The sequence below is a fragment of the Bradyrhizobium sp. CCBAU 11361 genome (genome assembly GCF_028128935.1).
GTDB classification, from domain to species: Bacteria; Pseudomonadota; Alphaproteobacteria; order Rhizobiales; family Xanthobacteraceae; genus Bradyrhizobium; species Bradyrhizobium niftali.
On sequence record NZ_LBJZ01000165.1, the window covers coordinates 1 to 56,120 of the forward strand.

General features: G+C 65.3%; 52 protein-coding genes, 1 tRNA gene and 1 pseudogene. 23 read left to right on the plus strand and 31 right to left on the minus strand.

The features are described from left to right. From odhB to XI08_RS16365, 4 genes are all read left to right on the plus strand, one after another. Positions 1-967 (plus strand): 2-oxoglutarate dehydrogenase complex dihydrolipoyllysine-residue succinyltransferase (gene odhB / locus XI08_RS16350; RefSeq protein WP_271575177.1); only part of this gene is annotated, 967 nt, incomplete at its 5' end. Between the two features lie 67 nt (positions 968-1,034). Next, positions 1,035-1,784, plus strand: coding sequence for an SDR family oxidoreductase (locus XI08_RS16355; RefSeq protein ID WP_442869832.1), 750 nt, complete (start codon positions 1,035-1,037; stop codon positions 1,782-1,784). A gap of 37 nt (positions 1,785-1,821) precedes the next feature. After that, positions 1,822-3,222: a dihydrolipoyl dehydrogenase gene (lpdA, locus tag XI08_RS16360; RefSeq protein ID WP_271575179.1), complete on the plus strand. Its 1,401-nt coding sequence runs from the start codon at positions 1,822-1,824 to the stop codon at positions 3,220-3,222. Positions 3,223-3,256: 34 nt separating this feature from the next. After that, positions 3,257-3,787: a hypothetical protein gene (locus tag XI08_RS16365; protein WP_027547541.1), complete on the plus strand. Its 531-nt coding sequence runs from the start codon at positions 3,257-3,259 to the stop codon at positions 3,785-3,787. Between the two features lie 158 nt (positions 3,788-3,945). On the opposite strand, the gene XI08_RS16370 is transcribed toward XI08_RS16365, so the two are convergent. Continuing rightward, positions 3,946-4,536: a DUF4337 domain-containing protein gene (locus tag XI08_RS16370; RefSeq protein ID WP_271575180.1), complete on the minus strand. Its 591-nt coding sequence runs from the start codon at positions 4,534-4,536 to the stop codon at positions 3,946-3,948. 82 nt (positions 4,537-4,618) lie between these two features. Continuing rightward, on the minus strand, positions 4,619-5,584 hold the full coding sequence (locus XI08_RS16375) for a tyrosine recombinase XerC (protein WP_271575181.1): 966 nt from the start codon (positions 5,582-5,584) through the stop codon (positions 4,619-4,621). Positions 5,585-5,696: 112 nt separating this feature from the next. Here XI08_RS16375 and XI08_RS16380 point away from each other — a divergent pair, with 112 nt between their 5' ends. Further along, complete coding sequence (locus XI08_RS16380) at positions 5,697-7,907, plus strand: primosomal protein N' (RefSeq protein ID WP_271575182.1); 2,211 nt, start codon at positions 5,697-5,699, stop codon at positions 7,905-7,907. A 143-nt stretch (positions 7,908-8,050) separates the two neighbouring features. Here XI08_RS16380 and XI08_RS16385 read toward each other — a convergent pair whose 3' ends face one another. Next, entirely contained in the window at positions 8,051-8,551 is a 501-nt protein-coding gene (locus tag XI08_RS16385) for a septal ring lytic transglycosylase RlpA family protein (protein ID WP_135178817.1), read from the minus strand. A 660-nt stretch (positions 8,552-9,211) separates the two neighbouring features. Between XI08_RS16385 and XI08_RS16390 the strand changes: the two genes are divergently transcribed. The 6 genes from XI08_RS16390 to XI08_RS16415 all read left to right on the plus strand — a co-directional run bounded on the left by XI08_RS16390 (position 9,212) and on the right by XI08_RS16415 (position 16,218). Then, positions 9,212-9,772: a F0F1 ATP synthase subunit delta gene (locus XI08_RS16390; protein ID WP_271575183.1), complete on the plus strand. Its 561-nt coding sequence runs from the start codon at positions 9,212-9,214 to the stop codon at positions 9,770-9,772. Beyond that, positions 9,772-11,301, plus strand: coding sequence for a F0F1 ATP synthase subunit alpha (atpA, locus tag XI08_RS16395; protein ID WP_271575184.1), 1,530 nt, complete (start codon positions 9,772-9,774; stop codon positions 11,299-11,301). The genes XI08_RS16390 and atpA overlap by 1 nt, the downstream gene beginning before the upstream one ends. Positions 11,302-11,476: 175 nt before the next feature. Next, the gene (locus XI08_RS16400) at positions 11,477-12,349 is read left to right on the plus strand and encodes a F0F1 ATP synthase subunit gamma (RefSeq protein ID WP_271575185.1); all 873 of its coding nucleotides are present in this window, start codon (positions 11,477-11,479) and stop codon (positions 12,347-12,349) included. A gap of 82 nt (positions 12,350-12,431) precedes the next feature. Next, positions 12,432-13,865, plus strand: coding sequence for a F0F1 ATP synthase subunit beta (gene atpD, locus XI08_RS16405; protein WP_011083272.1), 1,434 nt, complete (start codon positions 12,432-12,434; stop codon positions 13,863-13,865). Between the two features lie 136 nt (positions 13,866-14,001). Continuing rightward, positions 14,002-14,409, plus strand: a complete 408-nt coding sequence (locus XI08_RS16410; RefSeq protein WP_271575186.1) for a F0F1 ATP synthase subunit epsilon — start codon at positions 14,002-14,004, stop codon at positions 14,407-14,409. Between the two features lie 162 nt (positions 14,410-14,571). Next, a complete protein-coding gene (locus XI08_RS16415; RefSeq protein WP_271575187.1) occupies positions 14,572-16,218 on the plus strand; it encodes an adenylate/guanylate cyclase domain-containing protein in 1,647 nt (548 codons plus the stop codon). Between the two features lie 144 nt (positions 16,219-16,362). Here XI08_RS16415 and XI08_RS16420 read toward each other — a convergent pair whose 3' ends face one another. The 10 genes from XI08_RS16420 to proB form a co-directional block, all read right to left on the minus strand. Beyond that, entirely contained in the window at positions 16,363-16,866 is a 504-nt protein-coding gene (locus XI08_RS16420) for an RNA pyrophosphohydrolase (protein WP_271575188.1), read from the minus strand. 104 nt (positions 16,867-16,970) lie between these two features. Further along, a complete protein-coding gene (locus XI08_RS16425) occupies positions 16,971-17,477 on the minus strand; it encodes an RNA pyrophosphohydrolase (RefSeq protein ID WP_027547553.1) in 507 nt (168 codons plus the stop codon). 76 nt (positions 17,478-17,553) lie between these two features. Next, a complete protein-coding gene (locus XI08_RS16430; RefSeq protein ID WP_271575189.1) occupies positions 17,554-18,780 on the minus strand; it encodes a divergent polysaccharide deacetylase family protein in 1,227 nt (408 codons plus the stop codon). Positions 18,781-18,940: 160 nt separating this feature from the next. Further along, on the minus strand, positions 18,941-20,296 hold the full coding sequence (locus XI08_RS16435) for a S41 family peptidase (protein WP_271575190.1): 1,356 nt from the start codon (positions 20,294-20,296) through the stop codon (positions 18,941-18,943). Further along, positions 20,293-21,645, minus strand: coding sequence for a murein hydrolase activator EnvC family protein (locus XI08_RS16440; RefSeq protein ID WP_271575191.1), 1,353 nt, complete (start codon positions 21,643-21,645; stop codon positions 20,293-20,295). Before XI08_RS16440 ends, XI08_RS16435 begins: the two co-directional genes overlap by 4 nt. 33 nt (positions 21,646-21,678) lie before the next feature. Further along, a complete protein-coding gene (gene rlmH, locus XI08_RS16445) occupies positions 21,679-22,161 on the minus strand; it encodes a 23S rRNA (pseudouridine(1915)-N(3))-methyltransferase RlmH (protein ID WP_271575192.1) in 483 nt (160 codons plus the stop codon). A gap of 95 nt (positions 22,162-22,256) precedes the next feature. Further along, positions 22,257-22,613, minus strand: coding sequence for a ribosome silencing factor (gene rsfS / locus XI08_RS16450; RefSeq protein WP_027547558.1), 357 nt, complete (start codon positions 22,611-22,613; stop codon positions 22,257-22,259). Between the two features lie 208 nt (positions 22,614-22,821). After that, a complete protein-coding gene (locus XI08_RS16455) occupies positions 22,822-23,466 on the minus strand; it encodes a nicotinate-nucleotide adenylyltransferase (RefSeq protein ID WP_027547559.1) in 645 nt (214 codons plus the stop codon). 23 nt (positions 23,467-23,489) lie between these two features. Continuing rightward, on the minus strand, positions 23,490-24,785 hold the full coding sequence (locus XI08_RS16460) for a glutamate-5-semialdehyde dehydrogenase (RefSeq protein ID WP_271575193.1): 1,296 nt from the start codon (positions 24,783-24,785) through the stop codon (positions 23,490-23,492). Positions 24,786-25,051: 266 nt separating this feature from the next. Beyond that, positions 25,052-26,173 carry a glutamate 5-kinase gene (proB, locus tag XI08_RS16465; RefSeq protein ID WP_271575194.1) on the minus strand — a complete coding sequence of 374 codons (1,122 nt, stop codon included), beginning with the start codon at positions 26,171-26,173 and terminating at the stop codon, positions 25,052-25,054. Between the two features lie 215 nt (positions 26,174-26,388). Here proB and XI08_RS16470 point away from each other — a divergent pair, with 215 nt between their 5' ends. Further along, positions 26,389-27,366, plus strand: a complete 978-nt coding sequence (locus XI08_RS16470; RefSeq protein ID WP_271575195.1) for a Bug family tripartite tricarboxylate transporter substrate binding protein — start codon at positions 26,389-26,391, stop codon at positions 27,364-27,366. Positions 27,367-27,519: 153 nt separating this feature from the next. Here the strand turns inward: XI08_RS16470 and XI08_RS16475 are convergent, their stop codons facing one another. The 3 genes from XI08_RS16475 to XI08_RS16485 form a co-directional block, all read right to left on the minus strand. Further along, positions 27,520-29,154 carry an alkaline phosphatase family protein gene (locus XI08_RS16475; protein WP_271575196.1) on the minus strand — a complete coding sequence of 545 codons (1,635 nt, stop codon included), beginning with the start codon at positions 29,152-29,154 and terminating at the stop codon, positions 27,520-27,522. Between the two features lie 234 nt (positions 29,155-29,388). Continuing rightward, on the minus strand, positions 29,389-30,429 hold the full coding sequence (obgE, locus tag XI08_RS16480; protein WP_271575197.1) for a GTPase ObgE: 1,041 nt from the start codon (positions 30,427-30,429) through the stop codon (positions 29,389-29,391). Positions 30,430-30,543: 114 nt separating this feature from the next. Beyond that, positions 30,544-31,023 (minus strand): MaoC family dehydratase, encoded by a 480-nt coding sequence (locus XI08_RS16485; protein WP_271575198.1) that lies wholly within the window; start codon positions 31,021-31,023, stop codon positions 30,544-30,546. A gap of 260 nt (positions 31,024-31,283) precedes the next feature. Here XI08_RS16485 and XI08_RS16490 point away from each other — a divergent pair, with 260 nt between their 5' ends. After that, positions 31,284-32,198: a DMT family transporter gene (locus tag XI08_RS16490; protein WP_271575199.1), complete on the plus strand. Its 915-nt coding sequence runs from the start codon at positions 31,284-31,286 to the stop codon at positions 32,196-32,198. Positions 32,199-32,356: 158 nt separating this feature from the next. On the opposite strand, the gene XI08_RS16495 is transcribed toward XI08_RS16490, so the two are convergent. From XI08_RS16495 to rplU, 3 genes are all read right to left on the minus strand, one after another. Then, positions 32,357-32,950: a GNAT family N-acetyltransferase gene (locus XI08_RS16495; RefSeq protein ID WP_271575200.1), complete on the minus strand. Its 594-nt coding sequence runs from the start codon at positions 32,948-32,950 to the stop codon at positions 32,357-32,359. Positions 32,951-33,077: 127 nt separating this feature from the next. After that, positions 33,078-33,347: a 50S ribosomal protein L27 gene (gene rpmA / locus XI08_RS16500; RefSeq protein ID WP_011083253.1), complete on the minus strand. Its 270-nt coding sequence runs from the start codon at positions 33,345-33,347 to the stop codon at positions 33,078-33,080. A 97-nt stretch (positions 33,348-33,444) separates the two neighbouring features. Beyond that, positions 33,445-33,834 carry a 50S ribosomal protein L21 gene (gene rplU, locus XI08_RS16505; protein WP_011083252.1) on the minus strand — a complete coding sequence of 130 codons (390 nt, stop codon included), beginning with the start codon at positions 33,832-33,834 and terminating at the stop codon, positions 33,445-33,447. 328 nt (positions 33,835-34,162) lie between these two features. Between rplU and XI08_RS16510 the strand changes: the two genes are divergently transcribed. Further along, on the plus strand, positions 34,163-35,287 hold the full coding sequence (locus XI08_RS16510) for an ROK family protein (protein ID WP_271575201.1): 1,125 nt from the start codon (positions 34,163-34,165) through the stop codon (positions 35,285-35,287). A gap of 288 nt (positions 35,288-35,575) precedes the next feature. Here XI08_RS16510 and XI08_RS16515 read toward each other — a convergent pair whose 3' ends face one another. Continuing rightward, a complete protein-coding gene (locus XI08_RS16515) occupies positions 35,576-36,439 on the minus strand; it encodes an alpha/beta fold hydrolase (RefSeq protein ID WP_271575202.1) in 864 nt (287 codons plus the stop codon). Between the two features lie 134 nt (positions 36,440-36,573). Between XI08_RS16515 and XI08_RS16520 the strand changes: the two genes are divergently transcribed. Beyond that, positions 36,574-36,663 (plus strand) — tRNA-Ser (locus XI08_RS16520). Positions 36,664-36,695: 32 nt separating this feature from the next. Here the strand turns inward: XI08_RS16520 and XI08_RS16525 are convergent. Continuing rightward, the gene (locus XI08_RS16525) at positions 36,696-37,616 is read right to left on the minus strand and encodes a LysR family transcriptional regulator (protein WP_271575203.1); all 921 of its coding nucleotides are present in this window, start codon (positions 37,614-37,616) and stop codon (positions 36,696-36,698) included. Positions 37,617-37,731: 115 nt separating this feature from the next. Between XI08_RS16525 and XI08_RS16530 the strand changes: the two genes are divergently transcribed. Beyond that, positions 37,732-39,372 carry an FAD-dependent oxidoreductase gene (locus XI08_RS16530; protein WP_271575204.1) on the plus strand — a complete coding sequence of 547 codons (1,641 nt, stop codon included), beginning with the start codon at positions 37,732-37,734 and terminating at the stop codon, positions 39,370-39,372. A gap of 79 nt (positions 39,373-39,451) precedes the next feature. Then, positions 39,452-40,432, plus strand: coding sequence for a Bug family tripartite tricarboxylate transporter substrate binding protein (locus XI08_RS16535; protein ID WP_271575205.1), 981 nt, complete (start codon positions 39,452-39,454; stop codon positions 40,430-40,432). Between the two features lie 78 nt (positions 40,433-40,510). On the opposite strand, the gene XI08_RS16540 is transcribed toward XI08_RS16535, so the two are convergent. After that, positions 40,511-41,545: a Bug family tripartite tricarboxylate transporter substrate binding protein gene (locus XI08_RS16540; protein WP_271575206.1), complete on the minus strand. Its 1,035-nt coding sequence runs from the start codon at positions 41,543-41,545 to the stop codon at positions 40,511-40,513. Positions 41,546-41,846: 301 nt separating this feature from the next. Here XI08_RS16540 and XI08_RS16545 point away from each other — a divergent pair, with 301 nt between their 5' ends. Then, positions 41,847-43,118, plus strand: a complete 1,272-nt coding sequence (locus XI08_RS16545) for a DUF2157 domain-containing protein (RefSeq protein ID WP_271575207.1) — start codon at positions 41,847-41,849, stop codon at positions 43,116-43,118. Continuing rightward, complete coding sequence (locus XI08_RS16550; RefSeq protein WP_271575208.1) at positions 43,115-43,720, plus strand: GDYXXLXY domain-containing protein; 606 nt, start codon at positions 43,115-43,117, stop codon at positions 43,718-43,720. The genes XI08_RS16545 and XI08_RS16550 overlap by 4 nt, the downstream gene beginning before the upstream one ends. On the opposite strand, the gene XI08_RS16555 is transcribed toward XI08_RS16550, so the two are convergent. After that, on the minus strand, positions 43,717-45,087 hold the full coding sequence (locus XI08_RS16555; protein WP_271575215.1) for an aminotransferase-like domain-containing protein: 1,371 nt from the start codon (positions 45,085-45,087) through the stop codon (positions 43,717-43,719). The genes XI08_RS16550 and XI08_RS16555 overlap by 4 nt on opposite strands. A 161-nt stretch (positions 45,088-45,248) precedes the next feature. Here XI08_RS16555 and XI08_RS16560 point away from each other — a divergent pair, with 161 nt between their 5' ends. After that, complete coding sequence (locus tag XI08_RS16560) at positions 45,249-46,109, plus strand: DMT family transporter (RefSeq protein WP_271575209.1); 861 nt, start codon at positions 45,249-45,251, stop codon at positions 46,107-46,109. A 10-nt stretch (positions 46,110-46,119) separates the two neighbouring features. Here XI08_RS16560 and XI08_RS16565 read toward each other — a convergent pair whose 3' ends face one another. Next, positions 46,120-47,061: a LysR family transcriptional regulator gene (locus tag XI08_RS16565; protein WP_271575210.1), complete on the minus strand. Its 942-nt coding sequence runs from the start codon at positions 47,059-47,061 to the stop codon at positions 46,120-46,122. A 93-nt stretch (positions 47,062-47,154) separates the two neighbouring features. Between XI08_RS16565 and XI08_RS16570 the strand changes: the two genes are divergently transcribed. Then, positions 47,155-48,009, plus strand: coding sequence for an NAD(P)H-dependent oxidoreductase (locus XI08_RS16570; protein WP_271575211.1), 855 nt, complete (start codon positions 47,155-47,157; stop codon positions 48,007-48,009). 124 nt (positions 48,010-48,133) lie between these two features. Here the strand turns inward: XI08_RS16570 and XI08_RS16575 are convergent, their stop codons facing one another. The 3 genes from XI08_RS16575 to XI08_RS16585 form a co-directional block, all read right to left on the minus strand. Beyond that, a complete protein-coding gene (locus XI08_RS16575) occupies positions 48,134-49,342 on the minus strand; it encodes an EAL domain-containing response regulator (RefSeq protein ID WP_027547581.1) in 1,209 nt (402 codons plus the stop codon). 285 nt (positions 49,343-49,627) lie between these two features. After that, on the minus strand, positions 49,628-50,053 hold the full coding sequence (locus XI08_RS16580) for a hypothetical protein (protein ID WP_027547582.1): 426 nt from the start codon (positions 50,051-50,053) through the stop codon (positions 49,628-49,630). A gap of 336 nt (positions 50,054-50,389) precedes the next feature. Further along, positions 50,390-51,553, minus strand: a complete 1,164-nt coding sequence (locus tag XI08_RS16585) for a hypothetical protein (protein WP_271575212.1) — start codon at positions 51,551-51,553, stop codon at positions 50,390-50,392. 340 nt (positions 51,554-51,893) lie between these two features. Between XI08_RS16585 and XI08_RS16590 the strand changes: the two genes are divergently transcribed. After that, positions 51,894-52,517, plus strand: coding sequence for a helix-turn-helix domain-containing protein (locus XI08_RS16590; protein ID WP_271575213.1), 624 nt, complete (start codon positions 51,894-51,896; stop codon positions 52,515-52,517). A gap of 54 nt (positions 52,518-52,571) precedes the next feature. Here XI08_RS16590 and XI08_RS16595 read toward each other — a convergent pair whose 3' ends face one another. The 4 genes and pseudogenes from XI08_RS16595 to XI08_RS16610 all read right to left on the minus strand — a co-directional run bounded on the left by XI08_RS16595 (position 52,572) and on the right by XI08_RS16610 (position 55,051). After that, complete coding sequence (locus XI08_RS16595) at positions 52,572-52,820, minus strand: hypothetical protein (RefSeq protein ID WP_027547585.1); 249 nt, start codon at positions 52,818-52,820, stop codon at positions 52,572-52,574. Between the two features lie 97 nt (positions 52,821-52,917). Continuing rightward, on the minus strand, positions 52,918-53,295 hold the full coding sequence (locus XI08_RS16600) for an Hpt domain-containing protein (RefSeq protein WP_271575214.1): 378 nt from the start codon (positions 53,293-53,295) through the stop codon (positions 52,918-52,920). A gap of 156 nt (positions 53,296-53,451) precedes the next feature. Continuing rightward, the gene (locus tag XI08_RS16605; protein WP_198033831.1) at positions 53,452-54,150 is read right to left on the minus strand and encodes a Crp/Fnr family transcriptional regulator; all 699 of its coding nucleotides are present in this window, start codon (positions 54,148-54,150) and stop codon (positions 53,452-53,454) included. A gap of 190 nt (positions 54,151-54,340) precedes the next feature. Then, positions 54,341-55,051 (minus strand): annotated as a pseudogene (locus tag XI08_RS16610) (Crp/Fnr family transcriptional regulator). Positions 55,052-55,544: 493 nt separating this feature from the next. Between XI08_RS16610 and XI08_RS16615 the strand changes: the two are divergent. Then, positions 55,545-55,964 carry a response regulator gene (locus XI08_RS16615; RefSeq protein WP_271575216.1) on the plus strand — a complete coding sequence of 140 codons (420 nt, stop codon included), beginning with the start codon at positions 55,545-55,547 and terminating at the stop codon, positions 55,962-55,964. The last annotated feature ends 156 nt before the right edge of the window (positions 55,965-56,120 follow it).

Here is a 56,120-nt window from a genome sequence, read left to right on the forward strand (position 1 = left end):
TGCCGCTCCCGCCGCCGCGGCTGCTGCTACCGCATCGGCTCCGTCCGCGAAGGCGCCGCCGGCCGACGCGCCGCTCGCCCCGTCCGTGCGCAAGCTCTCGGCCGAGACCGGCATCGACGCTTCGACCGTTCCGGGCTCCGGCAAGGACGGCCGCGTCACCAAGGGCGACATGCTCGCCGCGATCGAGCGCGCCGCCTCCGCGCCGACCCCGGTCAATCAGCCCGCCGCCGCCGTTCAGGTGCGCGCGCCGTCGCCGGCCGATGACGCCGCCCGCGAAGAGCGCGTCAAGATGACCAGGCTGCGCCAGACCATCGCGCGTCGTCTGAAGGACGTGCAGAACACCGCGGCCATGCTGACGACCTTCAACGAGGTCGACATGACCAACGTCATGGCGCTGCGCGCGCACTACAAGGACGCGTTCGAGAAGAAGCATGGCTCGAAGCTCGGCTTCATGGGCTTCTTCACCAAGGCGGTCGTGCAGGCCCTGAAGGACATCCCGGCGGTCAACGCCGAGATCGACGGCACCGACCTGATCTACAAGAACTATTATCACATCGGCGTCGCCGTCGGCACCGACAAGGGCCTCGTCGTGCCCGTGGTGCGCGACTGCGACCACAAGTCGATCGCCGACATCGAGAAGGGCATCGCCGATTTCGGCCGCCGCGCCCGTGACGGCCAGCTCAAGATCGACGAGATGCAGGGCGGCACCTTCACCATCACCAATGGCGGCATCTACGGCTCGCTGATGTCGACGCCGATCCTGAACGCGCCGCAGTCCGGCATCCTCGGCATGCACAAGATCCAGGAGCGGCCGATGGTCGTCGGCGGCAAGATCGAGGTCCGCCCGATGATGTATCTGGCGCTGTCCTACGATCACCGCGTCATCGACGGCAAGGAAGCCGTCACCTTCCTGGTTCGCGTCAAGGAGAGCCTGGAAGATCCGGCGCGGCTGGTGCTCGATCTCTGATCGCTGATGCTCTGCTAGCGCCGTCGCCCTCTCGCGCGACGGCGCGTGTCGAACCATGGAGGGGCGCGTGACGGATAAAGTCGTTGTCATCACCGGCGGCAGCCGCGGCATCGGGCGGGCGACTGCGATCGCGGCGGCCGCACGCGGCTTCCGTGTCGTCGTCGGCTACGCCAGCAACAAGCAGGCTGCGGACGAAGTCGTCGCGCAGATCGCTGCCAGCAACGGCAAGGCCATCGCGGTGAAATGCGATGTCGCCGAGGAAAGCGACATCATCGACCTGTTCAAGCAAGCGGACAAGTTCGGCACGCTCGGCGCCCTCGTCAACAATGGCGGCATCGTCGGCAAGAGCGGCGTGCGCGTCGACGAGATGTCGGCCGAGCGCATCCAGCGCGTGATGGCGGTCAACGTCACCGGCTCCATCCTCTGCGCGCGCGAGGCGGTGAAGCGGATGTCGACCAAGCATGGCGGCAAGGGCGGCGTCATCGTCAATCTGTCGTCGGTCGCAGCCCGCCTCGGCGCACCCAACACTTATGTCGATTATGCCGCGTCCAAGGGCGCGATCGATTCCTTCACCGTCGGCCTCGGCTATGAGGTTGCGGGCGAAGGCATTCGCGTTGCCGCGATCCGGCCCGGCCTGATCGACACCGAAATCCACGCTGCCGGCGGCGAGCCCGACCGCGCCCATCGCCTGGCCCATATGGTGCCGATGAAGCGCGTCGGCACCGCCGAGGAAATCGCCAACGCCATCGTCTGGCTGATGTCGGACGATGCCTCCTACGTCACCTCGGCTATTCTCGATGTGTCCGGCGGACGCTGACACATCTTTCCACGCTAAACTCACGGGACTTTCTCTCATGGCTACCTACGATCTCGTCGTCATCGGCACCGGACCGGGCGGTTATGTCTGCGCGGTGCGCGCCAGCCAGCTCGGCATGAAAGTCGCCGTGGTCGAAAAGAACGCTGCGCTCGGCGGCACCTGCCTCAATGTCGGCTGCATGCCCTCGAAGGCGCTGCTGCACGCCTCCGAAATGTTCGAGGAGGCCGCGCATTCCTTCGCCAAAATGGGCGTGTCCGTCTCCACGCCGAAGCTCGAATTGCCTGCGATGATGAACTTCAAGCAGCAGGGCATCGACGGCAACGTCAAGGGCGTCGAGTTCCTGATGAAGAAGAACAAGGTCGACGTGCTCAAGGGCACCGGCAAGATCCTGGGCACCGGCAAGGTCGAAGTCTCCGCCGACGGCAAGTCGCAGGTGATCGAAACGAAGAACATCGTGATCGCCACCGGCTCGGACATCGCGCGTCTCAAGGGCATCGAGATCGACGAGAAGCGCATCGTCTCGTCCACCGGCGCGCTGTCGCTGGACAAGGTCCCCGGCAAGCTGCTGATCGTCGGTGCCGGCGTGATCGGCCTCGAGCTCGGTTCGGTGTGGAAGCGGCTCGGCGCTGAAGTCGTCGTCGTCGAATTCCTGGATCGCATCCTGCCCGGCATGGACGGCGAGATCGCCAAGCAATTCCAGCGCATGCTCGAAAAGCAGGGCTTTGGGTTCAAGCTCGGTGCCAAGGTCACCGCGGTCGACACCTCAGGCAAGACGCTGAAGGCGACGATCGAGCCCGCGGCCGGCGGTGCTGCGGAGACGCTGGAAGCCGACGTCGTGCTCGTCTGCATCGGCCGCGTGCCCTACACCGATGGGCTCGGCCTGAAGGAGGCCGGCGTTGCGCTCGACAATCGCGGCCGCGTGCAGATCGATCCGCATTTCGCCACCAGCCTCAAGGGCGTCTACGCCATCGGCGATGTCGTCGCCGGTCCGATGCTCGCGCACAAGGCCGAGGACGAAGGCGTTGCGGTTGCGGAGATCATCGCAGGGCAGGCCGGCCACGTGAACTACGACGTTATCCCAGGCGTCGTGTATACCACGCCGGAAGTCTCCGCCGTCGGCAAGACCGAGGAGGAACTGAAGCAGGCGGGCGTGGTTTATACTGTCGGGAAGTTTCCCTTTACCGCCAACGGCCGCTCCAAGGTCAACCAGACCACCGATGGCTTTGTGAAGATTCTCGCAGATGCGAAGACCGATCGCGTGCTCGGCGTGCACATTATCGGCCGCGAAGCCGGGGAAATGATCCATGAAGCGTGCGTTCTCATGGAGTTTGGCGGCAGTGCGGAGGATCTCGCACGCACCTGCCACGCGCATCCGACCCGCTCGGAGGCCATCAAGGAAGCCGCGCTTGCAGTCGGCAAGCGGGCCATCCATATGTAGGCCACGCCCCGAGTCTGTTCGGGCGGGACAACACATGCTGCGCCGCCTTCTTCAACCGGTCTGGGTCCTGCTGGCGATCATCTTTTTGATCGAAGCCTGGCTATGGGACCATCTCGAACCGATCGTCGCGCGGGTTGTCGCAGCGATTCCGCTCGCGCGCTTCAAGCAATGGCTGACGGAGCGTGTCGATGCGCTGCCACCGGCCTTGACGCTGATCGTGTTCGCGGTTCCGATCATTCCGCTGTTTCCGCTCAAGCTGGTCGGCCTGTACCTGCTCACGCATGAATACTGGCTGACCGGCGTATCCACGTTTCTGTTCGCAAAGTTGCTCGGCGTCGGCGTCACCGCCTTCGTATTCGACGTGACGCGCGACAAGCTCATGGAGATGCACTGGTTCGAGCGGCTCTACGATCTCGTCATGAAGCTGCGCGCCAAGGCGCATGAGCTGGTCGACCCCGTCAAGCAGCGCATCAAGGAGATCATCGGCGGCAACGGCGAAGGCTGGTCCTCCCGCACCCTCCGCCTGATCCAGCGCTTCCGCAAGAGCGTGCACCAGGCGCGCTGACTGTTCGCCGTTTATTCGGTGTCATTGCCCGCGAAGGCGGGCAATCCAGTATCCCAGAGACAGCAAGGCGAGAACCGAGAAGCCGCGGCGTACTGGATGCCCCGCTTTCGCGGGGCATGACACCATTGGTGTGGCTTCAAGCGCGCGCCTCACTCCCCCTAATGCAAATGCAGCAGATGCGGCCACCACAGGCCGAGCGCGGTCATGAGGAGGCCGCCCAGCGTCAGGATGCCTGCGACATAGGCCAGCGCGAACATGCCGGTGATGATGGTGGCCGAGGCCAGCACGATGCCGATCTGGAAGGCGGCGGACGCCAGCTCGAAGTGATGGTATTTCGCGGTCGCCTCGTCGCGCTCGTGCTCGGCATGCTTGGCCTTCTCGGCGAGCTGTTCGGTGCCTTCGCCGGTCTCGGGCTCGGAGCGGTAGCGCTGCGCGGTCTTGGTCCAGTCGTCGACCTGCTTCTGCACCGTCGCCTTCATGGCGTCGTCGGTGGTGCCGGCGAGCGTGAGCTTGCCCTGGTCGGCCGCGGTCAGCACCACGGTGCGGCGGATGCTCTTGGCCTGGAAGAACGCCCAGAGATTGGCGGACTCGACGTTCTTGCTGATCGATTCGGTCTGGGCGCCCTTGCCGAGCGTCTCCGAGATCGCCAGGAACAGCGCCAGCACGGCGATCAGAAGTGCGATCTTCTTGTTCGAGCCGGACGCGTGTTCGGCGTGCTCGGCATGCTCCATGCTTTCATGTGCGCTCATAAATCCCTCCTGCCTCGGTTCCCCACGATTGACCGAACCGCGGGCGACGCGCAAGAGGCAAGGAAGTTATGACGTCAGTGTGTCAGCGCCGCGGATGCGCGCTGGCATAGACTTCCAGCAGTCGCTCGGAATCGATGCCGGTGTAGACCTGCGTGGTCGAGAGCGAGGAATGGCCGAGCAATTCCTGGATCGCGCGCAAATCGCCGCCGCGCGACAAAAGATGCGTGGCGAAGGAATGGCGCAGCGCATGCGGCGTGGCGCTGTCGGGCAGGCCGAGCGCGCCGCGCAGCCGCTCCATCGCGAGCTGGATGATGCGTGGGCTCAAGGGACCGCCGCGCGCGCCGACGAAGATCGGTCCTTCCGCCGGCAGCGGATACGGGCACATCGCAACATATTCCTGCACCAGCGCGAGCACGTTCTGGAGCACCGGCACCATGCGGGTCTTGTTGCCTTTGCCTGTCACGATGAGCACGTCGCCTTCGCCCGGCTTCGGCACCTCGCGGCGCTTGAGGCCGAGCGCTTCGGAGATGCGCAGGCCGGAGCCATACAGCAGCGCCATCACCGCGGCATCGCGCGCCAGAATCCAGGTCTCGCGTTCCTCGCCGGCGCGCTCGTCGGCATCCGCAAGACGCTTGGCCGACGCCATCGGCAGCGGTTTTGGCAGGCTCTTGGCGACCTTCGGCGCGCGGATCGCCGACAATGCGCCGACCTTGCCCTTGCCCTCGCGTTCGAGGAAGCGGCCGAACGAGCGCAGGCCCGCCAGCGCGCGCATCAGCGAGCGGCCGGCAATATCGTCCGCCCGGCGCATCGCCATGAAGGCGCGCACGTCCGTGGCTTCCAGCGCCGCGAAGCGCTTGAGTGTGACGCGCTCGCCCCAATGGTTGCTGAGGAAATCCAGGCACTGCCGCAAGTCGCGGCCATAGGCCTCCAGCGTCTTCGGCGACAGCCGCCGCTCGGCGCCGAGATGCGACAGCCAGCGCGTCATCTCCTGCGCGATCGAGGGATCGGCGCTGGCGAGCTCGATGGGTGGGGCGGCCGCTTTGCTCATGCGCTCTGGACGTGGTGATTCCGCACAGTATATCGCATCACACTCGTTTATCGTTCGCTAAGGCCGCCTCACGGCGCTAGCCTTGAGGCCCCCGGGTTCCGATTCTCAGTTCATGGACCACACGTCCCGTAGCAGCACCGCCTCCGCCAACGCGACCCGCATGGTCGACGTGCTGGTGCCGGTCGCGCTCGACCAGACCTATTCCTACAAGGTGCCGCGCGGGATGGAGCTGAAGGCCGGCGATCTCGTCGGCGTGCCGCTTGGGCCCCGCGAGGTGCTCGCCGTGGTCTGGGCCGAGAACGCCAATCCCGATCCGCGCCTGCACAACCGCCTCAAGGAGGTCAACGAGAAGCTCGACCTCCCGCCACTGAAGCCCGAGCTGCGTTCGGTCGTCGACTGGGTTGCCAATTACACGCTGAGCCCGCGCGGCATGGTGCTGCGCATGTGCCTGCGGATGGGCGAGAATCTCGGCCCGGAGCGGGTGCGCCCCGGCGTGCGCCTGGTCGGCGATCCCCCCAAGCGGCTGACGCCGGCGCGGCAACGCGTGATCGAGGTGCTGTCGGACCGGCTGCTGCACGGCAAGTCGGAGGCGGCCAAGGAGGCGGGCGTCTCGGCCGGCGTGATCGACGGCCTCGTCGACGAAGGCACGCTCACGGTCGAGCCGATGCCGCCGCCTCCGCCGCCGCCGGCCCCCGATCCGGATTTCGGCCGGCCGGATTTCACACCGCTCCAGCGCACCGCCGTCGATACGATGCGCGCGCTCGCGGCCAACGGCACCTTCCACGTCGCGCTGCTCGACGGCGTCACCGGCTCGGGCAAGACCGAGGTGTATTTCGAGGCCGTGGCGGAGGCGATCCGCCGCGGCAGGCAGTCGCTGATCCTGATGCCGGAGATCGCGCTCACCGGCCAGTTCCTCGACCGCTTCGCGCAGCGTTTTGGCGTGCGGCCGATCGAATGGCACTCCGAGCTCACCCCGCGCACCCGCGCGCGCAACTGGGCGGCGATCTCCGAAGGCTCAGCGCCGGTCGTGGTCGGCGCGCGCTCGGCGCTGTTTCTGCCTTACGCCAATCTCGGCCTCATCGTCGTCGATGAAGAGCACGACCAGGCCTACAAGCAGGACGAGGGCGTGCATTACCACGCCCGCGACATGGCGGTGGTGCGCGCGCATATCGCAAAAATTCCGATCGTGCTGGCCTCCGCGACGCCGTCGGTCGAATCCGAGGTCAATGCGCGCAAGAACCGCTATCAGCGCATCGCGCTGCCCTCGCGCTTCGGCGGCCAGCACATGCCGCATATCGAGGCGATCGACATGCGCCGCGAGCCGCCGGCGCGCGGCCGTTTCATCTCGCCGCGCTTGGCCTCCGAGATCAGGACCGCGATCGAGAAGCGCGAGCAGGCGCTCTTGTTCCTCAATCGCCGCGGCTATGCGCCGCTGACGCTGTGCCGTGCCTGCGGCCATCGCTTCGCCTGCACCATCTGCGATGCCTGGCTGGTCGATCATCGCTTCCGCCAGCGCCTGGTCTGTCACCATTGCGGCTTCTCGATGCCGCGCCCGCATATCTGTCCGCACTGCTCGGCGGAGGAATCGCTGGTCGCGGTCGGGCCCGGCGTCGAGCGCCTGCAGGAAGAAGCGGCCGCGCTGTTCCCGGAGGCGCGCACCATGGTGCTGTCGAGCGATCTCATCACCTCGATCGAGACCATGCGCTCCGAGCTTGCCGAGATCGCCGAGGGCCGCGTCGACATCATCATCGGCACGCAGCTCGTCGCCAAGGGCCACAATTTCCCGCGGCTCAATCTGGTCGGCGTCGTCGATGCGGATCTCGGCCTGTCCAATGGCGATCCGCGCGCGTCGGAACGCACCTGGCAATTGCTCAACCAGGTGATCGGCCGCGCCGGCCGCGAGCAGGGCCGCGGCGTCGGCTATCTCCAGACCCACCAGCCCGATCATCCCGTGATGAAGGCGCTGATCGCCTGCGACCGCGAGGCCTTCTACGACAGCGAGATCGATCTGCGCGAGCGCACGCTCTATCCACCGTTCGGCCGGCTCGCGAGCCTGATCATCTCGGCCGGCGACCGTCCGAGCGCGGAAGGCTTTGGCCGCCGCCTCGTCGCGCTCGCGCCGCGCGACGAGCGCGTGGTGGTGCTGGGCCCGGCGGAAGCGCCGCTCGCCGTGATCAAGGGCCGCTACCGCTTCCGCATCCTGGTGAAATCGGCGCGCGGTTTCGATCTGTCGGACTATCTGCGCAACTGGCTCGCCGTTTGCCCGAAGCCGAAGGGCAATCTGAAGCTCGAGGTGGACGTCGATCCCCAGAGCTTTTTGTAGCTCTCTGTCATTCCGGGGCGATGCGCAGCATCGAACCCGGAATCTCGAGATTCCGGGTTCACGCTTCGCGTGCCCCGGAATGACGGCAACAAAAAAGCCCGCCGTCCCCCAAGACGGCGGGCTTGTTTCACGCGTGATGCGCCCTAGGAGATGACTTCCGCGGTGACGCGGCCGACGCCGGCGCCGGTGAGGCCGATGGCGCGGGCAGCACCCGTGGAGAGATCGAGGACACGGCCGCGAATGAAGGGGCCACGGTCATTGATGGTGACGATGACGCTCGAGCCGCCATGGGTGACGCGCAGCTTGGTGCCGAACGGCAGCGAACGGTGCGCCGCGGTCATGGCGTTCTGGTTGAAGCGCTGGCCCGAAGCGGTCCTGCTGCCGGACTCGTTGCCGTAATAGGAGGCCATGCCGGAGAAGCTGTGCCCGGTGCCCGAGGACGGCGTCATCGCCGCATTGGCGTTGCGCCAATCCGAGCCGGCATTGGAGTCGTTCTGGGCGGCGTGGTGGCGATGATGGTGCCGGTGATGCCTGGATTTGGCGGACGCTTCGGTGGCAGTTCCCCCAATGAGAAGAGTTGCGGCAATGAAGGCGATCGCCGTGCGCGGCCGGGTCACAGTGCCCAACGTCTTGAAAGACAGCATTTAATGGTCCCTAAGCTAGTATTGCCACATATGTGGCCAGTGGAGCCCCCATCAGGTTGTGAGCGGATTGGCGTTTCCTTTCGCAATGCGGCATGAATTGGGCAGTAAATCCGTTCTGTGTCGTCATGAAATATCTTGTGACCTGTTCTGATATTCAGGCGATATTCCGTAATATTTGGATTTAACGATTCGTTAACTACAGTATTACTTACCAATACTGTAAAACGAAGTCATAGCTTCCCGTGTTTAGAGTTGGGTAAGTATTCGCCGGGTGGAACTGAGGAGGCGGGAATCACGCCTCAGCGATCCGTGTTCATGGCCGCTATGCGCTGAGGGCAGGAACAATCGGGGGCGACGGCGACGTAGGGCTCGCGGCAATTCCGTGGCGCGGCAGGTCGCCGTGCAGGTCGGTGTTCAAGCCGTCGTTTGCGTGTCGCCGACTGCGACGAACTGGCGACAGAACCTCATGCCTTTAATTTGGCGTCATGTTGCACGTGCGCGCCTGCTATGTTAGCAAAGCCGCGATTTTAACGAGCCCGGCACTTCCCGTGCTGGTCGAAAATCGAAGTCCCGCTTGAATTCCAAGGGCTTGGATCGCTAGGCGCCGCTTCGTGGCGACGGTTTTTCCCTTGCGAATTTGACAGCTAAAAGAGCGCGTCTGTGGCTGCAGAAGATACCTCCGTTTCCGGTGTGTCCGGCCGTTATGCAACGGCCTTGTTTGAACTGGCCCGCGACCAGAAAGTGGTCGACGAGGTCAAGGCCGACCTCGACAAGTTTGAGGCCATGCTCGGCGAGAGCGCCGATCTGAAGCGCCTCGTCCGCAGCCCGGTGTTCGCGGCCGATGCCCAGTCCAGGGCCCTCACGGCCGTGCTGGACAAGGCCGGCATTGCCGGCATCTCCGCCAATTTCCTGAAAGTGCTGACCGCCAACCGCCGCCTGTTCGTGGTGGCTGACGTCATCCGCGCCTACCGCGCCCTCGTCGCCAAGTTCAAGGGCGAGGCGACCGCTGACGTCACCGTGGCAGAGGCGCTCTCGGACAAGAATCTCGACGCTCTCAAGGTTGCCCTGAAGTCGGTGACCGGCAAGGACGTCGCGCTGAACGTGAAAGTCGATCCCTCGATCATCGGTGGCCTCGTCGTCAAGCTGGGCAGCCGCATGGTGGATGGTTCGCTTCGCACCAAACTCAATTCGATCAAGCACGCGATGAAAGAGGCAGGCTGATGGACATCCGCGCCGCGGAAATTTCCGCGATCCTCAAGGACCAGATCAAGAATTTCGGCCAGGAAGCTGAAGTCTCCGAAGTCGGACAGGTGCTGTCCGTCGGCGACGGCATCGCCCGCGTCTACGGTCTGGACAACGTCCAGGCCGGCGAGATGGTCGAGTTCGAGAACGGCACCCGCGGCATGGCGCTGAACCTCGAAACCGACAACGTCGGTGTCGTTATTTTCGGTGCCGACCGCGAGATCAAGGAAGGTCAGACCGTCAAGCGCACCCGCGCCATCGTGGACGCGCCGGTCGGCAAGGGCCTGCTCGGCCGCGTCGTCGACGCGCTCGGCAATCCGATCGACGGCAAGGGTCCGATCCAGGCCGACAAGCGCATGCGCGTGGACGTCAAGGCGCCCGGCATCATTCCGCGCAAGTCGGTGAGCGAGCCGATGGCGACCGGCCTCAAGGCCATCGACGCCCTGATCCCGATCGGCCGCGGCCAGCGCGAGCTGATCATCGGCGACCGTCAGACCGGCAAGACCGCGATCGCGCTCGACACCATCCTGAACCAGAAGCCGCTCAATGCGCAGCCCGACGAGAACATCAAGCTGTACTGCGTCTACGTCGCGGTCGGCCAGAAGCGTTCGACCGTCGCCCAGTTCGTGAAGGTGCTGGAAGAGCAGGGCGCGCTCGAATACTCGATCGTCGTCGCCGCCACCGCCTCGGATCCGGCGCCGATGCAGTACATTGCCCCCTTTACTGCCTGCACCATGGGCGAATTCTTCCGCGACAACGGCATGCACGCGGTCATCATCTATGACGATCTGTCCAAGCAGGCCGTCGCTTACCGCCAGATGTCGCTGCTGCTGCGCCGTCCGCCGGGCCGCGAAGCCTATCCCGGCGACGTGTTCTATCTGCACTCCCGCCTGCTCGAGCGCGCGGCGAAGCTCAGCAAGGACCATGGCTCGGGTTCACTGACCGCACTGCCGATTATCGAAACCCAGGCCAACGACGTATCGGCCTACATTCCGACCAACGTCATCTCGATCACCGACGGCCAGATCTTCCTGGAAACCGACCTGTTCTTCCAGGGCATCCGTCCCGCGGTGAACGTCGGTCTGTCGGTGTCGCGCGTCGGCTCGTCGGCGCAGACCAAGGCCACCAAGAAGGTCGCCGGCAAGATCAAGGGCGAGCTCGCGCAGTACCGCGAAATGGCGGCGTTCGCGCAGTTCGGCTCCGACCTCGACGCCTCGACCCAGCGCCTGCTGAACCGCGGCTCGCGCCTCACCGAGCTCCTGAAGCAGCCGCAGTTCTCGCCGCTGAAGATGGAAGAGCAGGTTTGCGTGATCTGGGCCGGCACCAACGGCTATCTCGATCCGCTTCCGGTCAACAAGGTGCGCGCGTTCGAGGACGGCCTGCTCTCGCTGCTGCGCGGCAAGAACGTCGAGATCCTCAATTCGATCCGCGACAGCCGCGACCTCTCCGACGACATCGCTGCCAAGCTGAAGTCGGTGGTCGAAGGTTTTGCGAAGAGCTTCGCGTAAGAACCGTCACGGCCGGGCCAAAAGCGCGAAGCGCGTCTTCGCATTTGATGTCCCGGCCATCCACGCCTTGCCGCGTGGAAAGACGAAGACGTGGATGCCCGGGACAGGCCCGGGCATGACGACAGAGACAGGCTAGCGGTTTGACCGCAAGGGATCGAACCGTCGGGGACGAAGAATGGCGTCACTTAAAGACATGCGCGTGCGCATCGCCTCCACCAAGGCGACGCAAAAGATCACCAAGGCCATGCAGATGGTCGCGGCCTCGAAGCTGCGCCGCGCGCAGACCGCTGCGGAAGCTGCACGTCCCTATGCCGACAAGATGAGCGCGGTGATCTCCAACATCGCGAGCGCTGCGGCGGGCTCGCCAGGCGCGCCGACGCTGCTGGCCGGCACCGGCAGGGACCAGGTCCACCTGCTGCTGGTCTGCACCGGCGAGCGCGGCCTGTCCGGCGCCTTCAACTCCTCGATCGTGCGTCTCGCCCGCGAGCGCGCTTTGGCGCTGATGGCGCAGGGCAAGGAAGTGAAATTCTTCTGCGTCGGCCGCAAGGGTTACGAGCAGCTGCGCCGCCAGTTCGACAAGCAGATCGTCGAGCATCTCGACCTGCGCAGCGTTCGCCAGCTCGGCTTCGTCAATGCCGAGGACATCGCCAAGAAGGTGCTGGCCCGCTTCGATGCCGGTGAATTCGACGTCTGCACGCTGTTCTATTCGCGCTTCCGCTCGGTGATCGCGCAGATCCCGACTGCCCAGCAGATCATCCCGCTGGTCGTCGAGGAGAGCGCTGCCGCCAGCACGACGTCTTACGAATACGAGCCGGAAGAGGACGAGATCCTCACCCGCCTTCTGCCGCGCAACCTCGCGGTCCAGGTCTTCCGCGCGCTGCTCGAGAACAACGCTTCGTTCTACGGCGCGCAGATGAGCGCGATGGACAACGCGACGCGCAACGCCGGTGAGATGATCCGCAAGCAGACGCTGGTCTACAACCGCACGCGTCAGGCGCAGATCACCAAGGAACTGATCGAAATCATCTCGGGTGCCGAGGCCGTCTGACCAAGACGCTTCACTACCCGTTAAACCCAACATCCCGGTCAGTTGACCGTGGTCTAGAAGTTCGGATCGAAGGAGACATTCAATGGCAGCCCAGTCCGGTCGCGTCACCCAGGTCATCGGCGCCGTCGTCGACGTGCAGTTCGAAGGCCACCTCCCGGCCATTCTCAACTCGCTCGAGACCAAGAACGGCGGCAACCGCCTGGTGCTCGAAGTCGCCCAGCATCTCGGCGAGTCCACCGTGCGCACGATCGCGATGGACACCACCGAGGGCCTCGTCCGCGGCCAGGAAGTGACCGACACCGGTTCGCCGATCCGCGTTCCCGTCGGCGAAGGCACGCTCGGCCGCATCATCAACGTCATCGGCGAGCCGATCGACGAAGCCGGCCCGGTCAAGTCGGAAGGCCTGCGCGCCATCCACCAGGAAGCGCCGACCTACACCGACCAGTCCACCGAAGCTGAAATTCTCGTCACCGGCATCAAGGTCGTCGATCTTCTCGCTCCCTACGCGAAGGGCGGCAAGATCGGCCTGTTCGGCGGCGCCGGCGTCGGCAAGACCGTGCTGATTCAGGAGCTGATCAACAACGTCGCGAAGGCGCACGGCGGTTACTCCGTGTTCGCCGGCGTCGGCGAGCGTACCCGCGAGGGCAACGACCTCTATCACGAGTTCATCGAGTCCAAGGTCAACGCCGATCCGCACAATCCGGACCCCAGCGTGAAGTCGAAGTGCGCGCTGGTGTTCGGCCAGATGAACGAGCCGCCCGGCGCCCGCGCCCGCGTCGCGCTCACCGGTCTGACCATTGCGGAAGACTTCCGCGACAAGGGCCAGGACGTGCTGTTCTTCGTCGACAACATCTTCCGCTTCACCCAGGCCGGCTCGGAAGTGTCGGCGCTGCTCGGCCGTATTCCTTCGGCGGTGGGTTATCAGCCGACGCTCGCGACCGACATGGGCGCGCTGCAGGAGCGCATCACCACCACGCAGAAGGGCTCGATCACCTCGGTGCAGGCCATCTACGTTCCGGCCGACGACTTGACCGACCCGGCGCCCGCGACCTCGTTCGCGCATCTGGACGCCACCACCACGCTGTCGCGCTCGATCGCCGAAAAGGGCATCTACCCGGCGGTGGACCCGCTCGACTCGACCTCGCGCATGCTCTCCCCGCTGGTCGTCGGCGAGGAGCACTACGCGGTCGCTCGTCAGGTCCAGCAGGTGCTCCAGCGCTACAAGGCGCTCCAGGACATCATCGCGATTCTCGGCATGGACGAGCTTTCGGAAGAGGACAAGCTGACCGTGGCCCGCGCCCGCAAGGTCGAGCGCTTCATGTCGCAGCCGTTCCACGTCGCCGAAATCTTCACGGGATCGCCGGGCAAGTTCGTCGACCTCGCCGACACCATCAAGGGTTTCAAGGGCCTGGTGGAAGGCAAGTACGACCACCTGCCGGAAGCCGCCTTCTACATGGTCGGCACCATCGAAGAGGCGGTCGAGAAGGGCAAGAAGCTGGCGGCGGAAGCGGCCTAAGCATCTCGTCATCGCCGGGCTAAAGCGCGAAGCGCGTCTTCGAACTAAAGTCCCGGCGATCCATCGAAAGAGAATTTTGATGGATGGACCCGCGGGTCAGGCCCGCGGGTGACAGGCAAAGCAAGCGGAAACACCCATGGCCACCTTCCACTTCGATCTCGTCTCTCCGGAAAAGCTCGCATTCTCGGGTGAGGTCGACCAGGTCGACATCCCCGGCGTCGAGGGCGACTTCGGCGTGCTGGCGGGGCATGCGCCGGTCGTGGCTGCGATCCGGCCCGGCATCCTCACCGTCACCAGCGGCGGCAGGCACGAGAAGATCATCGTGCTCGGCGGTCTTGCCGAAGTCTCGGAGAAGGGCCTGACCGTGCTCGCCGACGTCGCGACCTCGCTGGACGAGCTCGACCGTGCCCAGTTCGCCGAGACCATCGCGGAGATGGAAGAGGGGCTGAAGGAGCACGAAGGCGGCGAGCTCGATCAGGCCATCGAGCGGCTCGACCACTTCAAGAGCATTCAGCAGCAGCTCAGCTCGACGGCTATGCATTAAGCCCCGGGGCATCGCTTCGGGGCTCGAACGCGAAATTCCTGCAAGAAATTCCTGAATAAATTCAGCGCTCGTCACGGAAGTGGCGGGCGCTGAAACTTTGTTGCACCGCGCCGCCGATAGCGGCATTCTTCGCCCGCGAATTTGTTCCGGGGCGGGTCACAGATGAAACGCAAGATCGCAGCGATTTTCGCAGCCGATATTGCCGGGTATTCGAGGCTGGTCGCGGAAGACGAGGAGGAGACGCTGCGGCGCCTCGCCTCCTACCGCGAAGTCATCGACGATTTCATCGCAAAGGCGAACGGCCGCATCTTCAACACCGCGGGCGATGCCGTGCTCGCGGAATTTCCGAGCGCGGTGGACGCGGTGCGCTGCGCGATCGACATCCAGGAGTCCCTGCGGACCCGCAACATGGCCTATCCGCCGAGCCGGCAGATGTCGTTCCGCATCGGCATCACCATCGGCGACGTGGTCGAACGCAACGGCGATCTGCTCGGCGACGGCGTCAACATCGCCGCGCGGCTGGAAGGCCTCGCCGAGGTCGGCGGCATCTGCGTCTCCCGTGCCGTGCACGAGCAGGTCGCCAACAAGCTGTCGGTGCAGTTCGCCGATATCGGCGAACAGGAGGTGAAGAACATCCCGACGCCGGTGCACGCCTACATGGTGGCGATGCGACGCGAGGACGGCACCTATTCGAAGCCGCAGCTGAAGAAGCCCGCCTCCAAGCTGGCGGCCGCACCCGTGTGGATGTGGCCGCTGGTGGTTGCAGTCGTCTCGATCGTCGCCATCGGTGTCACCGGCTTCCTCTACAACACCAAGCTCAAGCAGACGGCGACCGCCGCAGTGACGCCGGCCGCGACACCAAGCGCCGCGCCGAGCCCGACACCGACCCCGCTCGCAAAGGCGCCGATGACACCGATGGCGCCGCCGAATGCCGGTGCTGCGATGGCTCCGATGCCGGCGCCGTCGTCATCCGCCTCGCCGATGACAGGCAAGTTTGCTGCCGACGGCGTGCCGTTCATCAACGAGCGCGTCCGCAACTACCTGGCTGGCGACTATTCCGCCGCCGGCGACTACAAGGCCTTCGCGCTCAATATCGGCGGCTTCACCGGCTCGGCGTTGAACCAGCCGAACGAGGAGGCCGCGCGTAACGCCGCGCTCGAGCAGTGCCAGAAGCGCGCCGACTCCGCGCAATCACCGCGGCGCTGCGAGCTCTATGCGGTTGGCAACAATGTCGTCTACACGCACGGCAAGCCGCCGATGCCGCCGTCGCCCTATTTCCGGCATGACGCCATGACCGAACGGGCCTTCGCGTCGAAGGACTTTCCGATGGTGCGCGATCCGCAGAAAGTCCGGCTCGAGAACATGTTCGTGCCGGCGGCGAAATCCCGCTCGGTCGCGCTCGGCCCGGGCGGACAATATTTCATGGTGCTGGGCGCCTCGTCCGCCGACGACGCGGCGCGGCGCTCCCTGGAATCGTGCGGCGCCATCGCCGGCGTGGCCTGCCTGGTCGTCGCGATCGACGACAATTTCGTCGTGCCGATCCCGACCCTGTTCAGGACCACCGGCTTCTTCAATGCCGCTTCCAACGCTTCGATCGTGGCGGATGCGCGTAGCGAGGTCGTACGCAAGCTCGCCGACGCCATGGGCTGGAATGCCATTGCCGTCGGCACTGCGGGCCGTCCCGGCCTCGGCCTGAAGGCCGCCGACGAGCAGACCGCCGTCGACTCCGCGCTGGCCGATTGCGCCCGGCGCGACAGCGACTGCCACGTCATCGCGATCGGCCCGTTCACGGTGGGGCCGATCAATTAGCGCTGAAAAGGCTCGGCGGGCGCGTTACCGGCGACGATTGCGTCTTGCCACCAATTTCGTCTGGCGTTTCAGAAACTTCGCAACAACCACAGGGCATCGCGCCGGCGGTGGCCGGCTACTGTGCATGGGGTTGTTTTCGACGTTTTAGTTCGCGAAGGGCGCGAACTGCCTCGCCACGGCCTGGTAGACCTCGCGGCGGAACGGCACCACGAGATCGGCGACACGGTCGAGGCGCTCCCAGCGCCACGCGTCGAACTCCGCGGGCTGGTCGTTGCGCGGCGTCAGCGGATCGATCTCGTCATCCTTGCCAGTGAAGCGCAGCGCGAACCATTTTTGCCGCTGCCCGCGAAACTTCGCCAGCCGATGAGTCTGCGGGCCGTCATACGGCGGGAATTCATAGGTAAGCCAGTCGGTCTCGCCGAGATAGTCGGCGCTGGTCACGCTGGTCTCCTCCCACAGCTCGCGCATCGCGGCGTCGCGCAAATTCTCGCCTTCATCGACGCCGCCCTGCGGCATCTGCCAGTCGAGGCCCGGCAGGATGATCTCGGGGCCGTCGCCCTTGAAGCGGTGGCCGATCAGCACGCGGCCATCGGCATTGAACAGCGCGATCCCGACATTGGGACGGTAGGGTTTGTTGTCGTTCGACATGCGGTCACTTCTCTGATCGTCATTCCCGGATGGTCCGAAAGACCAGCCCCGGAATTCCGAGATCCCGGGTTCGTGCTTCGCACGCCCCGGAGTGACGGTGCAAACTATTCCTCCGCCAGCGCGGAAAACTCCTTCACCACGCGCTCATAGACCGGGCGTTTGAACGGGATGATCAACCCGGTCAGATTCTTCATCGGCTCCCAGCGCCAGCTGACGAATTCGGCCTTGTGGCCGCCACCGCCGGGGTTTTCGACGTTGATCTCGCTGTCCTTGCCGGTGAAGCGCACCGCGTACCATTTCTGGCGCTGGCCGCGGTAGCGGCCCTTCCAGGCGCGCCCCGCAACCGTGCGCGGGATGTCGTAGATCAGCCAGTCCGGAACCTCGCCGAGCCGCTCGACCGAGCGCACGCTGGTCTCCTCATAGAGCTCGCGCTTGGCGGCCTCCCAGGTGTCCTCGCCGGGATCGACGCCGCCCTGCGGCATCTGCCAGACATGGGCGTCGTCGACATGCTCGATGCCGCCGGCGCGGCGGCCGATGAACACCAGCCCCTTCGTGTTGATCAGCATCACTCCGACGCAGGTCCGGTAGGGCAGATCCTCGTAACGCGCCATTCCGCCAGACCTCTTGCGTGCTCTCGGTAGGGCTTGACCGGCCCCGCCTGGAGCTGTGCCGTACCAATTCGTTGATTTAGCTGGATTTTGATTTCAGCATCGCGGTTGTCAATGGCACCAATAGGATACCCCGGTCGCCTAATGTCCTGGTCCAGGCGCCGATGCGCTCGATCGAGACGGGGAGGGCGGAGGCGGTGCCGATGGCCGCGCCGCGCTCGCGCGCCGCCGATTCGAGCTTGTTCAGCGCACGGTCGATCTCGGCCGGGGTCGGCACCACGTCGATCGCGATGTCGCCCTTGCCGAACGGCATCGCCTGGCTCGCTGCGGCCTGCGGCGCGATGCTGCGGGGCGAGGAGCCGTCGTCGAAGAAGCCGAGGCCGCGCTTGGCCGCCTCGCGGATGATCGGCTGCATCGCCGCGTCCGTCGCCACGAAGCGGGCGCCCATGAAATTGGTGATGCCGGCGTAGCCCTGCATCCGGCTCAGGTGCCAGTACAGGCGGTCCATGTTCTGGTCGGCGCTGAGCGAGGTCAGCAGGGTCTGCGGGCCCGGATCGTTGTCCGGGAAGTCGTAGGGCTCCATCGGGATCTGGAGGAAGATCTCGTGGCGCTGCGTGCGGGCCCGCTCGGCGAGCTTGCCGGGATCGGAACCATAGGGCGTGAAGGCCAGCGTCACCGCGGCCGGCAACTTCATGATCGCATCGGTCGTCTTGGCGGCGCCGACGCCGAGCCCGCCGATCACGATCGCGACCACCGGCATCTTGGCGGCCTTGGCGCGGTCGGCATCCGCCGCGTAGACGTTGAACGGCTTCGATCCATCGGCGACCACCGGGATCATGCCGTAGCGCGATTTCTCCAGCAGCTTGGGGTCGATCCCCGCCATGACGGGCGGTGGTGCGGAGGCCGCCGGATCGCCCTTGTCGGCGGCCTCGCCGGCGCCGATCACCACGTCGTGGCGCGCACCGGTGGAGCCGTCGATCATGGTGACGGTCTTCTGCTCGCCGGGGGCGGCCTGCTTCGGCGCTTCCCTGGTCTCGTGCTTGCCCTCTTGCTTGCTGTCCTGGCCGTGGCCGGAGGCGGCCGGCTTCTCGTCCGTGGCTTTGGGCTCGCGGATCGCGATCCGGGCCATCGGCTCGCCGCCGAGCGGATCCTTGTTGAAGATGGCGAAGCCGGCAAAGGTGACCAGCAACAGGCCGAGCAGCACGGCGAGCGCCTGCATGGCCGTGAACGGCAGCCGCAGCCGGCGTTTCCGGCGCGGCTTGTCCTGTCCGAGCGGGGCGCTCAGATCATCGGCCGTTTCAGTCATGCGCGATCCCGAATCACTCACCGATGACGATACCACGCCGAGGTCAAGCGACGGCAGGCCGGGATAGGCCGGGGATGCCAGGCGTTCCAAGCAAAAAAGGGCGGCTCAAGGAGCCGCCCTTTGCGTTGGATCGCGCGGTACGCCGACTTGGTTCGCCGCCTCAGTTCGCCGCTTTGGGCTTGTCGGCCGCGGCCTTGTCAGCACCCGGCGTGGGCGCTGCGGAGGCGCTGTTCTTGATGCCGTGGAGCAGGTCGTCGGCGAGCTTGAGTGCCTTGTCGTCCTTGGCGTCCGGCGGGACGTAGGACTGCGAGCCGGTCTTCTCGTCGCCGTCGTTCTTGAGATGGCCGCGCAGCGAAGCTTCGCCCTTGGTGTCGGTGCGCGACTTCAGCTCGTCCGGCACGTCCTGGAGCACTTCGATGTCGGGCACGATGCCCTTGGCCTGGATCGACTTGCCCGACGGCGTGTAGTAGCGCGCCGTGGTCAGCCGCAGCGCGCCGTTGCCCGAGCCGAGCGGGATGATGGTCTGTACCGAACCCTTGCCGAACGAGCGCGTGCCGACGATGGTCGCGCGCTTGTGGTCCTGGAGCGCGCCGGCGACGATTTCGGACGCCGAGGCGGAGCCGCCATTGACCAGCACGATGACCGGCTTGCCCTTGGTGAGGTCGCCTGCATGCGCGGTACGGCGCTGGGTTTCCTCGGCATTGCGGCCGCGGGTCGACACGATCTCGCCCTTCTCCAGGAACGAGTCGGAGACGGTGACCGCTTCCTCGAGCAGGCCGCCCGGGTTGTTGCGGAGGTCGATGATGTAGCCCTTCAGCTTGTCGCCGATCTGATTCGAGAGGTTGGCGACCTCGCGCTTCAGGCCTTCGGTGGTCTGCTCGTTGAAGGTGGTGATGCGGATATAGCCGATGTCGTCGGCCTCGATGCGGGCGCGCACCGAGCGGACGCGGATGTTGTCGCGCACCAAGGTGACGTCGAGCGGATTGTCCTGGCCCTTGCGGATGATCTTGAGCTTGATCTTGGTGTTGACCGGACCGCGCATCTTCTCGACCGCCTGGTTCAGGGTCAGGCCCTGCACCGCTTCGTCGTCGAGATTGGTGATGATGTCGTTGGCCATGATGCCGGCGCGCGAGGCCGGCGTGTCGTCGATCGGCGAGACAACCTTGATCAGGCCGTCTTCCATCGTGACCTCGATGCCGAGGCCGCCGAACTCACCGCGGGTTTGCACCTGCATGTCGCGGAAGCTCTTGGCGTCCATGTAGCTCGAATGCGGATCGAGGCCGGTGAGCATGCCGCTGATGGCGGATTCGATCAGCTTGGTGTCGTCGGGCTTCTCGACATAGTCGGAGCGCACGCGCTCGAAGACGTCGCCGAACAGATTGAGCTGGCGATAGGTGTCCGCGGTGGCGGCTCGCGCGCTGGAGCCCATGAAGACCGCGCGCGGCTGGGTCACGAACAGCGTCAGCGCCGCACCGGTGGCGGCGCTGAGGAGGATAACTGAAGTCTTGCGCATCATCCGCGAACCTTCTCGCCTTCATTTGCGGCCCACCATGGGCCTGGATCGATTGGAGTCCCGTCTTTGCGGAACTCGACATACAGCACAGGTTGACTCGCGTTCGTGGCGAGAATGGAGGCGACTTGAGATGTCGACCCCATGGTCGCGACCGGCTCCCCCGTGAGCACAAACTGTCCGATGTTGACCGAAATGCGCTCCATCCCGGCGATCAGGACATGATACCCGCCCCCGGCGTTGAGGATCAAGAGTTGTCCATAACTGCGGAACGGACCGGCATAGACCACCCAGCCGTCACACGGCGTCGTGACCTGGGAGCCGGGCTTGGTCGCGAGCGAAATGCCCTTCTGGACCCCGCCGACCCCATCGGAACCGCCAAAGTCCCTGATCTTGTTACCGTTAACCGGAAGAGGCAGCAGGCCCTTGGCGGACGCGAAGGCGATTGCGGGGGTGGTCCGGGAGCGGTCCTTGAAAGCGGCCGGGCCGGACTTGGCGCTGGCGGCCGCCTTTGCCTCGGCCTGCCTGGCGGCCTCAGCCGCCTTCTCGGCCGCCTTGGCGGCGCTTTGCAGGTCCTGCTCCATCTTGGTGATCAGCCCCTGGAGATCGCCGACCTGCCTTGAAAGCATGATGGCGCGCGAGTTCTCGGCATCCAGGTCCTTTTCGCGCGCGGCCTGCTGGCGCTGCCGCTCGTCGACCAGCGCGGCGAGCCGGCTCTGGTCGTTGCGGACCCTGTCGCGGTCGGAGGCGAGCTGATCGCGTTCGGTGGCGATGTCCTTGCGCAGAGCCACGAGCTCGCCGAGCTCGCTCGCGATCTTTTCGGCGCGGCCGCGCAATTCCGGCACGACGGCGCCGAGCAGCATCGCCGTGCGCAGCGATTGCAGCGCATCTTCGGGCCGCACCAGCAGCGCCGGCGGCGTGCGCCGGCCGGCGCGCTGCAAGGCCGCCAGCACCTCGACGATGTCGGCGCGGCGCGAATCAAGTGACGTGCGCATCTGCTGCTCACGGCCGTTCAGCGTCTTCAGCCGCGTTTCGGCTTCGTCGATCTTGGTCTCGACGGAGCGCACATTGGCGGCAGTGTCGATCAGCTGCTGGTTGAGCTGGGTGCGGTCCTGGCCGAGCGAGGTGATCTCGGCCTTGAGCTTGGCCTGCGCCTCTTCCGCGCTCTTCTGCCTGGCGCGCGCGGCCTCCAGTTCCTGCTCGCGCTGCTTGATCGCATCGGGCGAGACGGCTGCGGTCTGCGGTGCCGGCGGCGTCTGAGCTTGCGCGAGGCTTGCGTCCAAGACACTTGCGCTCAAGACACTTGCGCCCGTGAGGCCAGCGATCAGCAGCAGGTTGAGGACAGGCGCTCGCATCGCTCTAGGCAAAGGTGCTCGTTGTGGCGCGGATCACGCGCGGTGATAGGGGTGGCCGGCCAGGATGGTGGCGGCCCGATAAAGCTGTTCCAGAAGCATGACGCGGACCATTTGGTGCGGCCAGGTCGCAGAGCCGAACGCGATCGCGAGCTTGGCCTTACAGCGCAATTCGGGCGAAAGTCCGTCCGCCCCTCCGATCACGAAGATAGTATGACCGGCACCCTCGTCGCGCCAGCGCCCGAGATGCCGTGCGAATACGGTTGAATCGAGATTCTGCCCGCGCTCGTCCAGCGCCACCAGGATCGACTTGTCCGGGATATGTGCGGAGATCGCCGCAGCCTCTTCGGCCATCCGCGTCGCGGTGTCGCGCGCGCGGCTCTCGGGGATTTCGTGGATCGACAGCTCGCGAAATCCAAGCTTGCGGCCGGCCTCGTCGAACCGCTCGAAATAGCGGTCGGCAAGCTCCCGTTCGGGGCCCTGCTTCAGCCGGCCCACCGCAATGACAGCAACACGCATGATATCTTCAGGGTCGCGTTTTCAAGACCGCGCGCAATACGCGCGCGCACGACGCTAGCATGCGCGTCAGCCGATTCGAAATCGGCTCGGTGAGCCTAGATCGCCTTCGCCGCCCCTGGGCCCTGCGTGTACAATCTCTCGAGATTGTAGAACTCGCGGACCTCGGGTCTGAACACGTGCACGATCACATCGCCGGAATCGATCAGCACCCAGTCGCAATTGGGCAAGCCCTCGACGTGGATGCTCTTGATGCCGTTTTCCTTGAGGCTTTTCGTGACGTTTTCCGCGATCGCGCCGACGTGCCGGTTGGCCCGGCCCGTGGTGACGATCATGTAGTCGGAATACGCCGATTTGCCGCGAAGGTCGATGGTGACCGTCTCTTCCGCCTTCATGTCCTCGAGGCGGGAGAGGATCAGGCTCAGCGTCTTGTCGGCGTCGGGTTGCGCCTTCAAGGCCGCAGCTTTGGTCGATGTTTTACGCGTAGGCTTAGCAACCTTGGGTAAAACAGACTTGGACAATACAGATGTGGCCAGGGACCATTCCTTTCACTGTATCGCGAGAGCCGAATCCGGCCCTCACTGGTTACACTACATCATGTGGGGTTAAGGGTTTCAATATGCCAGAGAGCCCCAAGCCCACACTCCATCCACACACTCCGTCTCACTTCGGACCTTTCCAGCTCCCGTCCGGGTTCCGTAAGCCCGTCGAGGACAGGTTCAGCTTCAATCCCGTCAGGAAGACCCAGGCCGGCGCCGGCCGATCCGCAAGCAATGCCGCCTCACTCTCGGGCAGGCGATAGCGCGCAAGCGCCTGAGCGGCGGGCGAGGCGAGGGCACGAAAACTCTGCGGCGGGCGATCGATGACCGCAATCGGCACCTGGTCGGCGATGCGCCGCCAGTGCTGCCAACGGTGGAATTGAGCGAGGTTATCGGCGCCCATAATCCAGACAAAGCGCAAGCCCGAGAGGCGGCGGCGCAAGGTGTTGATCGTGTCGATAGTGTAGCGCGTGCGAATGACGGATTCGAGACAGCTCACCTCGATCCTTGAATCGCTGGCGACGTCGCGCGCGGCCTGCATGCGCGCGCCGAGCTCATGCAGATTGCCGTTCTCCTTCAGCGGATTGCCCGGCGTCACCAGCCACCAGACGCGATCGAGTTGCAATCGCTTCAGCGCGAACTGACTGATCGCGCGATGCGCCTGATGCGGCGGATTGAACGAGCCGCCGAGCAGGCCGACGCGCATGCCTTCGGTGTAGGGCGGAATGGCCTGCGCGAAGAAACGTGGCGCGACGAAATTGTTACTCAATGCCCCACGCCTCGCGACATGACTTACGGCCGCGTCTGACCTGTGCCGTGGACGCGATATTTGAAGCTCGTGAGCTGCTCGGCGCCGACAGGGCCACGGGCGTGGAAGCGACCGGTGGCGATGCCGATCTCGGCACCGAAGCCGAACTCGCCGCCGTCGGCGAACTGCGTCGAGGCATTGTGCAGCACGATCGCGGAATCGACCTCGCTCAGGAATTTCTTCGCGGCAGCCTCATCCGCGCTCACGATCGCATCGGTGTGATGCGAGCCATGGTTCTGGATATGCGCGATCGCGCCGTCGACGCCGTCGACCACCTTCGCCGCGATGATCGCGTCGAGATATTCGGTGTCCCAATCGTCCTCGCTGGCAGGCTTGACCCGCGCATCGGTCTTCTGCACGGCATCGTCGCCGCGTACTTCGCAGCCGGCCTCGATCAGCATCTCGACCAGCGGCTTCAGGCTCGTTGCGGCAGCTGCGCGATCGACCAGCAGCGTCTCGGCCGCGCCGCAGACGCCGGTGCGCCGCATCTTGGCGTTGAGCACGATCGACTTCGCCATGGCGAGGTCGGCGCTGGCATCGACATAGACGTGGTTGACGCCTTCGAGATGCGCGAACACCGGCACGCGCGCTTCCTGCTCGACGCGCGCGACGAGGCTCTTGCCTCCGCGCGGCACGATCACGTCGATCGCGCCGTTCAATCCTGACAGCATCATGCCGACAGCCGCGCGGTCGCGCGTCGGCACCAGCGTGATCGCGGCTTCGGGGAGGCCCGCTTCGCGCAGGCCCTGCACCAGGCATTCATGGATGGCGCGGCACGAACGAAAGCTGTCGGAGCCGCCGCGCAGGATCACGGAATTGCCCGACTTCAGGCACAGCACGCCGGCGTCGGCTGCAACGTTCGGCCGGCTTTCGAAGATCACGCCGACGACGCCGAGCGGCACGCGCACGCGCTCGATGGTCATGCCGTTCGGCCGCTGCCAGCGCTCGGTGACGAGTCCGACCGGATCGGCGATGCCGCGCACGATGCCGATACCCTCGGCCATGGATTCGATCCGCGCCGGCGTCAGCGTCAGGCGGTCGATGAAGGAGGAGGTCGCATTGCCGGAGGCGCGCGCCTCCGCAACGTCCTCGGCATTGGCGGCGAGAATCGTCGCCGCGTTCGCGCGGATCGCCCGCTCCATGGCCTCGAGCGCCCGGTTCTTCTGCTCCGGCGGCGCCAGCGCCAGCACGCGCGCGGCAGCGCGGGCACGGGTGGCGAGATCGGACATCAGCGCCTGAAGATCGGCATTGCCGTCAACGGCTTTGAGGGGGGCGGCCATGGGGTTTTCAACCTTCTGCTAAGGCGGTGTCCTAGCACGGAAATCCCGCTTTTGCGAAGGGCGGGGAGGGTATGGCAGGGCCTCGGCCGCGCGCCGGCTGGGTCAATGACCTAGCTCTCCGGGCGCGGTCCAGCTCCCACGCCGCCCAGTGGTGTCATTCCGGGGCGGTGCGTCAGCACCGAACTACGGTGCGCGGTTGCGCACCTGAGAATCTCGAGATTCCGGGTCTGGTCCTTCGGACCATCCCGGAATGACGGAGCAAAGGGTTACCCGCCCACCACCAGATCGTCGCGGTGGATCATCTCGGCGCGGCCGCTGATGCCGAGGATGGTCATCACATCAGGGGAGGAGCGGCCCTTGATCCGCTCGGCGTCGTCGGCGTCATAGGCGATCAGGCCGCGGCCGATCTCGCTCATATCGGGACCGCGCACGATCACGGCATCGCCGCGGGCGAACTGGCCCTCGACCCTGGTCACGCCGGCCGGCAGCAGGCTGGCGCCGGCGCGCAGCGCCGTCACCGCACCGGCGTCGATCGTCAGCGTCCCCTTCGGCTCCAGCGTGCCCGCGATCCAGCGCTTGCGCGAGGTGATGGGATTGGCCGGCGTCAGGAACCAGGTGCAGCGGCCGCCATCGGCGATCGCCTGGAGCGGGTGCTCGATCTTGCCGGAGGCAATCAGCATATGCGTGCCGCCGGTGGTGGCGATCTTGGCCGCCTCGACCTTGGTGCGCATGCCGCCGCGCGACAGCTCGGACTCTGCGTCTCCAGCCACCGCCTCGATCTCCGAGGAGATGCTGTCGACGACGGGAATGAGCTTTGCGTTCGGGTTGTTCTTCGGCGGGGCGTCGTAGAGCCCGTCGATGTCCGACAGCAGCACCAGGAGGTCGGCGCTCGCCATGGTGGCGACGCGCGCGGCGAGGCGGTCGTTGTCGCCGTAGCGGATCTCGGTGGTCGCGACCGTGTCGTTCTCGTTGATCACCGGGATGGCGCGCCACTCCAGGAGCTTGCCGATGGTGGAGCGCGCATTGAGATAACGGCGGCGCTCTTCGGTGTCCTGAAGCGTGACCAGGATCTGGCCGGAGTCGATGCCGTGCGCGCCTAGCACCTCCGACCAGATCCGCGCCAGCGCGATCTGGCCGACGGCCGCGGCGGCCTGGCTCTCCTCCAGCTTCAGCGGGCCGCGCGGCAGCTTGAGCCGGCTGCGGCCGAGTGCGATCGAGCCCGAGGAGACGACGAGGACGTCGCGTCCTCCCTTGTGCAGCTTGGCCATGTCGTCGGCGAGCGCGGCGAGCCAGGACGTCCGCACCTCGCCCTTGTCGGAATCGACCAGCAGCGCGGAGCCGACCTTGACGACGATGCGGCGGAATTGACTGAGTTCGGGGCTGGCCATGTGTGTATGGGTTGGCGCGTGTGACGAATTGCTCGGTGTGGAACGGCGGAGCAAACAAGCGGCGCCGGTAAGGCCTGCTTTTGCAGCAGGACGATGGCCGGCGCAAGGCGGCGGGGATGGTAAACGGCGCAACCTTGCTTGGTCATCGGCCTTGTCTTGCGCGCCGGCCCGGTTCTAATGCCGGCAACCAAATAATGGGTTGGAAGGGGAAACGTATGGATCGCCGCAAATTCATGGCTGGATGTCTTGGAGGAGGTCTTGGGCTGCCGCTCCTCGCACCGGCGGGCGGGGCGCAAGCGCAGGCGGGGCTTTCAAAAATCATCTTTCCGTTTGCGGCGGGCGCCGGCGGCGACACGCTGTGCCGGCTGATCGCGCAGGAGATGGCTCCGGCGCTGCAACGGACCATCGTGGTCGAGAACCGAACCGGCGGCGACGGCCTGATCGGCATCAAGGCGGTGAAGGGCGCGAGCCCCGATGGCAACATGGTGCTGGTGACGACGGGCCCCACCATGTACCTGCTGCCGATGGTGGAGACGACGCCGAGCTTCGACACGGCCAAGGATTTCATGCCGGTGTCGCTGCTGGCGCGGTTCGAGTTCGCCGTTGTGATCGGCCCGGCGATCGACGCTGCCGATTTCAAGTCATTCGTGGCGTGGCTGAAGGCGCATCCCGACAAGACGTCGTTCGGGGTGCCGAGCAACGGCACCATTCCGCATTTCATGGGCTCCAAGCTCGAGAAGGATCTCGGCATTCCCTTGACCCGCGTGCCCTATCGCGGCAGCGCACCGATCCTCAATGATCTCATCGGCGGCCATCTGTCGTTCGGCATCGTGACATTGGCCGATGCGCTGCCGCAGCACCGCGCCAAAGGCGTGAAGATCATCGCGGTCTCGAGCGCGGAACGGTCGCCCTTCGCATCAGAGGTCCCGACGCTGAAGGAGAGCGGCATCGATCTGGTTGCGGACGCCTGGTACGGCATGTGGCTTCCCGCCGGCAGTCCGCCGGAATTCGCCAGCAAGCTCGGCGCCGCCGCAAGCGCTGCGCTCGCCAAGCCCGAGGTGAAGGAGAAGCTCACCGCGATCGGTCTGATCCCGGTCGGCAGTGCTGCGGATGGGCTGATGAAGGAGCTCGCCGCCAACACGGCGTTCTGGCAGCCGATCGTGAAGGCGACAGGATACAAGATCGAGAATTGAAGTCTTCTCCCTCTCCCCGCTTGCGGGGAGAGGGTCGGGGTGAGGGGGAGTCTCCGCGGGGACGCCGGCAGTTGGACTCGCGGAGACTCCCCCTCACCCGCCGCGCTTCGCGCGTCGGCCTCTCCCCGCAGGCGGGGAGAGGCAAAGAGCAACTCACATCTTCGCGCGCTGCGCGATGCCGTCCTTGATCGCCGCAAGCTCGGTCTCATCCCAGATGCCGATCAAAACACCGCCCTTCACTTGGAGCTGATTGTCGGCATAGGCCGCGATCTTCTCGCGCGGCGTCGTGATGTGGTGGTTGGGATGCAGTGCCCAGTCGAACAGCTCGGCCTGTAGCCGCGCGATGATGCCGGCGCATCCGGGATCGTCGCCGCGATCCAAAAACTCTTCCGGATCGGTTTCGAGATCATACAGCATCGGGCGGAAGCCGGAGGCGTGGATGTATTTCCAGCGGCCGTCGAACACCATGAACAGGCGACAGCGTTCGATCGGCTGGTTCAGCTTCAGCCGCACGTCCTGCATGGCGTAGTCGTATTCGGAGAAGGTGACCTTGCGCCAATCGCTTGGCGTTGGCCCGCGCAGCAGCGGCAGCAGCGAGCGCCCTTCGAGAATGTGGCCCGGCACCTTGCCGCCGAAGTAGTCGACGAAGGTCGGCGCGAGATCGATGCCTTCCACCAGTGCGTCGCTGCGCGTGCCGCGCGTGGCGTCTGCCTCCTTCGACGGATCGATCACGATCAGCGGAATCTTCGCCGACTGTTCGTGGAATAGATCCTTCTCGCCCATCCAGTGATCGCCGAGATAGTCGCCGTGATCTGACGTGAACACGATCATGGTGGTGTCCAGCAGGCCGCGTTCCTCCAGGAACTTCATCAGCACGCCCATCTGGTCGTCGATCTGCGTGATCAGGCCCATATAGGTCGGGATCACCTTCTCGCGTGCATCGTCGCGCGCCATGTTGCGGGAGTAGCGCATGTCCATATAGGCGCCGAACACCGGATGCGGGCTCGAGCGCTCGCGCTCGGAGCGGATCACCGGGATCATGTCCGCTGTCGAGTACATGCTGGCATAGGGTTCGGGCGCGATGTAGGGCCAGTGCGGCTTGATGTAGGACAGATGCAGGCACCACGGCTTGCCATCGGTCTCGGCCTCGGTGATGAAATCCATCGCGCGCCGCGTCATGTAGGGCGTTTCGGAATGCTCCTCCGGCACGCGCGCGGCCTTGTCGGCATGCACCAGCAGCCAGCCGTTCTGCAACGAGCCGTCCTCCGCTGCGCCGGAATTGGCCCAATGCTCCCAGGGATTGGGCGCTTCGAATCCCTGCTTGCGGAGATACTCATCGTATTTCGGGCGCGGCCGTCCCGTCGGGTGCAGGCCGTCGTCGCGCTCATAGGGCTCGAAGCCGCATTCGGCGACATGCACGCCGATCATCGACTCCGGCGGGATGCCGAGCGCCTTCATGCCTTCGAGGTCAGGAGCCATGTGGGTCTTGCCGACCAGCACGTTGCGCACGCCGATCCTCCTGAGGTGATCGCCGAGCGTGGGCTCGCCGACGCGGAGCGGCCAGCCGTTCCAGTGCGAGCCGTGCGAGCGCATGTAGCGCCCGGTGTAGAACGACATTCGCGAGGGCCCGCAGATCGGTGACTGCACGTACGCCTTGCTGAAGAGCACGCCGCGCTTCGCCATGGCGTCGATGTTTGGAGTCTTCAGCGTGGGATGGCCGGCGCAGCCGAGATAGTCATAGCGAAGCTGGTCGCACATGATCCAGAGAACGTTCTTCGCGCGCGCCATGCGTCATCCCTGCCGTTTCTTGATTGCTTGATGCTGCGCTATCGAATGCGCGATGGCAACCTGCCAGTGATGCCGCGGTTCTACACTCCGCTGTCGTCCCCCGCGCACGCGGGGACCCATAACCCCAGGACGTGGTTTTGCGAAGACTTGTCGTTCGGTACTGCAACCATCCGCAAACGAGAGATCACGCGGTATGGGTCCCGGCGTTCGCCGGGACGACGTTGGGGAGAGAGTTCAGGCCGACCAGGGCTCGGCTTCGGCGGCGCTCTTCGCCTTGGCCGACACCGGGGCCTCGCCGATCACGTCGACAAGCGCGCGCAGCGCTTCCTTGACGCCGTCGCCGGTGATGCCGGAGAGCAGCAGCGGTGTCTTCTTGGCGGCGCGCTTGAGCCGGTCCTTCTGCTTCTTGAGCTCGTCCGGCTCGACCGCGTCGATCTTGTTCAGTGCCACGATCTCGATCTTGTCGGTGAGCAGCCCGCCATAGGCATTGAGCTCCGTGCGCACCGTCTTGTAGGCCTTGCCGGCGTGTTCGCAGGTTGCATCGACGAGATGCAAGAGCACGCGGCAGCGTTCGACATGGCCGAGGAAGCGGTCGCCGAGGCCCGCGCCTTCATGCGCGCCCTCGATGAGACCTGGAATGTCGGCCAGCACGAATTCGCGGCCGTCGGCATTCACGACGCCGAGCTGCGGATGCAGCGTGGTGAAGGGATAGTCGGCAATCTTCGGCTTGGCCGCGCTGACCTTGGACAGGAAGGTCGATTTGCCGGCATTGGGCAGGCCGACGAGGCCGGCGTCGGCAATGAGTTTCAGCCGCAGCCAGATCCAGCGCTCCTCGCCGGGCTGGCCCGGATTGGCGTTGCGCGGCGCGCGGTTGGTCGAGGACTTGAAGTGCGCGTTGCCGAAGCCGCCATTGCCGCCCTCGGCGAGCACGAATTTTTCGCCGACATTGGTGAAGTCGTGGATCAGCGTCTCGCGGTCCTCATCGAAGATCTGCGTGCCCATCGGCACCTTCAGCACGATGTGCTTGCCGTTGGCGCCGTGGCGGTCCGAGCCCGCGCCATTCTCGCCCTTCTGGGCCTTGAAGTGCTGCTGGTAGCGGTAGTCGATCAGCGTGTTGAGGCCGTCCGCGACCTCGAGGATCACGTTGCCGCCGCGGCCGCCATTGCCGCCGGAGGGGCCGCCGAATTCGATGAACTTCTCGCGGCGGAACGCCACGCAGCCGTTCCCACCGTCACCGGAGCGGACATAGACCTTTGCTTCGTCGAGGAATTTCATGGGCCATAGGTAGGCCAGCCGGTCCCCCGCGGCAACCCGGACTTACCCGCAAATCGGCCGAAATTCCGCGAATTTCGCCCCTTGCTTAACCCCAAGGCGACTTCCAAGGCGACTTCAGAAGGGGCGCCTCCGGATCAGGAATTTCTGCATGCCCTCCAGCACCAGCTCCTTGCGCTGGTTGAACACGGTGCTTTTGAGCGTCACCACGCCGGTCGAGCGCCCCGGCATCAGCTCGGTGACCTCGAGCGCGGGATAGATGGTGTCGTCGGCGAACACGGGCTTTAGGAACCGGCTCGATTGCTCGAGGAAGCCGACCAGGGAGTCCTCGACCATGAACGGAAACAGGCCGGCGCCGGGCGCGGTGTGGATCAGCGTCTGAAAACCGTGGGCGAGCAGATGCGGCATGCCGCGGCTGCGGCAATATTCCACATCGTAATGCACGGGGTGGGTGTCGCCGCTCGCGGTCTGAAACGCCGCGAACACCGCCGACGTCTGGGTCCGGCTCGGCAGCACGAAGCGTTCGCCGACGACGAAATCCTCAAACCAGCGTTGCGTGGGGATCATGCGGTGCCGGGCTGGATCGAAGTCGGTCATGTCAAAGCTCTCTTTGTCGATGAGGCGCCTATCGCTACCGCGATGCGAAGAGTGCGACAATCCGTTCAATTCGGCGGTGGTGGGCTTGTCCTGATCGCCCACGCCATTAAAACGACCGCAAGCGACGCTAATCGCCGGTTTTCGACGCTTCCTCAGCCGTCATTGCGAGCGAAGCGAAGCAATCCAGTCTGCCTCCGCGGACGATTCTGGATTGCTTCGCTTCGCTCGCAATGACGACCTCTCACACTCCGACTCGTTCAATGTCCTTCTTCAAGAACCTCTCCGCCTATGACGACCGATCGGCGCGACTGGCCGGCATTGCACTCATGGTGCTGTCGATCTTCATGTTCTCGTTCGGCGATGCCATGGGCAAGTTCCTGGTCGGGACTTATTCGGTGGGGCAGCTGCTGTTCCTGCGCGCCTGCGCGGCGTTGTTGCTGCTGTCGCCGCTGATCTGGCGGCAACGTCACCAGTTCCTGCATCTGGAGCGGCCGCGCTTGCAGCTGTTTCGCGTCGTGCTGTCGACGCTGGAAGTGGCGGCCTTCTTCCTTGCGACGGTCTATCTGCCGCTCGCCGACGTCATCACGTACTATCTCGCCGGCCCCATCTTCGTCACCGCGATGTCGGCGATCTTCCTGGGGGAGAAGGTTGGCTGGCGGCGCTGGACGGCGATTATGATCGGTTTCTGCGGCGTCGTGATCGCGCTGCGGCCGTCGGCGCAGACCGTCAGCCTGCCGGCGCTGATCGCGCTCGGCGGCAGCCTGTCCTTTGCGACGCTGATGCTGATCACGCGCAGCCTGCGCAAGACGCCCGACATCGTAATGGCGTCCTCGCAATTCGTCGGCACGTTTTCGCTGGGCGCGGTGCTGTCGGCATTCCACTGGGTGCCGCCGACATCAGGCAGCCTCGTCATCTTCGCGCTGGCCGGATGCATCTCGGTGACGGCGCTGTTCTGCGTCAACCGGTCGCTCAAACTCGCGCCGGCCAGCGTCGTCGTGCCCTATCAATATTCGATGATCGTCTGGGCCGTGATCTTCGGCTTCGTCGTGTTCGGCGACGTGCCGTCGATCGCAACCATCGTCGGCGCCGCCATCATCATCGGCGCCGGGTTCTATATTTATCTGCGAGAGCGCGATCTGGGGCGGCAGGGCGCGCAGGTGAACCCGCCGGCCTAACCACGCACCCAATGTCGTCCCGGCGAAGGCCGGGACCCATACCCACAGGGTACAATTTTGCGAAGACTCGGAGTGGGAGTCTTCGCGCCACAAGCATTTGGGGTTATGGGTCCCGGCCTTCGCCGGGACGACAGTTGTGTATGTCGCGGTGTCTTCGCCTACCTCATCCGCCTCGCGCTGCTCCAGCTCTTCAGCGACGCCCACACCCCGCGTGACAGGCGGAAGCAGTCGACGGGCGTGGAGGAGCCCAGCGCCAGGAAGCGGTGCAGCTGGACGCCGCTCCACTGGAAGCCGCACTTTTCCAGCACCTTGCGCGAGGCGGGGTTGGTGACGCGCGCGCCGGCATAGAGGTGGTCGTCCTCGAACTCCTCGAAGAAGAAGTCGATCGCGCCGCGCGCGGCCTCGGTGGCGAAGCCCTGGCCCCAATGCTCGACGCCGAGCCAGTAGCCGAGCTCGGCATTGTCGGGCTTCGAGCAGTCGATCCCGACCATGCCGACCGGCCCGCTGTCGTGCTCGATCAGGAACACGGTCTCGCTGCCGATCTCGGCGGTGGCGCGGACGAATTCGACGGCGTCGTCCTGCGAATAGGGATGCGGCAGGCGGCGGGTATTTTCCGCGACACGGCGGTCGTTGGCGAGGTGGGTGATGGTCCTGACATCGGCAAGTGTCGGGCGCCGCAAGGTCAGCCGTTCGGTGGCGACGACGCTCGGTCTCGCCTCCCGCAAGGTGGTGCTCGAAAAATCCTGCAACATGTCCGGCTCCGTCGAAGTCACTAAGACAAAACGAAAGGGGAGGCCGGTTTCCCGCCTCCCCTGGAGCCTACTTGTGGACTCCGCCGGTTTGGTCAGGACCCGGCGGACTCCAAATTTGATCCACCGTCTATTCAGCCGCCTCTGCGATCGGGAGTACCGATACGAATGTGCGGCCGTTGGCTTTGGCTTGGAACGTGACGCGACCCTCGATCTTGGCGAACAAAGTGTGGTCCGTGCCCATGCCGACATTAAGGCCGGGGTGCCAGGTGGTGCCGCGCTGACGCGCAATGATGTTGCCGGGAATCACAACTTCCCCGCCGAACGCCTTGATGCCGAGGCGCTTGCCCTTTGAATCGCGACCGTTGCGCGATGAACCGCCTGCTTTTTTGTGAGCCATGGCTCGTCTCCGAAATCCTGAGTAGTTCTAGATCAATTCCTTGACGGAATCATTTCACAATTTCTCACGCATCAATTCGTGAATTGGCGTGATCAATTTATGCGGCGGCGTCTTCCTTGGTCGCTTCCTTGGCGACCTTCTCCTTCTTCGGACGCGGCCCCTTGGTGGGCTTGGCGTTGTCCGTCAGGATCTCGCTGACGCGCAGCACCGTGATCTCGTCGCGGTAGCCACGCTTGCGGCGCGAATTCTTGCGGCGGCGCTTCTTGAACGCGATGACCTTGGGGCCGCGCTTGTGGTCGAGCACCTCGACCGCCACGGACGCACCGGCCACCGTCGGCAGACCCAGGATCGGCGTGTCGCCGCCGACCACCAGAACTTCATTCAGCTGCACGATCGAGCCAACTTCGCCTTCGATCTTGCCTACTTCCAAGACATCATCCGGAGCGACGCGGTACTGCCGGCCGCCGGTTTTGATGACTGCGAACATCGTTGTTTTCCTTCGTGTTCAATCCCGGCCTCGCGACAGTCTGTCGGGGCCGGCTTTTTGTCAGTCGCTATGGGTTTATGCGAGTTTTGTGCGGGCGGGAGTTATCCCTTTGAAAACCCACGCAAAAACAAGCGGCGCGAGAAACGCCCCGCGCCGGGTGTGGGACTTATAGCCGCCGGACGCCGCAAGTCAAGGAAAACCGCCGAAAAAGGCCCGGTTTTGAAGGATTTGGCCACCCGCCCGCCCGTCAGCCGATTCTCCGCCGGCTTTGCAACCAACGGGTTCCCGCGCCGTTGTCCCAAGATTTCGCAAGCGGGCAAGGGCACCCATGGCAACGGACGAACTGGTCGCGACGACGGGCATTGCGCAGCACGGCGCGAGCCGCCTGCCGTCGGTGGATGTCGACAGTTTCAACCTCGAGATCAAGGACGAGGACGGTTTTCTCGGCGACCGCGCCAGCAAGGGCGCGTTCCGCGACATCCTCGACCGCTGGCGCAAGCCGCTGCGCAAGACCGGCGAGGATCCGTTCGGCAAGGAGCCCTCGGACCAGATCAGCAAGAAGACACTGGATGCGATCCTGATCGGCGACGACACCGAGGCCTCGGCGCTGGTCCACAGCACGATCGAGGATTTCGCCCAGGAGCTCGCTTATGTCACGCGCCGCTTTCTCAAGACCAAGGCCTGGGCCAAGACCGAGCGCATCATCGTCGGCGGCGGATTTCGGGATTCCAGGCTCGGCGAGCTCGCGATTGCGCGCACCGAGATCATCCTGAAATCCGAGGACTTCAAGATCGACATGCAGCCGATCCGCCATCATCCCGATGAGGCCGGCCTGATCGGCGCGCTGCATCTGGCGCCGTCATGGATCTTCGAGGCTCATGACAGCATCCTCGCCGTCGATATCGGCGGCACGAATATCCGCTGTGGCCTCGTGGAAACGAGCTGGAAAAAGGCGAAAGACCTGTCGAAGGCCAAGGTCGTGAAATCCGAGCTGTGGCGTCATGCCGACGACGAGCCGACGCGCGAAGGCGCGGTGAAGCGGCTCACCAAGATGCTGAAGGGGCTGATCACCGAGGCCGAGACCGAAGGCTTCAAGCTCGCGCCCTTCATCGGCATCGCCTGTCCCGGCGTGATCAACGCGGACGGCTCGATCGAGAAGGGCGCGCAGAACCTGCCGGGCAATTGGGAGAGCAGCAAGTTCAACCTGCCGGCGAGCCTGAGCGAGGGCATCCCCGAGATCGGCGAGCACGACACCGCGATCCTGATGCACAATGACGGCGTGGTTCAGGGCCTGTCGGAGGTGCCGTTCATGCAGGACGTCGAGCGCTGGGGCGTGCTCACCATCGGCACGGGCCTCGGCAATGCGCGCTTCACCAACCGCCGCAAGGACAATGGGAAAGACCGTGATTCTACCGAGAATGGGAAGAAAAAGGCCAAGTCTGACAAGGAGTAACCTTGACTGGTTAGGTTAAGGGACGGATTGCGTTGCGGTGCATGGGGCACCCGCTACGGTCGAATTTGTCGCCTCACCTGGCCGGCGAAGCCGCCCTTCCTGGCCAGCATTTCAATGAGCGGCACCGGGACCGCCAGTGTTTACCGCGTCTGGCGGTCCCGACCCCTCTTTCGGAGTCCCAGAGCGTTTTCGAGCGAAGTGGATGCCGGTTCGCGTCAAGAAAACGCGTCAAAACAAGAATCGAGCGCCCCGTTCCGATTCCATCGGAACGGAAGTGGTGCTCGAGCTTCAGCCCCAGCCGACGCGCTGAAAGAACGCCGCGATCTCCGCGGCCGCGCGATCCGGATCTTCCCGATGCGGGAAGTGACCGGCGCCGGGAAACATCGCGAGATCGAGCGCGCTGAACGTCTCGCCGAGCCGGTCGGTCCAAGCATAGGGAAACAGCGGATCGTGCTCGGCCCAGCGCACGCAGGTCGGCACATCGATCGGCGGCAGCAGCAAGGCTTCGCCCTTCATCATCGCGACGCGCCCGGCATGCGAGGCGCGATAATGCGCAAAGCCGCCGGCGAGGTTGCCGTCCTTGAAGAAATTGTCGACGAAGGCGTCGAGGACGTCGTCGAAGGCGTCTTTTCGATGCGCCCAGCCCTTCAGGAAGTGGCCGATATAGAGGCGGCAGTTTTCGCGGCTCGCGCCGACGAGCGCGGGCGCCATCTCCATCTGGTGGAAGGACTGGTACCAGATGTGGTTGAGCCTATCGGGCGCCGCCATGCGCGCCCCGATGCCGGGATAGACGAAATCAAAGAAGAAGAGACCGGCGAGCCGCCCCGGTGCCTGCCGGGCCAGGGGCTGCATCACGGCGCCGCCGACATCGTGGCCGACGACCCCGAATCGCGCGATGCCTAGCCCGTCCATCAGCGCCAGCATGTCGGCGGCATGGCCATCCGGCCCGTAAGGCCCGTCAGGCTTGTCGCTGTCGCCGAAGCCGCGCAGATCGGGCGCGATCAGCGTGAAGCGATCGGCCAGCCGGGCCATCACCGGCTCCCAGGTCAGCCAGAATTCCGGCCAACCATGCAGCAAAAGCAGCGGTTTGCCCTTTCCAGCGCGAACCAGGTGGAAATCGGCGCCATTGGCCTTGATCGACAGATGCTCCACAGCGGTTCCTCCCGGGCTGAAGGGCGGGGTGAAAGAGGTAGCGGATTTTCCTCCTTCGCGCCTTGTCTGGCCCGCCATCCTCGCCTATTAACGCCCCCAACCACAGGGGCCCTGCTCCTTACTTGGCGCCTTCAGGAGAGGTGGCAGAGTGGTTGAATGCACCGCACTCGAAATGCGGCATAGGTGCAAGCCTATCGGGGGTTCGAATCCCTCCCTCTCCGCCATAATAAAACGGCTTCGAGAAAGCCCCGCAAAATCAGCCTGATGTCGTCGACGTCCGCGGGGATTGCTGCGCCAGCACCGTCCGCGCCGTTGCCACAAACGCCTGTGCCGCCGGCGACAATGTCCGCCCCTGGCGCTGCAGCAGCGACACCGGGCGGGTGATGGCCGGACGTATCAGCGGCTTTGCGACCAGCGTCGGAAACTGATCGGCCGGCAGCATTGTCGCGGGGAGGATGGCGAGGCCGAGACCCTGCGCGGTCATGGCGAGCGCGGTGTTGATCAGCGTCACTTCATAGGTCGGGGCGAGATGCTTGCCCTGTGCGCCGAGCGTCTGATCGATCTGCATGCGGATCCGCGTCTCGCGCCGCATCGCGATCGTCGGGAACTGTGCCAGCTCGTCCCATGTCAGCGCGCGCCGCGCGGCGAAATCGGCTGTGCTCCGGCCGATCGCGCTCAGGCGCCCGCGGGTCAGCGTCTCGATCGTCATGTCCGCGAATTCACCCTCCACGCTGCCGATCGCGAACTCCGCGTCGGTTGCGACCAGGCGCGGAACGAGATCGTCGGCGGCAACATCCCGCATGTCGATCTCGATGTCGGGATGGGCCGCACGGAATTTTGCGATCACCAGAGGCAGCAGCGCCGAGGCGGCGCCGGCCGAGGCGAGAAACGCGACGCGGCCGGCGCGCGTTTGCGCGAGGTCGCGCATGCGCCGTGACAGGCCCAGCGCATCGCCGAGCATCCGTTCGGCCGCGAGGAAAGCCTCATTGGCGGCCAAGGTCGGCTGCACCGAGCGCGTGGAACGATCGAGCAGTTTGACGCCGAGCTGGGTTTCGAGCTGCTGGATCAACAGGCTCGCCGCCGACTGCGTGATCCCGAGCTCGCGCGCGGCCCGCGTGATGCTGCGGGTGCGATAGACGCCGGTGAAGGCTCGCAATTGGCGCAAGGTGACATTCATAGGCAATACTCATGAATTGATGAGTTCTTTCTGGCTTATCTCATAAGCGAGCCTGCAATAAAATGCATGCTGCGCGGACGGAGAATCCGCGGCGAGGCGAGCAGTGGAGATGAGTATGAGGACACAGGTGCTGGTCGTGGGCGCCGGACCCGTAGGATTGACCGCGGCCATGGATCTGGCCTCGCGCGGGATTGACGTCGTCGTCGCGGAGGTCCGCCATGCCGGCGATCCGCCCAGCGTCAAATGCAATCACGTCTCGGCGCGTTCGATGGAAATCTTCCGCCGGCTCGGCGTCGCCGCAAAGCTGCGTGACGCAGGCCTGCCTGCGGACTTCCCGAACGATTGCTCCTACCGGACCACGGCGACCGGCATCGAGCTGTGCCGCATCGACATTCCCTCGCGGGCGAGCCGTTACAGCGCAACCGGCGGCCCGGACACGTGGTGGCCGACGCCGGAGCCGCCGCACCGGATCAACCAGGTCTATCTCGAGCCGATCCTGTTCACCCATGCGGCCGCTCAAGCGCGCATCACCATTTTGGCGCGCACGGAAATCACCGACATCGAGCAGGGCGACGGCCATGTGGTCGCACTGGCGCGCGACCTCGACAGCGGGAGCTCGCTTCGCATCGAAGCGTCCTTCGTGATCGGCTGCGACGGCAGCCGTTCCCTGGTTCGCAAATCGATCGGTGCCAGCCTGTCCGGCACGCCGGTGATCCAGCGCGTGCAGTCGACTTTCATCGAGGCGCCGCAGCTCAAGGAGTTGATGGGCGCTCACAAGCCGGCCTGGATGGTGCTCTCGCTCAACCCGCGACGCTCGGGCACCACGGTTGCGATCGACGGTCACGACCGCTGGCTGATCCACAACCACCTCAGGCCCGACGAGCCCGAGTTCGATTCGGTCGATCGCGATTGGGCGATCCGCGCCATTCTCGGCGTCGACGAGCGCTTCGAATACCGGGTCCTCAGCAAGGAGGACTGGGTCGGGCGCCGGCTGGTGGCCGATCGTTTCCGCGACCGCAGGGTCTTCATCTGCGGCGACGCCGCGCATTTGTGGATGCCCTATGCCGGCTACGGCATGAATGCGGGCATCGCAGACGCCGTCGATCTCTGTTGGCAATTGGCGGCGCATCTGAACGGGTGGGCGCCGGCTTCGATCCTCGACGCCTATGAAGCGGAGCGTCAGCCCATCACCGAGCAGGTGTCGCGCTTTGCGATGGACCATGCGATGAAGATGATGGCGCAGCGCGGCGGCGTGCCGGCGGAGATCGAGGACGACACGCCGCGCGGCCACGCGGCGCGCGCAGCGCTGGCCAAAGCGGCCTACGATCTCAACGTGCAGCAATATTGCTGCGCGGGTCTCAATTTCGGCTACTACTACGATGCCTCGCCGATCATCGCCTATGACGGCGAAGCGCCACCGGCTTACGCGATGGGCAGCTTCACGCCCTCCACCGTGCCCGGCGCTCGCGCGCCGCATCTGTTCCTGCGCGACGGACGATCGCTCTACGATGCGTTCGGAGCCGGCTACACCTTGTTGCGGTTCGACCCGGCGATCGACGTGGCGCGGCTGCAATCCGCCGCAAGGGAGCGCGGCATCCCGCTCGCGCTGGTCGATATCGCGCCTGACGAGGCGAACGGCGCCTATGCCGAGAAGCTGGTGCTGGCGCGGCCCGACCAGCACATCGCCTGGCGCGGGCAGGTCGCGCCGGCGGACCCACAAGGCTTGCTGGCGCGCATCACCGGCGCTGCGGCGTAAGGCGGCTTGAAGCGGACGGCCCGGCGGCGCAGACCGCCCGGTCGTGGTTCACAAACAAGAACGTAACGAGGAGGGGAACGTGTTTCACGTTGCAAGGCGCCGCATTCTGGCCGTGCTGACGGCCGCAAGTTTCGCCGTGCTGCCGCTTGAGGCGGGCGAAGCCGCCTATCCGGAGCAATTGATCAAGATCATCGTAACCTTCCCGCCCGGCGGCAGCGCCGATACCGTGATCCGTGCGCTCGAGCCGTTGGTCACCGCCGAGCTCAAGCAGAGCCTGGTGATCGAGAACCGCGCAGGCGCTGGAGGCAACATCGGCATGGCCGCGGTCGCGCAGGCAAGGCCGGACGGCTACACGCTCGGCGTCGCGCCGGCAGGCAGCCTGACGGTGAACCCGCATCTCAATTCGTCGATGCCGTTCGAGCTGAAGGATCTCGCGCCGATCACACTGCTTGCGGAAATTCCCTTTGTGCTCGTCGCCTCCGCGAACATACCCGCGCACACGACGGCGGAGACGGTCGCGCTCGCCAAGGCAAAGCCGGGTGCGCTGTCGATCGGACATGGCGGCAATTCGACGGCCATGCATCTGACGGCGGCGCTGTTCACGCAGAGGACCGGGATCGCCATGGAGCTGGTCCCGTATCGCGGGACCGCGCCCGCCACGGTCGACGTTCTTGCCGGACATGTCCCCTTCGCGGTGCTGGATATTCCCGCATCAAAGCAACTGATCCTCGAAGGCAAGCTCAACGCGATCGGCGTCTCCTCGGCGCGCCGCCTTTCATCCCTGCCGGAAGTGCCGACGCTGGCCGAGAGCGGCATTGCGGGTTTCGAATCCGTCGGCTGGTTCGGGCTGGTTGCGCCGGCCGGCACGCCCGCTGACATCGTCGCCAGGCTGAACGAGGCTTTCACGAAAGCCCTGAAGGACCCGTCCGTGGCCGAGAAGATCAGGACCCTCGGCGTAGAGCCCGCACCGATGTCGCCGGAGCAGTTCGGCCGCTTCATTCAGAGCGAAAGCGCGAAATGGGGCAAGCTCATCAGCGAAGCCGGCATCAAGGCGAACTAGAACTGGCATCGCGATCGGTCGGCGCCACGCCGACGGCCGCTCCCTCGAGTGTGCGATGCCCACAACCGTGCGCCTGAGCTAATGCGCGGCGATGCCCGCGCTCTCGATCACCCGCTTGTAGCGTGCGGTCTCCTCGACGATGAACGGTCCCATCTCGGCCCGCCCCTTGTCGGCAATCGACACCTGGCCGTTGGTGGCGAGGTCCGCGACGATGCCGGGGTCGGCGAGCACCGCGGCCAGCGCCTCAGAGAGCTTGCCCACGATTCTCGGGTCGGTCCCGGCCGGGACCGAGACCCAGGTCGAACCGACACTGACGGCGTCCGGGTAGCCGGCCTCGAGCACCGTCGGCGCGTCGGGCAACGCGGCCAGCCGCGCCGTGCCGGTGGTGCCGAGCACCTTGACCTTGCCGGTGTCGATCAGCGGCCTGAGCACGGTGAGGTAGTCGAAGGAGACGTCCAGGATGCCCGACATCATGTCGGTCATCTGGCTCGAGCCCGACTTGTAGGGCACATGGGTCAGCTTGATGCCGGCGGCCGCCTGGAACATCTCGCCGGCGAGGTGCTGGGCGGTGCCGGGGCCGGGTGAGCCGAAGTTGACCTTGCCCGGGTTGGCCTTCGCGTAGGCGACGAACTCAGCCAGCGTGCTGTAGGGCGCTGCCGCGGTCGCGACGAGGATCTGGTTTGCCGAGCTCACGCCGCGGACGTGGATGTAGCTCTTGAGCGGGTCGTAGTTGAGCTTCGCCAGCCCCAGGTTCGGCTGGATCGTCATAGGCCCGCCGGAGGCGTAGAGCACGGTGTAGCCGTCGGGCTGGGCCCGGGCAACGAACTCTGTCCCGATGGTCCCGCCAGCGCCGGGTCGGTTCTCCACCACCACCGGCTGCCCAAGCCGCGTCCGCAGCAACTCCGCCATCTTGCGCGAGACGAGGTCGGTGACGCCGCCGGCCCCGAACGGCACGACCCAGGTGATCGCGCGGTTCGGCCAGGATTCCGCGGCCGTCTGGGCCCCCGCGGCGCCCTGGAGCGCCAGCGTCGTCGCGGCGACAAGACACAGGAGCGCTCTCCTCACCGTCCCGACCGGGCGACCGCTCAGGCCGCTGCGCGCGCCAAATCCCATGGATGAAGTCCTCCCTCGCTGCAGTGTGGCCGTTTACGGCCATGTTGACCGAAAGTTACAGCTTTGAGTCTTCTCCAACCATTGGCGCAGTCTGAGCATCTCTTTTGCAGAATATGAAAAGATAGATGGATCGCCTCTTGCGGGTGCGCAGGCGGTCCGCGAACGGAGCCTTGTCGTCTGACTGCGCAGCAATAGACAACCCGGTGTCCCGCAACCGGAGCAGAGCCAGGTTGAACCTGCTACCCTTGCGGCCCGACCAACAGCATCCCGCCATCAGGCGGGAGCGAGGTGATCCACGACGATGTTCGACAGAACCTACCGGCAGCGCCTCGAAGCTGATCTTGCGCAATGGGAAGCCGACGGCGTGATCGCGCCGGCGGCCGCCGTCTCGATCCGCAATGCGCTGCCGCCGCTCTCGCCCGGCATCAACATCGCCGTGGTCGTCGGCATCGTCGGCGGGCTGTTGATCGCGGCCGCATTCCTCGCCTTCGTCGCGGCGCACTGGACGGAGATCGCACGGCTGGTGCGGTTCGCGATCCTGATTGCCGGCATGGTCGTCGCGGGCGGGCTCGGGGCGTGGTTCGCCAGCACGGGCCGCACCGTCCTCGCCGATCTCTGCGCGAGCATCGGGGCGATCATCTTCGGCGCGGGCATCGCGCTGGTCGGGCAGATGTATCATCTCGGCGACGACTTCGCCGGCGGCATGCTGCTGTGGTCGATCGGCGCGCTCGCCGCGGCGCTGTTGACGGAGTCGCGCGGCGCGCTTGCGGTCGCCCTCGTGGCCGCCTCCATCTGGACCTGCATGCGGATTTATGATGCACCGGACGCGCTGCATCTTCCGTTCGTGCCGGTCTGGCTCCTCGCCGCCGCTCTTGCGTTTGCGTGGAATTCCCGCGTCGCTGCCCACCTCGTCGCGCTCGCGCTGCTTCCGTGGTGGATCGCGACCTCGTTTCGCTTCGAGTTCGATGGAGCCCAGCCGTCATTCGTGCTCGCGAACGGTGCGGCCCTGCTGTTCGGGGCCGGGCTCGCGATCGCGGCCGCACCCTCCCCAAGGGCGCTGCGGCTTGGGACTGTCCTCTCGATCTACGGGGCGTTTTCGCTGGCCGCCGCCGCTTTCATGGAGGTGACGACGGTCGACGACATCATCCGCTTCCGGACCGGTTCTGGTGCGGATCAACCGCTTTGGGCAATTCTGTGCGGGGGTGCCGGCGTGATCCTTGCCCTCGCGTCGGCCGCAGTCACCAGGCGCGCAGGTGAGGTTCTGGCGGGATGTTCAATCGGGCTCGTCCTGCTCGCGGCGCCACTCTGGCCGGCATCCACGGCCGGCGAGCCCTGGTTCGCTTATGCCGCGCTGCTCTGCGCCATGCTGTGCCTCGTCGTGTCAGGCATGCTCGACGAGGTGCGTCCGCGGATCGTTGCCGGCTGGCTCGGGATCGCCGGCGTCATCGCCGGCATCACCTGGGCGGTGAAGGGCTCGCTGCTGCGTCGCTCGGCCTTCCTTGCGGCGGCCGGAATCGCGGCCGTCGCATTTGCAACCGCACTCAATCGCGCGCTGCCGAGGACCGAGCGATGATGGAGATGGTCGTATCCGCTACAAAACTCTGGCAGCGCATCCCGAAAGCCGTGCTGTTCGGCGTCGCCATCCTGCTTCAATGCGCGCTGCTGGTCCTGATGGTCGCCGATCGCATGCAGATCCTGCGCGACGGCCGTGAGGTGACCTTGCAGACGCAGCCGGTCGATCCTCGCGATCTCCTGCGCGGCGACTATGTCGTGCTGCGCTACGACATCTCGCAGCTGCCGGCGGGCGCGCTCGCCGGCAAGCCGTCCGCCGAGCGCAATTCCGTCGTGTTCGTCAAGCTGGCGCCCAATGCCAACGGGCTTTACGAGGCGGTCTCGGTGTCCGCCGAGCCTGTTCCTGTCACGGCTCCGGAAATCCTGATCCGCGGCCGCGTCAGCTATTCCTGCGGTTCGCCAAGCCCCATCTTCTGCGAGAAGCTGACCATCAAATACGGTCTCGAAAGCTATTTCGTGCCCGAAGGCGAGGGCAAGAAGCTCGAGCAGGCCCGCAACCAGCAGAAGCTGCGGGTCGTCGCCGCGGTGCTGCCTTCGGGCCGCGCCGCCATCAAGCGGCTGCTGCTCGACGGCGAGCCGGTGTACGAGGAGCCGTTGTACTAGCGGTCGATCTGTTTTGCCTTCAGCGCCCGCCGCAGCACGTCCCACATCCGGGGATCGCTCATCTGCGCCACGTTGAATCGCATGAAGTCCGGCGCCGTCTGTGACACGCTGAACACGTTGCCCGGTGCGAGCACGACGTTCTCCTCGAGCGCCGCGCGCGCCACCGCCGTTGCATACTGTCCGCCCGCGAGATGGCACCAGAGAAAGAAGCCGCCGCGCGGCACAAGCCACGGCTCGATGCCCAGCGCCTGGAGCTTGCGTGCCACCTCACGCCGGGCGCGTGTGAGCCGCTGCCGGAGCTCGTCCATGTGCTTGCGATAGCTGCCGCCGGCCAAGACCCCGGCGATGATGTCGGTCGCGACCGGGCTCGGGCCGCCAAAACTGGTTGCGACCTGGAGATCGACGAGATGCTCGATCCAGTCGGCTCGCCCGGCGATGTAGCCGCAGCGCACCGAGGCCGACAGCGTCTTGGAGAAGCTGCCGATGCGGATCACGCGATTGAGACCGTCGAGTGCGGCCAGGCGCGGCGAGCGTTCCGGCTCGAAGTCGCCAAAAATGTCGTCCTCGATGATGGTGAGGTCGTGCGCCGCGGCCGCGGTCAACAGCCGGTGCGCAGTCTGGAGCGATAGCGTCGCGCCGGTCGGATTGTGCAGCGCTGAATTGGTGATGTAGAGCCGTGGCCGCTCGCTGACGAGGATCTGCTCGAAGCGCGCGATATCCGGACCCGACGGCGCGTAGGGCACGCCCACGATCCTGGCCTGATGCGCGCGCAACAATGCGCGAAAGTTGAAGTAGCAGGGATCGTCGACCAGCACCGTGTCGCCGGGGCGAAGCAGGAAACGGCAGACGAGGTCGGTCGCTTGCGTGCCCGAGCCCGTCAGCATCAGCTGGTCGACCGACGCCTCGATCGCGTCTTCCGCAAGGCGCGTCAGCAGCAGCCGGCGCAGTGCGAGCGAGCCGGAGGTCGAACCGTAATTGGTCAATACGCTCGCATCGGTGCGGGCCAGCGTGCGCGCGGCGCGGCGCAAGGCCTCTTCCGGCATCCACTCCGGCGGCAGCCAGCCGCAGCCGGGTTTGAGCACGCTTTCGTCGGCATCGAGCGATTGCCGCGAGACCCAGAACGGGTCGACGGCACGGTCGCGGCGTGGCTCGGCCTCGGTCAGCGCAAGCGGCGGCGTCACGGTCGGCGAGACGTAGAAACCCGAGCCACGGCGGGGGCGGATCAAGCCTTCGGCGGCGAGACGATCATAGGCCTCGACGACGGTGGAGGGCGAAACACCCATCGTTGCGGCAAGGCTGCGGATCGACGGCAGGCGGTCGCCGGCTCCGAGCGCGCGGCCCGCGACCTTGGCGCGGATCGCGCTCATCACGTCAACGGTCCGGGTGCCGCCCCGGCCCTTCGTTAGCGTTCCGCTGTCCAAGGTGTACTGCCTTCCATATCCATACAGTTTGGCTGGATTGTACTGGATTGTGGCTGTCCCTGCTACCGGGGAAGGCCGAGTATCGCCGCTCAAGAAGCGAGGCGGACATGCAGTCTGTGGGCAGCGGCTGGGGCAACGGGCTTCTCGGCGTCATCATCTTCAGCGGCTCGCTGCCGGCGACGCGCGTGGCGGTCGGCGGCTTCTCCGCGCTGTTCCTGACGTCGGCGCGCGCGGTCATCGCCGCGCTGATCGGTGCGGCCGTGCTCGGCCTGCTGCGTCAGGCGCGGCCGCAACGAAACGATCTCGCCTCGCTTGCCATTGTCTCGATCGGCGTGGTGGTCGGCTTCCCCCTGCTGACGGCGCTTGCGCTCCAGCACATCACCTCCGCGCATTCGATCGTCTTCATCGGCCTCTTGCCGCTGTCGACCGCGATCTTCGCCGTGCTGCGCGGCGGCGAGCGGCCGCAACCCCTGTTCTGGCTGTTCGCGGTCCTCGGCAGCACCACGGTGGCCGGCTTTGCCCTCTCCAACGGCGGCTCGGCATCGATCACCGGCGATCTGCTGATGGTCGCCGCGATCGTCCTGTGCGGACTCGGCTATGCCGAAGGCGCCGCGTTGTCGCGCCGCCTCGGCGGCTGGCAGGTGATCTCCTGGGCGCTGCTGCTTGCGGTGCCGCTGATGGTGCCGGTCGCGATCCTGACCTGGCCGTCGACATGGAGCGGCATCACTGCGCCGGCCTGGATCGGGCTCGCTTATGTCTCGATCTTCAGCATGTTCGTCGGCTTCATCTTCTGGTACCGCGGCCTTGCGATCGGCGGCATCGCGCGGGTTGGCCAATTGCAGCAGCTCCAGCCGTTCTTCGGTCTCGCGCTCGCCGGCTTGCTGCTGCATGAGCCGGTCGCATGGGGCATGATTGCCGCGACCGCGCTCGTGGTCGCCTGCGTCTTCTTCGCGCGCTGGTTTGCATGACGACACCCCACTAGGTCGGCTTGCCGCCGGGCGGCGTCTTTTCGATCCCGGGCAGTCGCGCGATCTGCTCGGCGAGGAAGTCGACCAGCAGCCGCACCCGCGCGATGCCGGACCGCTCCGGCACGATCAGCATGTTCAGTGGAACGGGAGGCGGCGAATAGTCCGGAAGCACGCGTTCGAGTCTGCCGGCCGTAAGAAGGTCCCCGACCAGCCAGAGATGGGCCGGCGCAATGCCGCGACCGGCAGCGAGCGCCTCTCGTGCGGCAAGCCCGTGATCGACACGCAATCGCCCGGACAAAGGTACCGCATGGCGGCCGCCGCGGCGTCCGTGCAGCACCAGCATATCGCTGCCGGCGATGTTGGACATCCCCACGGTCTCGTGTTTGGCGAGATCGTGCGGGCGCGCGGGCCTGCCGCGCATAGCCAGATAGTCGGGCGAGGCCGCAAGCACCCGGCGCGACCGGCCAAGAGGCTTGAGCTTCATCGAGCTGTCGGTGAGCGGGCCCAGTCGGATCGCGACGTCGACACCTTCGCGCACGAGGTCGATCCGTTCGTCCGTCAGGCTGAGATCCACTGACACGTCCGGATAGCGGTCCTGGAAGGCGAAGACAAAACGGCTGACGTGGAGAACGCCGAAGGCCGCCGTGCAGGAGGCGCGCACCGTCCCGGCAGGGGCGCCGCGCGTGCTGCGTGCCTCTTCGCCGGCGTGCTCGACAAGGCGCAGGATCTGCACGCAATCGGCGTAATAACGGCGCCCCTCGTCGGTCATGGTCACCCTGCGCGTCGTTCGCGTGAGCAGCGGCACGCCGACCGCTTGCTCGAGCTCCCGAATGTGCCGCGTGACGGTCGACTGACCGAGACCGAGCTCGCGTGCCACCGCGGACAGGTTTCCCCGCTCGGCGACCCGCACGAAGCTGCGCATGCGATCGAGCGAAACCTCCGGTCTATCCATTTTTCGGCATAATCCTATCCATTGCCAATATCTAGCGGATCGCGGCCGGCGGGGCTAGTTGGTGTGCGAAATCATCAATCATTGGTGCTGATCATGAAAGTGTTGATCGTCTTCGCCCATCCCGAGCCGGGCTCGCTCAATGGCGGGCTGCGCGATGTTGCCGTCAGGTCCCTCGAGGCGCAGGGCCATGAGGTGCGGGTGTCGGATCTTTATGCCCAGCGCTGGAAATCGGATGTCGATCGCGCGGACTTCCCCTCGCTGCCGGCGGACAGACGACTTGCGCCAGCCGCCGCATCCAAGCAGGCGTTCGAGGCCGGCACGCTGACCGCCGACGTCAAAGACGAGATCGAGAAGCTGCTGTGGGCGGATGTGCTGATCCTGCAATTTCCACTGTGGTGGTTCAGCATGCCGGCAATCCTCAAGGGCTGGGTCGACCGCGTGTTCGCCTACGGCTTCGCGTACGGTGTCGGCGAGCACAGCGACAAGCGGTGGGGCGACCGTTACGGAGAGGGGACGTTGGCAGGCAAACGCGCGATGCTGATCGTGACGGCGGGCGGCTGGCATGAGCATTATTCGGCACGAGGGATCAACGGGCCGATCGACGACCTGCTGTTCCCGATCAATCACGGCATTCTCTATTATCCGGGATATGAGGTTCTTCCGCCGTTCGTGGTCTACAAATCCGACAAGCTCGACGGAGCCGCTTACCAGGCGGTTGCCGAAAGTCTGCGCGAGAGGATGCGAACGCTTGCGACGACCCCGCCCATTCCCTATCGGCGCCAGAATGGCGGCGACTACCTGATTCCGGGCATGCAGCTTCGCGCGGGGCTCGAGTATTCCGCGGCAAGCGGCTTCGCGCTCCATGTCGAGCGGGCCGAGCAGCACGGCTCGCGTGCCGAGCCGGATGCCGTGCGGCAGCCGACGGATGTTCGCGCGGCAACAGCCTAGGTCTGCGGATTGCCTTGCATGACGGCGAACGCGTGCGGGATCACGACACCCGCACGTGGTGCGCCGGAAAAGCTTCGAAGCAATCGATCATGCACTGGCGCGAACTCGATCGCCGCGAACGCGCTCACTCCATCACCGTCCGCGTCAGCGTGCTCCTCGCGAATTTCTTCAGCGGCATCGGCTTGCCGAACAGAAAACCCTGCACGAAGTCGAAGCCGAGCTCGTTCGCGGCGACGAGGTCGGCGCGGCTCTCGACGCCTTCGGCGATCGCACACGCGCCGTAGCCCTGCGCAAGCTCGACGATGTGGCGGCACACCGTGCGCTTGAGGCGGTCATTGCCGCTGCCGGTGACGAAGTGCCGGTCGGCCTTCAGCTTGATGAAGGGGAGCTTGCCCAGGTCCATCAGCGACGGCCAGTTGGCGCCGAGATTGTCGATCGACAGGCCGATATTGTGCAGGCCCACTTCGCGCGCCACCTCGCCGAGGACATCGAGGTCGCGGATCGCCTCCTCGCTGTCGATCTCGATCGTCAGTCCGCCGAAGGCCGGATGCGTCGGCATGCGACGGCAGAGATCGCGCACGGCCTGCGGCTCCTTCAAATACGAGGCGGGCAGGTTGATCGAGAGATCGACCGGGCTTTGGTGCTCCAGCAGATAGTGCCAGTCCTGCACGGCGCGCTCGATCACGAATTCCGAGAGGTCGCGCAGATGCGGATCGTGCGCCTCGGGAATGAAATAGGCGGGCGGCACCACGCCCCAGGTCGGGTGGCGCATCCGCACCAGCGCCTCGGCGCCGTTGCGGATCAGCGTCCTCGCGTCGATCTTGGGCTGGTACCACAGCTCGAGCCAGCCGGCATGCAGGGCCTCGCCGACATGCACGGCCGGGCTCGGCGCCGGCTCCTCCGGCAGCAGCATCGCGACGCGCTCGCGCAGCGTCTCGGCGGCAAAGGGCGTGGTCAGCGGCGGCAGCATGGCAAGGCCATATTCCTCGCCGACCTGCTGCACGGCCCTGACGATGATCGACTCGCGGGCGCCGACGGCGAGAACCTTGCCGTCGAAGGCCTCGCGCACCAGCGTCTCCAGAAATGTCCCGGGCTCGATGCCGTCGGCGGCGATTCCGAGCAGGATCAGGTCCGGTAATTCGCTCGTCAGCACGGTTTTCAGCTCCTCCGCGCTGGCGCATTCGGTCGTGACGAAGCCGAGATCCTCCAGCACCTCGGCGAGGAAAGCACGCAGATGGCGCTTGCCGTCGGCGACGCAAGCGCGCGGCGTTACCTTTCGCCGCCCGAAGGTTTTGGGCCTTCGTCCGGCGAGTTCTACAATTTGATCGTTCATCTCAAGCCACTCCCGTTCGGCGACGGTGTTAGCGATGGGAGCAGTTTCAAATATGGAAGGCTTCAGTCGATTGTCGGATTATCTGGGTAACGTTAAAGCCCTCATCATTCCTAAAATTGTTCGGATCTCGTTTGAGAAGTCTTTACGTCTGACCGCGTGTGACGGACGCATGACACGGTCATCGCGAGAGATTTTTTGAAAGCTGCGGCCGGTGCGAGAGCAAGGCCGGTGTCCTGCAATTGGACGACGCCGTTCGCGCTTCGCCCAATTGAATAACGATGGCCTTCAATTGTTTGTGGCCTTGTCGTGCTGAGCCATGCCGACCGCCTTGTAGTCATAGGTCGGATAGAACTCGGTGCGGTACGCGCCCCACGCGGTATCCTCGATGACGCGATTGACTTCGCGCAGTCGCGAGGCCGGCAGCCGCAGCGTGATCACCTGGCCGATGCCCATCATCACGTACCAGCTCACGACCTCGATTCCGGGCGGCGGAAACGCCTTGTGGAATCCCTGCTTGTCGAGCTGCGCATTCAGCTCGTTGAGCGGGCGGGACTGGTCGTGCTTGAAGAAGACGGTGAGCAGCACCGCGTTGTCGGCGGTCGGCGCGGCATTGCCTTGCGGCGGCGAGGTCTGCGCCATCGTCGTCGATGTAAGCGCCAGTGCGCCCGCAAGCAGAGCCGCCTTCGTCAAGATCCGTCGGTTCGATCTCATCGCGGAGTCCTTCCCAATGCTCATGCAGTGCATCGGAGAATAGGAGCGACAGCTGCGGCCGAAGAACTCATTTTCGCGCGATGCGCGCATGTTCCGCCTCCGCTCGTGACGGTTCTGCGACAATGCGCGCGGCCGCGACGGCGAAAGTGTGAAGCAGATCACATGCGGCTTGCTGCACCTGCGCTATTGCTTGAGGCAGCCGGTGGTGGGCTGTCGAGGATCGCAGCAATGACGACGCGGCGCATATTGTATTGGTGGTTCAGGTTCGTGCTGTCAGGGCGATTTCTCGATCGCTTCCTGTGCCTGCCGCGCGCGCATTGATTGCGCTGCCTTATGTCAGGTCTGTCCGATCAATTTGCGAAACGCTGCCGCGCCGTCCTGCACGGCGTCGCGTCCCTTCCAAGCCAGGTAGGACAGCTTGCCGCCGAGCGTGTCGTGGCTGCGTAGCCGGCGTGAGCCAAGAATGTGTCCGACATTGGCCGGGAAGCGGCTCACCTCGGCAGCTACCAGCGCCGCGATCGCGTCCATCAATTGCTGGAGGCGGACGCCCCATTCGCAATGTTCGATGCCGTCGATGCGGACCTTGAGTGCATATTCGGTGTCGTAGATTTCGGCGAGCAGGTCGCGGGAGATCAGCACCCGGTTGTGCCGGAGCGCGATCCTGAGAGCGAGGCGCTTGTCGTCGAGCCGGTCGAGCACCATGGCAACGACGCAGGCATAGGGCGTGGCGGCGACGTCGGCCGCGCTCTTGCTCGCGGCGGCCCTGGTGGCGAGGTGCACCAATTGCCAGGACGTCTTCAGCCGCCGCGCCACCAGTGCCAGCGCGAAGGGCAGCGCCTCGGGATAGGCCTTCTTGAAGGCATCGAGCCGCGCGGTGATCTGGGCGACCTGGCCGTCGTCGAATTTGGCGATCTTCTCGGGCAGCTTTTCGTTGAACTTCGGCAGCGCTGCGCCGGCGCGCAGCACCTGCTGCATCTTCTTGACGTCGTCGAAGGCGCTGCGCGAAGCCGTGTATTGCGCGAGCTTGCCGCGGGCGAACTCGGTGCTCTCCGTCGAGGCGAGGGTGTTCTCGAGGACCTTGACGACCTTGGTCTGGAAGATCGACGCGATCTTCAGCACTTCCTTGGGGTTGTTGGCGGTGACCTGGTCGTTGATCGCCTTGATGTAGTCGCGCGCCATGGTCGGCAGCAGGTCGCGGCAGATCCACTCCCAGATCGGGGTGAGGGTGTTGCGCGAAATTCGCCCCATATTGGCATGCTCGGGTGCGCCGTCGATCAGCAGCAGCTCGAGTGGCGCGAAGAAATAACGCGAGGGACTGGTGGCGCGCGCCTGGGTTGATCCGTCCTTGCGAAACTCGGCGCGCAGGCGGGCCTGGACGTCGGCCGAGCCCGGCATGTCGATGCCGCACAGCTCGAGCCGCTCGAGCTCGCTGAGCAGACAGCTGCGCGACAGCGGCGTCAGCCTCTGCAAGAACTCCGACAGCCGGTCGATCTCGTTCATGGCACGCAATCTTCCGCAACGATTCCAGCAAGCCCACGGGCTCAATGCATGGAGGCATTTGCGCGCTCTCAATCGGATCTAGAGAAGCAAGTCGCCGTTAATTTATCCGTAAAATCCGGGGGCGGCGGACGACCGTCTGCGAGACGTCGGTTAAGGAGGCTTCGGCCTATCTGCCCAGGATATGGGCGAAATCCTCAACCCTTGCATGGTCAAGGTCAGCTTCGCGCAAGCATAAATTGTGCCGATGCCGGCGTTTTAGCGCAAAACTGCCAAAATCACCGTAATCTTACGGAGCAAAAAGTTAACCACAGATCGGCCCGGGTTCCGCTAAACAGGTCACATGGGGTCACAGAACGATACGGCGACCGATTCGCGGCCGTCGGAATGGTACGAAAGCAGCACTGCTTCGGCTGAAGAGCTCGATTTCGTCCGCTTGAACGCCGCCCGCGCCAAGGCCGCCGACGAAATGGCCGCCGCCATCGCCCGCGAGCTCAATGGCCCCCTGACTGCGCTCCTGCTCTATATGGGCGAGATCAAGCATCACAGCGATCAGCTCGCGCCGGTTACGGGCGACCGTGCCTATTTGCAGCGGGTGGTGGAGAATGCGCTGACGCAGACCGAGCGCGTTTGCGGCTTGGTCAAGCAGCTTGCCGGTCCCCACAAGGGCGACTCGCCGGTCCCGCCCCGGATCGAGGACGCCGAATCGAAGGCCGCCCGCGTGCCGCAGCCGCAGCGCTTGCCGAGCGCCGAACTCCTGGGCCTGTCGGGCCAGAAGCGGCTGACCAAGCGCGAACGCGAGGTGCTCCGGCTGATCAGCGAGGGCTATTCGAACAAGCAGGGTGCGCTTCGGATGCAGATCAGTCCGCGCACGTTCGAGAGCCATCGCGCCGAGGCGATGCGCAAGCTCGGTGCGCGCAACACCGCGGACCTCGTCCGCGCGGCGCTGCTGCATTCGATCGATTGAGGTTGTTGTCTTGCGCTGCCCGTGGCGGCGCGGCGCCGGGGCGGCCGATCGCGTTCAGAAATAGTCCTCGGAGAAGGGGCGCGCGCGCGAGACGGGGCGCAGCGGCTTGATCTCTTCCTTCGGCGCGTTCGGAATGATCGTGATGGTCCAGCGGGGAGGCATGCTCGATTCCTGCTCCAGCACCGAGCGCACGAAGCCAGTCACCGTCGACTCGCCGGCCTTCACCGTCGCCATCCGGCCGTTGAACTGTGCGATGCGAAAGCGACGGACCTCCTTCTGGTCCACAGTCTCGTAGGTGAACATGGAAACCCTCCTGGTTTCCCGCGACTATCACCAGCTATGATTAGCCATCTGTGAAAATCCCAAACCGTAGAAGTACGGCGGGGTTGCATAGGTCTCGTTATGCCTGCGGATCCTGCGCGCGCGCGGCGGCGTAGGCGGCATCCATGCGCTCCAGGAGATCACTGAATTCGGCCTCGTCGAGCGTCTCCGCGGTCTTCTCCAGCCGCAGCGCCAGCGCCGCGAGCCTGAGATAGCCGAACGTCCCGGCCGCGCTCTTCAGCGAATGCGCTTCACGCGCAATTTTGGCGGTGTGCTGCGCGAGCGAGAGCGTGCGGAACAGTTGCAGGCGCGCGCAGGTCTCGCTCCAGAACACGGCGCGCACTTCGCCGGCGCCGTCCTCGCCGATCTCGCGCACCAGCGCCGCGTACGCGCCCGGCTCGCGCGCGGGCTCGGCATCGAGCGCTGCCTGCGCAGGCGCAACGGTCATTTCAAGCATGGCTTTGCCTGCCTTGGTCACGGTTCGTTTGTCGCGCAGCGCATTCGGCGCGAGGCTCGGTCCGAGTCTACGGCATTTGAATTTCAGTTCCGGTAGCAGGACGGCGGGTGTTTGCAGGCCGGCATTAGCCGCAGGTTTACCACGCGACGGCGCCGGTCAGCGCCGGCCGAGCAGGCGGTCGTACTGGGCCTTCACGGTGGCGTAGCATTCGCAGGCGGTCTGGCGCAGGCCGTCCAGGTTCAGGATCTGGATGTGCCCGCGGCTGTAGTGGATGAAATTGGCCTGCTGCAAGGTATTGGCGACCAGCGACACGCTGTTGCGGCGCGCCCCGATCATCTGCGCCATGGCCTCCTGGGTCAGCAGCAGCCGATAGTCGCCCGACAGATCATGGGTGTGCAACAGGCAGCGCGACAGCCGCGATTCCACCGGGTGGGCGGCGTTGCAGCCCGCGGTCTGCTGGACCTGCACGTAAACCGCCAGCCCGTGGCGCGTGAGCAACGTCCGCAGGGTGCCACTCTGGTCGGCCGCGATGCGCAGCCGGTCGAGATCCATCATCGATGCGACGCCGGGAATCAGCACGATCGCCGTGTTCAGCGCGCGTGCATCGCCCATGGTCGAGAGCGTGCCGAGCAGGCTGTCGCGGCCGATCATCGCGACCTGCACGTGCTCGCCCTTGGCGAGCTTCACCACCAGCGAGATGACGCCGCGGTGGGGAAAGAACGCGCGCTTGAGCGTCTCGCCGGCCTCGACTAGAACGGCCTCGTGCGGCAGATCGACCGTGCGCAGGTGCGGGCGGATCAACTCGTAATCGTCCGCCGACAGCGCGGACAGGAAACCGTTGGATGGACGCACCATCGTTTCCAAAGCTGCCTCCCGTCTCGTCAGGCAGGGACTTGCGAGAGCGAATTTGCCGATCCCGGCACGGGCAGGCTCCATCATGTTCCCGTCGGGATATATAGGCAATTGAGACAAGATGTCCGGGTGCGGCGTCAGCCCGGCGAGGCTGTGTGCACCACGGCATCCGATCGGTCGCGTCGAGCTCTCGTCACCGCGGCGCTCCGAGCAGGCGTGAATGGAAGGCCTTGACCGCCGCATAGCAGTTCGCAGGACGTCGTCTCCAGCGCGCGCGGGTCGAGGATTTCGATCTGCCCGCGGGTGTAGCGAATGATGCCAGCCCGCTGCAGCGCATGCGCGACGAGAGAAATGGCGTGCGCCGCACGCCCATCATCTGTGCCAACGCCTCCTGTGTCAGCGGCAGGATCGCGCCGTCGGAGAGGTCGTGGGCCCGCAAGAGCCAGCGCGCCAGCCTGGCCTCGACCGGCTGCAGCGTATTGCAGAGCACCGATTGTTGCGCATGTGCGAGCAGGACCTGCTCATGACGCACCATCAGACTTCGAAACGGCACGCTCGCGGCGGCGACCGTCCGGAAAGCCGCGATTTCAAGCATGGACGCCGTGCCCGGGAAGAGCACGACCGCGTCCGCCAGCGCGATGCCGTCGGTAAGCGCCGCGCCGCCGCCCACGACGCTGTCGCGCCCCAGCATTGCGATCTCGATCATTTGTCCTTCGGACAAGCCCAGCGTGATCGAAACGGACCCGCCGTGCGGGAAGTAGACGTATCTCGGTGCAGCGCCCGCCTCGCCCAAGACAGATTCCCTGACCATTTGGACGGTCGCGAGATGGGGGCGCAGCAGGTCGAAATCCGCAGCATCGAGCATTCGCAGCAATTGATTGGGCGGGGAGCCGTTCGCGGTCATGCAGGATCAATTCCGACGCGTTCAATCTACGATCGACGCCGCGCCCATCTTGCCGCGCCGCAACAAGAGCATATTGTACAGGTTGTGCTGCTGTCCATATACCCGTTAGTGGGCAGACAGGCTGCCGCATTTGCGGCGGAGATGAGTACTGCGCGCTGATTCGCTCGGGAACCTTCGCGCATCCTGCGAGGCTGCGCAGGAAAAAGCGGCAGGGGGCCCCTCATGAGCCGGCAGCACTGCATCCGCGCTGCGATCGGACGCCGGTCAGTCCGCGCAGCCTCGTCTGTTGGACGAGCGGTTACCGCAACCGGACATCGCTCCGAACCATGGCGCCGCACGGCTGCAGATTTCGCATCCGTCGTTTCCGTTTTCCTGTCTCCGCCAAAGATGTTTGCGACCGTCAATTCTTCGATCCCAACCAGAGGAGAAAGGCGTGCCCCACGGTTCAATTATTGAATCGCCGAAACTGGAAGCTCAAACGGGGACAGAAAATCTGCGCCATATTCTCGTTGTCGACGACGACCCGATGGTGTGCATGGCCATCGAGGTCTATCTCCAGCGAAACCATTTTCGGGTGACGACTGCCGAAGGAGGCGAGGTCGGACTGCGCGCCCTCGAACACGATCATTTCGATCTGATGATCATCGACATCTTCATGCCGCACATGCGCGGCTTCGAATCGATCAGGATCTTCCACGAGCGGGCACCCGCCATTCCGCTGATCGCGATGTCCGGCTACGCCTTCGTAAATCTGAATTCACCCGCTCCCGATTTCCTCCGGATGGCGCTCGAGCTCGGCGCGGCACGCTGTCTGCGCAAGCCGTTCACGCCGCTCGCGTTGCTCGCCGCCATCAAGGATTGCCTCGCGGAGCACCGTTCCGACGACATTATCTCGGCCGCGCGCCTGGGTTAGCGCGGCGCAGGCCGTCGTAGCGGCGGGGTAAGCATCCGTTTACCACAACCGTGGGCCTTGCGGATCCCGGCAGGGCGCGATGCGCTGGTCGCAAGAGCGCTCCCGATTGCGCGCGATCGGCCTCGATCCCACGCGGGCCGTGAATATCGTCCTTCA

Excerpts from the sequence above, each read along its gene's own strand:
- lpdA (WP_271575179.1), top strand. The coding sequence starts at position 1,822 with ATGGCTACCTACGATCTCGTCGTCATCGGCACCGGACCGGGCGGTTAT.
- XI08_RS16365 (WP_027547541.1), top strand. The coding sequence starts at position 3,257 with ATGCTGCGCCGCCTTCTTCAACCGGTCTGGGTCCTGCTGGCGATCATC.
- XI08_RS16370 (WP_271575180.1), bottom strand. The coding sequence starts at position 4,536 with ATGAGCGCACATGAAAGCATGGAGCATGCCGAGCACGCCGAACACGCG.
- XI08_RS16375 (WP_271575181.1), bottom strand. The coding sequence starts at position 5,584 with ATGAGCAAAGCGGCCGCCCCACCCATCGAGCTCGCCAGCGCCGATCCC.
- XI08_RS16380 (WP_271575182.1), top strand. The coding sequence starts at position 5,697 with ATGGACCACACGTCCCGTAGCAGCACCGCCTCCGCCAACGCGACCCGC.
- XI08_RS16385 (WP_135178817.1), bottom strand. The coding sequence starts at position 8,551 with ATGCTGTCTTTCAAGACGTTGGGCACTGTGACCCGGCCGCGCACGGCG.
- atpA (WP_271575184.1), top strand. The coding sequence starts at position 9,772 with ATGGACATCCGCGCCGCGGAAATTTCCGCGATCCTCAAGGACCAGATC.
- XI08_RS16400 (WP_271575185.1), top strand. The coding sequence starts at position 11,477 with ATGGCGTCACTTAAAGACATGCGCGTGCGCATCGCCTCCACCAAGGCG.
- atpD (WP_011083272.1), top strand. The coding sequence starts at position 12,432 with ATGGCAGCCCAGTCCGGTCGCGTCACCCAGGTCATCGGCGCCGTCGTC.
- XI08_RS16410 (WP_271575186.1), top strand. The coding sequence starts at position 14,002 with ATGGCCACCTTCCACTTCGATCTCGTCTCTCCGGAAAAGCTCGCATTC.
- XI08_RS16415 (WP_271575187.1), top strand. The coding sequence starts at position 14,572 with ATGAAACGCAAGATCGCAGCGATTTTCGCAGCCGATATTGCCGGGTAT.
- XI08_RS16420 (WP_271575188.1), bottom strand. The coding sequence starts at position 16,866 with ATGTCGAACGACAACAAACCCTACCGTCCCAATGTCGGGATCGCGCTG.
- XI08_RS16425 (WP_027547553.1), bottom strand. The coding sequence starts at position 17,477 with ATGGCGCGTTACGAGGATCTGCCCTACCGGACCTGCGTCGGAGTGATG.
- XI08_RS16430 (WP_271575189.1), bottom strand. The coding sequence starts at position 18,780 with ATGACTGAAACGGCCGATGATCTGAGCGCCCCGCTCGGACAGGACAAG.
- XI08_RS16435 (WP_271575190.1), bottom strand. The coding sequence starts at position 20,296 with ATGATGCGCAAGACTTCAGTTATCCTCCTCAGCGCCGCCACCGGTGCG.
- XI08_RS16440 (WP_271575191.1), bottom strand. The coding sequence starts at position 21,645 with ATGCGAGCGCCTGTCCTCAACCTGCTGCTGATCGCTGGCCTCACGGGC.
- rlmH (WP_271575192.1), bottom strand. The coding sequence starts at position 22,161 with ATGCGTGTTGCTGTCATTGCGGTGGGCCGGCTGAAGCAGGGCCCCGAA.
- XI08_RS16460 (WP_271575193.1), bottom strand. The coding sequence starts at position 24,785 with ATGGCCGCCCCCCTCAAAGCCGTTGACGGCAATGCCGATCTTCAGGCG.
- proB (WP_271575194.1), bottom strand. The coding sequence starts at position 26,173 with ATGGCCAGCCCCGAACTCAGTCAATTCCGCCGCATCGTCGTCAAGGTC.
- XI08_RS16470 (WP_271575195.1), top strand. The coding sequence starts at position 26,389 with ATGGATCGCCGCAAATTCATGGCTGGATGTCTTGGAGGAGGTCTTGGG.
- XI08_RS16475 (WP_271575196.1), bottom strand. The coding sequence starts at position 29,154 with ATGGCGCGCGCGAAGAACGTTCTCTGGATCATGTGCGACCAGCTTCGC.
- obgE (WP_271575197.1), bottom strand. The coding sequence starts at position 30,429 with ATGAAATTCCTCGACGAAGCAAAGGTCTATGTCCGCTCCGGTGACGGT.
- XI08_RS16485 (WP_271575198.1), bottom strand. The coding sequence starts at position 31,023 with ATGACCGACTTCGATCCAGCCCGGCACCGCATGATCCCCACGCAACGC.
- XI08_RS16490 (WP_271575199.1), top strand. The coding sequence starts at position 31,284 with ATGTCCTTCTTCAAGAACCTCTCCGCCTATGACGACCGATCGGCGCGA.
- XI08_RS16495 (WP_271575200.1), bottom strand. The coding sequence starts at position 32,950 with ATGTTGCAGGATTTTTCGAGCACCACCTTGCGGGAGGCGAGACCGAGC.
- rpmA (WP_011083253.1), bottom strand. The coding sequence starts at position 33,347 with ATGGCTCACAAAAAAGCAGGCGGTTCATCGCGCAACGGTCGCGATTCA.
- rplU (WP_011083252.1), bottom strand. The coding sequence starts at position 33,834 with ATGTTCGCAGTCATCAAAACCGGCGGCCGGCAGTACCGCGTCGCTCCG.
- XI08_RS16510 (WP_271575201.1), top strand. The coding sequence starts at position 34,163 with ATGGCAACGGACGAACTGGTCGCGACGACGGGCATTGCGCAGCACGGC.
- XI08_RS16525 (WP_271575203.1), bottom strand. The coding sequence starts at position 37,616 with ATGAATGTCACCTTGCGCCAATTGCGAGCCTTCACCGGCGTCTATCGC.
- XI08_RS16530 (WP_271575204.1), top strand. The coding sequence starts at position 37,732 with ATGAGGACACAGGTGCTGGTCGTGGGCGCCGGACCCGTAGGATTGACC.
- XI08_RS16540 (WP_271575206.1), bottom strand. The coding sequence starts at position 41,545 with ATGGGATTTGGCGCGCGCAGCGGCCTGAGCGGTCGCCCGGTCGGGACG.
- XI08_RS16545 (WP_271575207.1), top strand. The coding sequence starts at position 41,847 with ATGTTCGACAGAACCTACCGGCAGCGCCTCGAAGCTGATCTTGCGCAA.
- XI08_RS16550 (WP_271575208.1), top strand. The coding sequence starts at position 43,115 with ATGATGGAGATGGTCGTATCCGCTACAAAACTCTGGCAGCGCATCCCG.
- XI08_RS16555 (WP_271575215.1), bottom strand. The coding sequence starts at position 45,087 with ATGAGCGCGATCCGCGCCAAGGTCGCGGGCCGCGCGCTCGGAGCCGGC.
- XI08_RS16560 (WP_271575209.1), top strand. The coding sequence starts at position 45,249 with ATGCAGTCTGTGGGCAGCGGCTGGGGCAACGGGCTTCTCGGCGTCATC.
- XI08_RS16565 (WP_271575210.1), bottom strand. The coding sequence starts at position 47,061 with ATGGATAGACCGGAGGTTTCGCTCGATCGCATGCGCAGCTTCGTGCGG.
- XI08_RS16570 (WP_271575211.1), top strand. The coding sequence starts at position 47,155 with ATGAAAGTGTTGATCGTCTTCGCCCATCCCGAGCCGGGCTCGCTCAAT.
- XI08_RS16575 (WP_027547581.1), bottom strand. The coding sequence starts at position 49,342 with ATGAACGATCAAATTGTAGAACTCGCCGGACGAAGGCCCAAAACCTTC.
- XI08_RS16580 (WP_027547582.1), bottom strand. The coding sequence starts at position 50,053 with ATGAGATCGAACCGACGGATCTTGACGAAGGCGGCTCTGCTTGCGGGC.
- XI08_RS16585 (WP_271575212.1), bottom strand. The coding sequence starts at position 51,553 with ATGAACGAGATCGACCGGCTGTCGGAGTTCTTGCAGAGGCTGACGCCG.
- XI08_RS16590 (WP_271575213.1), top strand. The coding sequence starts at position 51,894 with ATGGGGTCACAGAACGATACGGCGACCGATTCGCGGCCGTCGGAATGG.
- XI08_RS16595 (WP_027547585.1), bottom strand. The coding sequence starts at position 52,820 with ATGTTCACCTACGAGACTGTGGACCAGAAGGAGGTCCGTCGCTTTCGC.
- XI08_RS16600 (WP_271575214.1), bottom strand. The coding sequence starts at position 53,295 with ATGCTTGAAATGACCGTTGCGCCTGCGCAGGCAGCGCTCGATGCCGAG.
- XI08_RS16605 (WP_198033831.1), bottom strand. The coding sequence starts at position 54,150 with ATGGTGCGTCCATCCAACGGTTTCCTGTCCGCGCTGTCGGCGGACGAT.